This window comes from Shewanella sp. 10N.286.48.B5 (genome assembly GCF_002874355.2).
Taxonomy (GTDB): domain Bacteria; phylum Pseudomonadota; class Gammaproteobacteria; order Enterobacterales; family Shewanellaceae; genus Shewanella.
The window spans coordinates 2,768,231-2,825,901 of sequence record NZ_MCVG02000001.1; the positions used below are offsets into that span (position 1 = coordinate 2,768,231).

51 protein-coding genes and 7 tRNA genes (2 of these 58 running past the window's edge) are annotated in these 57,671 nt (G+C 41.8%); 31 read left to right on the forward strand and 27 right to left on the reverse strand.

The features are described from left to right. Window positions 1–924, forward strand: the 3' portion of a protein-coding gene (locus tag BCU57_RS11900; RefSeq protein ID WP_102438887.1) for a methyltransferase. 228 nt of this gene lie to the left of the window's left edge; only the last 924 of its 1,152 coding nucleotides appear in the window; its start codon lies off the left edge, out of view; it ends in the stop codon at window positions 922–924. Between the two features lie 911 nt (window positions 925–1,835). Here BCU57_RS11900 and BCU57_RS11905 read toward each other — a convergent pair. Beyond that, on the reverse strand, window positions 1,836–2,576 hold the full coding sequence (locus BCU57_RS11905) for a FadR/GntR family transcriptional regulator (protein ID WP_102438889.1): 741 nt from the start codon (window positions 2,574–2,576) through the stop codon (window positions 1,836–1,838). A 374-nt stretch (window positions 2,577–2,950) separates the two neighbouring features. Between BCU57_RS11905 and BCU57_RS11910 the strand changes: the two genes are divergently transcribed. The 4 genes from BCU57_RS11910 (at window position 2,951) to BCU57_RS11925 (ending at window position 7,308) form a co-directional block, all read left to right on the forward strand. Continuing rightward, on the forward strand, window positions 2,951–3,256 hold the full coding sequence (locus tag BCU57_RS11910; protein WP_102438891.1) for a hypothetical protein: 306 nt from the start codon (window positions 2,951–2,953) through the stop codon (window positions 3,254–3,256). 110 nt (window positions 3,257–3,366) lie between these two features. Next, entirely contained in the window at window positions 3,367–5,643 is a 2,277-nt protein-coding gene (locus tag BCU57_RS11915) for a chondroitinase-B domain-containing protein (protein WP_102438893.1), read from the forward strand. A 25-nt stretch (window positions 5,644–5,668) separates the two neighbouring features. Then, the gene (locus tag BCU57_RS11920; protein ID WP_102438895.1) at window positions 5,669–6,016 is read left to right on the forward strand and encodes a cupin domain-containing protein; all 348 of its coding nucleotides are present in this window, start codon (window positions 5,669–5,671) and stop codon (window positions 6,014–6,016) included. Continuing rightward, entirely contained in the window at window positions 6,013–7,308 is a 1,296-nt protein-coding gene (locus tag BCU57_RS11925) for an MFS transporter (protein WP_102438897.1), read from the forward strand. The genes BCU57_RS11920 and BCU57_RS11925 overlap by 4 nt, the downstream gene beginning before the upstream one ends. A gap of 211 nt (window positions 7,309–7,519) precedes the next feature. Here BCU57_RS11925 and BCU57_RS11930 read toward each other — a convergent pair whose 3' ends face one another. Continuing rightward, window positions 7,520–8,437, reverse strand: a complete 918-nt coding sequence (locus tag BCU57_RS11930; RefSeq protein WP_102438899.1) for a sterol desaturase family protein — start codon at window positions 8,435–8,437, stop codon at window positions 7,520–7,522. An 87-nt stretch (window positions 8,438–8,524) separates the two neighbouring features. Further along, on the reverse strand, window positions 8,525–9,562 hold the full coding sequence (locus tag BCU57_RS11935; RefSeq protein WP_102438901.1) for a DUF2804 domain-containing protein: 1,038 nt from the start codon (window positions 9,560–9,562) through the stop codon (window positions 8,525–8,527). A gap of 222 nt (window positions 9,563–9,784) precedes the next feature. On the opposite strand from BCU57_RS11935, the gene BCU57_RS11940 reads away from it, so the two are divergent. The 4 genes from BCU57_RS11940 (at window position 9,785) to BCU57_RS11955 (ending at window position 13,245) form a co-directional block, all read left to right on the forward strand. After that, complete coding sequence (locus BCU57_RS11940) at window positions 9,785–10,351, forward strand: YajG family lipoprotein (RefSeq protein ID WP_102438903.1); 567 nt, start codon at window positions 9,785–9,787, stop codon at window positions 10,349–10,351. Window positions 10,352–10,365: 14 nt separating this feature from the next. Then, window positions 10,366–10,950, forward strand: coding sequence for a peptidylprolyl isomerase (locus BCU57_RS11945; protein WP_102438905.1), 585 nt, complete (start codon window positions 10,366–10,368; stop codon window positions 10,948–10,950). Window positions 10,951–11,242: 292 nt separating this feature from the next. Then, window positions 11,243–11,581, forward strand: coding sequence for a hypothetical protein (locus tag BCU57_RS11950; protein WP_102439155.1), 339 nt, complete (start codon window positions 11,243–11,245; stop codon window positions 11,579–11,581). A gap of 257 nt (window positions 11,582–11,838) precedes the next feature. Next, window positions 11,839–13,245 carry an AmpG family muropeptide MFS transporter gene (locus tag BCU57_RS11955; RefSeq protein ID WP_102438907.1) on the forward strand — a complete coding sequence of 469 codons (1,407 nt, stop codon included), beginning with the start codon at window positions 11,839–11,841 and terminating at the stop codon, window positions 13,243–13,245. A 120-nt stretch (window positions 13,246–13,365) separates the two neighbouring features. Here BCU57_RS11955 and BCU57_RS11960 read toward each other — a convergent pair whose 3' ends face one another. After that, window positions 13,366–13,851, reverse strand: a complete 486-nt coding sequence (locus BCU57_RS11960) for a YajQ family cyclic di-GMP-binding protein (RefSeq protein WP_102438909.1) — start codon at window positions 13,849–13,851, stop codon at window positions 13,366–13,368. Window positions 13,852–14,020: 169 nt separating this feature from the next. Between BCU57_RS11960 and BCU57_RS11965 the strand changes: the two genes are divergently transcribed. From BCU57_RS11965 to BCU57_RS11975, 3 genes are read left to right on the forward strand one after another with little or no spacing between them, the layout of a single operon-like run. Next, window positions 14,021–14,398, forward strand: coding sequence for a VanZ family protein (locus BCU57_RS11965; RefSeq protein ID WP_102438911.1), 378 nt, complete (start codon window positions 14,021–14,023; stop codon window positions 14,396–14,398). A gap of 17 nt (window positions 14,399–14,415) precedes the next feature. Next, window positions 14,416–15,471 (forward strand): ketopantoate reductase family protein, encoded by a 1,056-nt coding sequence (locus BCU57_RS11970; RefSeq protein WP_102438913.1) that lies wholly within the window; start codon window positions 14,416–14,418, stop codon window positions 15,469–15,471. A 25-nt stretch (window positions 15,472–15,496) separates the two neighbouring features. After that, on the forward strand, window positions 15,497–16,198 hold the full coding sequence (locus BCU57_RS11975) for a phosphatase PAP2 family protein (RefSeq protein ID WP_241903530.1): 702 nt from the start codon (window positions 15,497–15,499) through the stop codon (window positions 16,196–16,198). 33 nt (window positions 16,199–16,231) lie between these two features. On the opposite strand, the gene BCU57_RS11980 is transcribed toward BCU57_RS11975, so the two are convergent. From BCU57_RS11980 to hemA, 10 genes are all read right to left on the reverse strand, one after another. Beyond that, window positions 16,232–17,347, reverse strand: a complete 1,116-nt coding sequence (locus BCU57_RS11980; RefSeq protein ID WP_102438915.1) for a YdiY family protein — start codon at window positions 17,345–17,347, stop codon at window positions 16,232–16,234. A 113-nt stretch (window positions 17,348–17,460) separates the two neighbouring features. Further along, window positions 17,461–18,357 (reverse strand): DMT family transporter, encoded by an 897-nt coding sequence (locus BCU57_RS11985; RefSeq protein ID WP_102438917.1) that lies wholly within the window; start codon window positions 18,355–18,357, stop codon window positions 17,461–17,463. A gap of 288 nt (window positions 18,358–18,645) precedes the next feature. Continuing rightward, the gene (locus BCU57_RS11990; protein ID WP_133149375.1) at window positions 18,646–19,521 is read right to left on the reverse strand and encodes a hypothetical protein; all 876 of its coding nucleotides are present in this window, start codon (window positions 19,519–19,521) and stop codon (window positions 18,646–18,648) included. A 726-nt stretch (window positions 19,522–20,247) separates the two neighbouring features. Further along, a complete protein-coding gene (gene kdsA / locus BCU57_RS11995; protein ID WP_102438923.1) occupies window positions 20,248–21,096 on the reverse strand; it encodes a 3-deoxy-8-phosphooctulonate synthase in 849 nt (282 codons plus the stop codon). A gap of 62 nt (window positions 21,097–21,158) precedes the next feature. Next, the gene (locus tag BCU57_RS12000; RefSeq protein ID WP_076543123.1) at window positions 21,159–22,412 is read right to left on the reverse strand and encodes a DUF819 domain-containing protein; all 1,254 of its coding nucleotides are present in this window, start codon (window positions 22,410–22,412) and stop codon (window positions 21,159–21,161) included. A gap of 167 nt (window positions 22,413–22,579) precedes the next feature. Continuing rightward, window positions 22,580–23,368 carry a SirB1 family protein gene (locus BCU57_RS12005; protein WP_102438925.1) on the reverse strand — a complete coding sequence of 263 codons (789 nt, stop codon included), beginning with the start codon at window positions 23,366–23,368 and terminating at the stop codon, window positions 22,580–22,582. 9 nt (window positions 23,369–23,377) lie between these two features. Beyond that, window positions 23,378–23,773, reverse strand: coding sequence for a SirB2 family protein (locus BCU57_RS12010; RefSeq protein ID WP_102438927.1), 396 nt, complete (start codon window positions 23,771–23,773; stop codon window positions 23,378–23,380). A gap of 202 nt (window positions 23,774–23,975) precedes the next feature. Further along, window positions 23,976–24,833 (reverse strand): peptide chain release factor N(5)-glutamine methyltransferase, encoded by an 858-nt coding sequence (prmC, locus tag BCU57_RS12015; RefSeq protein WP_102438929.1) that lies wholly within the window; start codon window positions 24,831–24,833, stop codon window positions 23,976–23,978. Between the two features lie 9 nt (window positions 24,834–24,842). Further along, window positions 24,843–25,928, reverse strand: a complete 1,086-nt coding sequence (prfA, locus tag BCU57_RS12020) for a peptide chain release factor 1 (RefSeq protein WP_076543119.1) — start codon at window positions 25,926–25,928, stop codon at window positions 24,843–24,845. Between the two features lie 14 nt (window positions 25,929–25,942). Beyond that, the gene (gene hemA / locus BCU57_RS12025) at window positions 25,943–27,193 is read right to left on the reverse strand and encodes a glutamyl-tRNA reductase (RefSeq protein ID WP_102438932.1); all 1,251 of its coding nucleotides are present in this window, start codon (window positions 27,191–27,193) and stop codon (window positions 25,943–25,945) included. A gap of 315 nt (window positions 27,194–27,508) precedes the next feature. Between hemA and lolB the strand changes: the two genes are divergently transcribed. From lolB to BCU57_RS12045, 4 genes are all read left to right on the forward strand, one after another. After that, window positions 27,509–28,144: a lipoprotein insertase outer membrane protein LolB gene (gene lolB / locus BCU57_RS12030; RefSeq protein ID WP_241900962.1), complete on the forward strand. Its 636-nt coding sequence runs from the start codon at window positions 27,509–27,511 to the stop codon at window positions 28,142–28,144. Window positions 28,145–28,242: 98 nt separating this feature from the next. Beyond that, complete coding sequence (gene ispE / locus BCU57_RS12035) at window positions 28,243–29,112, forward strand: 4-(cytidine 5'-diphospho)-2-C-methyl-D-erythritol kinase (RefSeq protein ID WP_102438936.1); 870 nt, start codon at window positions 28,243–28,245, stop codon at window positions 29,110–29,112. Window positions 29,113–29,209: 97 nt separating this feature from the next. After that, complete coding sequence (locus BCU57_RS12040; protein ID WP_076543115.1) at window positions 29,210–30,157, forward strand: ribose-phosphate pyrophosphokinase; 948 nt, start codon at window positions 29,210–29,212, stop codon at window positions 30,155–30,157. A gap of 205 nt (window positions 30,158–30,362) precedes the next feature. Beyond that, entirely contained in the window at window positions 30,363–31,367 is a 1,005-nt protein-coding gene (locus tag BCU57_RS12045) for an FAD:protein FMN transferase (RefSeq protein ID WP_102438938.1), read from the forward strand. Window positions 31,368–31,430: 63 nt separating this feature from the next. On the opposite strand, the gene BCU57_RS12050 is transcribed toward BCU57_RS12045, so the two are convergent. The 4 genes from BCU57_RS12050 to BCU57_RS12065 form a co-directional block, all read right to left on the reverse strand. Beyond that, the gene (locus BCU57_RS12050) at window positions 31,431–32,321 is read right to left on the reverse strand and encodes a hypothetical protein (protein WP_102438940.1); all 891 of its coding nucleotides are present in this window, start codon (window positions 32,319–32,321) and stop codon (window positions 31,431–31,433) included. An 806-nt stretch (window positions 32,322–33,127) separates the two neighbouring features. Continuing rightward, complete coding sequence (locus BCU57_RS12055; protein ID WP_102438942.1) at window positions 33,128–34,705, reverse strand: general secretion pathway protein GspF; 1,578 nt, start codon at window positions 34,703–34,705, stop codon at window positions 33,128–33,130. Between the two features lie 101 nt (window positions 34,706–34,806). Next, window positions 34,807–37,251, reverse strand: a complete 2,445-nt coding sequence (locus tag BCU57_RS12060) for a LamG domain-containing protein (RefSeq protein WP_102438944.1) — start codon at window positions 37,249–37,251, stop codon at window positions 34,807–34,809. Between the two features lie 2 nt (window positions 37,252–37,253). Beyond that, window positions 37,254–38,540 carry a hypothetical protein gene (locus BCU57_RS12065; RefSeq protein ID WP_102438946.1) on the reverse strand — a complete coding sequence of 429 codons (1,287 nt, stop codon included), beginning with the start codon at window positions 38,538–38,540 and terminating at the stop codon, window positions 37,254–37,256. Between the two features lie 254 nt (window positions 38,541–38,794). Here BCU57_RS12065 and BCU57_RS12070 point away from each other — a divergent pair, with 254 nt between their 5' ends. The 15 genes from BCU57_RS12070 (at window position 38,795) to BCU57_RS12140 (ending at window position 55,401) form a co-directional block, all read left to right on the forward strand. Further along, window positions 38,795–41,557 (forward strand): PD40 domain-containing protein, encoded by a 2,763-nt coding sequence (locus BCU57_RS12070; RefSeq protein ID WP_102438948.1) that lies wholly within the window; start codon window positions 38,795–38,797, stop codon window positions 41,555–41,557. 146 nt (window positions 41,558–41,703) lie between these two features. After that, window positions 41,704–42,465: an SH3 domain-containing protein gene (locus BCU57_RS12075; RefSeq protein WP_102438950.1), complete on the forward strand. Its 762-nt coding sequence runs from the start codon at window positions 41,704–41,706 to the stop codon at window positions 42,463–42,465. Between the two features lie 65 nt (window positions 42,466–42,530). Next, window positions 42,531–43,187, forward strand: a complete 657-nt coding sequence (locus BCU57_RS12080; RefSeq protein WP_241901126.1) for an outer membrane beta-barrel domain-containing protein — start codon at window positions 42,531–42,533, stop codon at window positions 43,185–43,187. A 76-nt stretch (window positions 43,188–43,263) separates the two neighbouring features. Next, a complete protein-coding gene (locus BCU57_RS12085) occupies window positions 43,264–43,767 on the forward strand; it encodes a TlpA family protein disulfide reductase (protein WP_102438952.1) in 504 nt (167 codons plus the stop codon). A 31-nt stretch (window positions 43,768–43,798) separates the two neighbouring features. Then, entirely contained in the window at window positions 43,799–44,020 is a 222-nt protein-coding gene (locus tag BCU57_RS12090; protein ID WP_368506495.1) for a DUF4266 domain-containing protein, read from the forward strand. After that, a complete protein-coding gene (locus BCU57_RS12095) occupies window positions 43,965–45,161 on the forward strand; it encodes a DUF3570 domain-containing protein (RefSeq protein ID WP_413211432.1) in 1,197 nt (398 codons plus the stop codon). The genes BCU57_RS12090 and BCU57_RS12095 overlap by 56 nt, the downstream gene beginning before the upstream one ends. 47 nt (window positions 45,162–45,208) lie before the next feature. Further along, window positions 45,209–45,862: an AraC family transcriptional regulator gene (locus BCU57_RS12100; protein ID WP_198589561.1), complete on the forward strand. Its 654-nt coding sequence runs from the start codon at window positions 45,209–45,211 to the stop codon at window positions 45,860–45,862. Window positions 45,863–45,867: 5 nt separating this feature from the next. Then, on the forward strand, window positions 45,868–48,069 hold the full coding sequence (locus BCU57_RS12105) for a CDC27 family protein (protein ID WP_133149376.1): 2,202 nt from the start codon (window positions 45,868–45,870) through the stop codon (window positions 48,067–48,069). Continuing rightward, window positions 48,069–51,326 (forward strand): tetratricopeptide repeat protein, encoded by a 3,258-nt coding sequence (locus BCU57_RS12110; RefSeq protein ID WP_102438958.1) that lies wholly within the window; start codon window positions 48,069–48,071, stop codon window positions 51,324–51,326. The genes BCU57_RS12105 and BCU57_RS12110 overlap by 1 nt, the downstream gene beginning before the upstream one ends. Next, complete coding sequence (locus tag BCU57_RS12115; RefSeq protein ID WP_102438960.1) at window positions 51,301–52,206, forward strand: tetratricopeptide repeat protein; 906 nt, start codon at window positions 51,301–51,303, stop codon at window positions 52,204–52,206. Before BCU57_RS12110 ends, BCU57_RS12115 begins: the two co-directional genes overlap by 26 nt. 1 nt (window position 52,207) lies before the next feature. After that, entirely contained in the window at window positions 52,208–52,546 is a 339-nt protein-coding gene (locus tag BCU57_RS12120) for a hypothetical protein (RefSeq protein ID WP_102438961.1), read from the forward strand. A gap of 123 nt (window positions 52,547–52,669) precedes the next feature. Continuing rightward, window positions 52,670–53,323: a MotA/TolQ/ExbB proton channel family protein gene (locus tag BCU57_RS12125; RefSeq protein WP_102438963.1), complete on the forward strand. Its 654-nt coding sequence runs from the start codon at window positions 52,670–52,672 to the stop codon at window positions 53,321–53,323. Window positions 53,324–53,328: 5 nt separating this feature from the next. After that, on the forward strand, window positions 53,329–53,877 hold the full coding sequence (locus tag BCU57_RS12130) for a biopolymer transporter ExbD (protein ID WP_102438965.1): 549 nt from the start codon (window positions 53,329–53,331) through the stop codon (window positions 53,875–53,877). Beyond that, window positions 53,874–54,404 (forward strand): ExbD/TolR family protein, encoded by a 531-nt coding sequence (locus BCU57_RS12135; protein ID WP_102438967.1) that lies wholly within the window; start codon window positions 53,874–53,876, stop codon window positions 54,402–54,404. The genes BCU57_RS12130 and BCU57_RS12135 overlap by 4 nt, the downstream gene beginning before the upstream one ends. Before the next feature lies 1 nt (window position 54,405). Next, window positions 54,406–55,401, forward strand: coding sequence for an AgmX/PglI C-terminal domain-containing protein (locus BCU57_RS12140; protein WP_102438969.1), 996 nt, complete (start codon window positions 54,406–54,408; stop codon window positions 55,399–55,401). A 102-nt stretch (window positions 55,402–55,503) separates the two neighbouring features. Here BCU57_RS12140 and BCU57_RS12145 read toward each other — a convergent pair whose 3' ends face one another. The 9 genes from BCU57_RS12145 to ychF all read right to left on the reverse strand — a co-directional run. Continuing rightward, the gene (locus tag BCU57_RS12145) at window positions 55,504–55,986 is read right to left on the reverse strand and encodes a GNAT family N-acetyltransferase (RefSeq protein WP_102438971.1); all 483 of its coding nucleotides are present in this window, start codon (window positions 55,984–55,986) and stop codon (window positions 55,504–55,506) included. A 192-nt stretch (window positions 55,987–56,178) separates the two neighbouring features. Beyond that, window positions 56,179–56,253: transfer RNA gene (locus BCU57_RS12150), tRNA-Gln, on the reverse strand. A 56-nt stretch (window positions 56,254–56,309) separates the two neighbouring features. Further along, window positions 56,310–56,394: transfer RNA gene (locus BCU57_RS12155), tRNA-Leu, on the reverse strand. A 106-nt stretch (window positions 56,395–56,500) separates the two neighbouring features. Further along, window positions 56,501–56,577: transfer RNA gene (locus tag BCU57_RS12160), tRNA-Met, on the reverse strand. A 5-nt stretch (window positions 56,578–56,582) separates the two neighbouring features. Further along, window positions 56,583–56,657, reverse strand: a tRNA-Gln gene (locus tag BCU57_RS12165). 25 nt (window positions 56,658–56,682) lie between these two features. Further along, window positions 56,683–56,757 (reverse strand) — tRNA-Gln (locus BCU57_RS12170). A 48-nt stretch (window positions 56,758–56,805) separates the two neighbouring features. Beyond that, a tRNA-Leu gene (locus BCU57_RS12175) sits at window positions 56,806–56,890 on the reverse strand. Window positions 56,891–57,013: 123 nt separating this feature from the next. Further along, window positions 57,014–57,090: transfer RNA gene (locus BCU57_RS12180), tRNA-Met, on the reverse strand. Between the two features lie 204 nt (window positions 57,091–57,294). Next, window positions 57,295–57,671 carry the end of a redox-regulated ATPase YchF gene (ychF, locus tag BCU57_RS12185; RefSeq protein WP_102438973.1) on the reverse strand. Its footprint extends 715 nt past the window's final position, so 377 of the gene's 1,092 nt are visible here — the last part of the coding sequence; the start codon falls outside the window, past its right edge; the stop codon is at window positions 57,295–57,297.

Consider the following 57,671-nt stretch of genomic DNA (forward strand, 5'->3'; position numbering starts at 1 on the left):
CCTTTATTTGTGGAAACCGACGCGAAAACCAGTTTACTGGGGGCTGAGTTAAACTTAGCAGCCAATCAACTGCCATCAGATAATATCCAGCGTTTTCATAGCCGTGAGCTATTACCTGACACCTTGCAGCTAGTGTTAATGAAGCTGCCAAAAAACCTCAGTTATTTTGCTCATCAATTGCAGCGCTTATCTCAGGTTTTACCAAAAGGTACTCAGGTACTCATTGGCGCTAAAGCAAAAACCATCAATAAAGCGATTTTAGCCGTCATTGAGAAAAATTTAGGCGCTGCTAATGCTAGCTTAACTTGGAAGAAAACCCGCGTAATCACTTGTATTGCTGACGGTAATAAACGCCAACTTCCACAAGCTGTCAACTGGCCTGTTGATGAGTTATCACTTAACATCAGTAACTTAAGCAATGTATTTGCCGCTAACAAGCTCGATATTGGTGCTCGTATCATGCTAGATAACTTGCCAGAAGGTGAGTTTAATACCGTTATAGATCTTGGTTGTGGTAATGGTATTTTAGGCCTGCGAGCCGGACAACTTTACCCGCAAGCAACTATCCACTTTGTAGACGACTCAGAAATGGCCGTTGCATCGAGTCGTCACAATTGGCAAGCAAATGGCTTTGCTCGTGAAAAAGCGCAGTTTCATTGGGATGATTGTTTAACCCACTTAGATGCTGAAATGGTGGCTGATTTGGTGTTGTGTAACCCACCTTTTCACCAAGGAGAAGCGATTACTGACCATATTGCTTGGCAAATGTTTGTTGATGCTCGTAAGCGTTTAGCGCCTGGCGGCATGTTACAAGTCGTCGGCAATCGGCATTTGGCTTATCATGTAAAATTGAAGCGTTTATTTAAAAACTGCAGCACTGTAGCGTCAAATGATAAATTTGTTATTTTACAAGCAATTAAGTAAACCCATCCAGACTCTACCTTTGTTCAAGCTTAGATTAAGCCTTTAACTTAAAGGCTTAATCGCGCTAACAGTTAAACGACTCATTGTGGCTAATCAGTGCAGTTAATCTGTGCCGCTAATCTGTGTTAGTCATATCAAACCCTAGTTTCATTACTTCTCCCCAAAAACACGTTAATCGACCGTTTCAACACCGTTAACAGCCAAAATGAGCATTAGCACTTTAGTTTTTACTCATGTAAGTTTATTACCACCTTTCATAATCGAACTTACCATAACGGCTAATGCCCGAAGACTGGCTAGAAAATAAAGCGCTTAATAAATCGATTTTGATATAATATTCTATAGCAAATTGTAACGCTATTAACTAACCCGAGACGCTATTATTCAAGCTAATAAGCTGCCACCAGCCCCTAAATAAAAGCTTAGATAAGGCAATTGAATTGGTAATAACAACAGAAAAAATTGGTATACCAATAGACCAGCTAGATGATCTTCGTAACCAACGCCAAAAATACAAACAAATATCATTCTCAGAAAATTTGTTACAATTTAGTAATAAAAAAACTTTTAAGATAGCAAGGTAATTACATGCTTTTTAAGCACCTATCATCTCTTTTTCACTGTAAATCAATAAAAGCTTATCCCGAAGGTTTAATATAATGTCCAATAAACTGACAATCCTTGTTAATTGATAAGGTAAAATATCACCAGGGTTAGACTCTAGACCAACTCGGCTTAAGTCATTAAATTAGTGATTTGAATTAGCGATTTGAATTAGCGATAAGAGTAAAAAAGACAACCTTTAACCGCAGCCCTTGCTTTGGCCGCTGATTTTGTACAAAAAAACAAACAGAATTCTCTACAACCATAAAAAAAGGACGCTTAGCGTCCTTTAAAGTGTGTATTGATGGTTAACTTAATCTGTTAACCAAGTTATCAATTGAATATAAATCACGCTTCTCACTGTTTTTACGTTTCACTTCTTCAAGTGATTTAGCCTCAACAGTATCAAACAATACATTAATCAAGCGATTAAAGTGTTTGTGCATAGCTGCACGCGCCTCTGAAGCATCTGCTGCGGCGAGAGCCTCATAAATGGCAGTATGTTCATCTAAGGTCTTCTGGTTGTCTTTGCTACAAACGCTATCATAGTCGTCAATAATTTTTGGACTTGATGCCCGCAGTGCCCACAAGCTTTCAAACATTTTAATTAATGCACCGTTACGAGTAGAGTTAGCGATGATGTTATGAAACATTTGATCTGCTTCTTCTACATAAGACTTATTTTCCATCATAATCAATGTCTTATTTAACTCTACCAATTCTTCTTCGGTAATAGTATTTGCTGCAAGTGCAGCTATCTCACCTTCAACAAGTGCTCTAGCCTGGGTTAATTCAAAGGCGTTGATTTTGTTTTTTAGCTGGGACTGATTGACTGATTGTAAGACGTAAACACCCGAACCCGTTTTAACTTCAATTTTCTCTCGCACTTCCAGTGCAATAATCGCCTCACGAATGGTTGGACGGCTAACATCAAACTTTTCAGCTAGCTCCCTTTCTGGAGGTAAACGACTACCAGGTACATATTCGCCGCGAGTAATAGACGCTTCAATCTCTTCTACGATGCGCCAAAACATACGTCTATTTTTCATGTTTGGTCCTTCAATATTTTAAAAAATAACAATTTGCATAACCTACATCATATCGATTTAGTAATTCAACGCAAAGCCTATTTATCACTTTAGAGTGCAATTCAGCAATCATACAAGCAGCAATCATTGTTACCTTAATGTTATTGGTAATAACAAAAAAGTAAAGTCAATTTAATATTGGTAACACAAAATGGTTGACACGCACCATGACCATTGGTTAGTTTCTATGCAGCGAAAGGTTGTATTTAAAGATCATGTTTAAAGGATTGTGTTCGCATTTAAATACAATATTTTATCTGGGGAGATAAACGTGAAACTTAATAAAATAAGCGACGCATTAAGGTTAAGTAAGCTTAACTGGCAGCCAAAATATTGTGCCTGATGCAAATCTATTTGGTTTCTCACCACAAGTGGCATCTGCGTCAGTGTATTGGGAAGGTGATAGGGCAACATTCAGAGTACTTTATAAGTACCGAGAATCGTATTTCCAACCTAATAACTTGCCGTTTCCAGATAGTTCAAACCGTTATGTGCAAGACTCTGATTACTTATCTGTATCACTTAAAGCGCTAAACCTGCTAGACGAGCCACAAATCATGACTCGTGGTAATGACACCACAGTTTCTGACTACTCTCGTTCAGGGCCTAAGTACTTCCTTGGCGCGAAAGTTAAGTTTTAATCCGCATTAGAAACTTAGCATTGGCACTCCTACCCCACTATTGAGCTAGGAGTTTATTTACGATTAAAACAACACTAAAACTCAGTATAAAAATAACAATGAGCGTACTAATGCAATATCAATATTTACCTAGCAAGGATAAAAACTTAAAACATATTGCTCTTATGCTGTGTCTATCGGCATTAAGCCCTTTCTTATCGCTCAATGCAGCCACTTACACAGTGAAGACGCCTGTGGAATATAACCAAACAATAAAAAATATTGTCGCAGGTGATGAAATCATCTTGGCTGACGGTATTTGGCAAGACTTTGAAATCAACTTTAGCGGTCAAGGCACAAAAGCGGCCCCCATCACACTGTCAGCGCAAACCAAAGGCAAAGTCATATTATCAGGCCAATCTAATTTGCGTTTATCTGGCCAGTATTTACATGTAAGCGGCTTAGTATTTAAAAATGGCTACAGTCCAAGCCGTGAAGTGATTGCCTTTAGAAGCAGTGATGATGATTTTGCTAATCATTCGCGAGTATCTGAAGTGGTCATCGACAACTTCAATAAGCCAGAGCGATTTGATTCTGATCAGTGGGTGGCACTGTATGGTAAAAATAACCGCTTCGACCACAATCATTTAGTGGGTAAGCGTAATAAAGGTGTGACCTTAACGGTACGGTTAAAATCGCCGTTGAGTCAGCAAAATAATCATCAGATTGATCATAACTACTTTGGCCCGCGGCCAACCTTGGGATCCAATGGCGGTGAAACAATCCGCATTGGCACCAGTCATCATTCCATGTCGGCATCGCAAACTATCATCGAAAATAACTACTTTGACCGCTGTGATGGCGAAGTAGAAATCATCTCCGTTAAGTCCGGCAACAACACCATTCGTAACAACACCTTTTTTGCATCCCGCGGCACCTTAACCCTACGTCATGGTAATGCTAACCAAATAAGCAGTAATGTATTTTTAGGTAATGGCGTAGAGCACACTGGCGGCGTTCGGGTGATCAATCGCGATCAAATCGTCACCAACAACTACTTTGAAGGCTTAACGGGTTATCGCTTTGGCAGTGGCTTCACCATTATGAATGGCGTACCTAACTCGCCTTTAAATCGTTATCACCAAGTGGTAAATGCCAATATTAATCACAACAGTTTTATTGATGTAAGCCATATTCATTTAGCTGCAGGTAGCGATGCTGAGCGCTCTGCTGCGCCGCTAGAAACTCAGTTTTCAGAGAACCTGTTAGTTAATCGCAATCAACTATCACCATTCGCCATATTTGATGATATTTCAGGAATAAGTTTTACTAACAACGTTTCTAATAAGCTTAAAAATAACAGCATTACTCAAGGCATTGATGCGCAATCGATTAAACTTGTGCGGGCAGAAAATGGCCTGTTATATCCAAGCAATAACGCCTTAAGCGCCTATGGCGTATCGGCCTCACTCACTCCCACTTTAAAAAACGCAACTGGCGTGAGTTGGTATCCGAAAACAGAACCTGAAATCGCCTTTGATTCAGGTAACCAAATCGCAGTTTCAACCGCGCAAGAGCTTAAGCAAGCCGTTAACCATGCAAGCGCTGGCGATGTTATCGCACTCAATAACGGCGAATATCAGCTTGAACAAGTGTTACTTATCAATAAGCCGCTCACCATCAAGGCACGAGTAAAGCAACAAGCCAAACTGAGTTTTAGCCAATCCAGCCTATTTGAAATTCAAAATAACGGCAGTTTAAAGCTCGATGGTTTAGTCATTAGCGGTAAAAATAGTACCAATATTGCAGCTAACGATGTTGCAGAAAACAGTGTGGTAAAAACCACCAGCTCCGGCATGTTAACCAATTATCGATTCAGCTTATTAAATAGTGAAATCAAACAACTTGATAACCAGCCTTCATTTCACTTTTTTGACTCAGGTGCGCGAGCTTTTGCCAATAATATTGTCATTAGCAATAATCACTTTATCAATATCAGCGGTGATATTTTAAGGCTCAATAAAGAGACTGATGATAAAGGCATTTATAACGCTGAGTATGTACAAGTAAACAACAATCAGTTTGAGCATATTCAAGGCTCACTGGTTAATTTATATCGCGGCGGTAAAGACGAAAGTACCTTCGGCCCTCACCTTACATTTGTGAATAATCACATCAATCAGGTTGGCCTTGGAAAACGTAATCCCTTCAAAGCCAGCTTATACCTTCATGGCGTGCAAGTGACCGATATGGCTAATAATCAATTTACTGACAGTGCCGCAGTCAAAATAGAACACACCACAGGTGACCCCGTCACTCAACTCAGTCATAACCAATTTACTCATACGCTACTACCAAGCATTAGCGCGCTTTATGAAAACCCTAAATTTATCCATAAAAACCAATAACTAAAAATAAGCAGTAGGAGTCACAATGAAACAGAGCGAACATTTTTCATTTGGAAATGAAACAGAAATTGAAGACATTGGCGGCGGTTTAAAGCGTCAAATGCTTGGGTTTAATCAAGAGCTAATGGCAGTAAAAATTTGGTTTGAGAAAGGCGCCATTGGTTACAATCATGCCCACAGACACTCACAAGTTTCATACGTTGTGGAAGGTGAATTTCACTTTAATATCGATGGCGTCACTAAAATTCTAAGAGCGGGTGATAGCTGTATGATCCCGCCTCATGCAGACCATGGTGCCACTTGCCCAACAGGCGGTATTTTAATTGATACCTTTAGTCCCGCAAGAGAAGATTTCATTGAGGGACTAAAATGAAAATAAGAAACTTACGCTGGTGGGTGATTCTACTCATCGCATTAGCTACGGTAATTAATTATATCGACCGTTCAGCGCTAAGCGTGCTTTGGCCTGATATTGTTGAAGATATATTTCCTAATGAAACCGCACTAGAGCGCAAACAGATCTATGCCAATATTTCTATTGTATTCATATTATCTTATGCCTTTGGTCAGGCGATATTTGGTAAAATATTTGACTGGATTGGTACCCGACTAGGCTTTGTGCTCTCAATTGGGGTGTGGTCGATTGCAACAGCTGCGCATGCATTCGCACAAGGCATGCTGAGCTTCAGTATCTTTAGAGCAATTCTGGGTCTGGCTGAGGCTGGTAACTGGCCAGGCGCAGCTAAAAGTAACGCTGATTGGTTTCCTACAAAGGAGCGCGCTTTAGCCCAAGGCATTTTTAACTCAGGCGCTGCGATTGGCGGCATTATATCGATTCCACTTATCGCTTATATGACCGTTTATTTTAGCTGGCAAATGGTCTTCGTTGTCATTGGTTTGGTTGGTTTATTATGGTTAATCCCTTGGATTATCTTAGTTAAAGCACCGCCTAAGTCTCACCCTTGGATTACCGAGGAGGAGCGACAATACATTTTAACAGGTCAGAAATGCACTAACGATGAAGTTGATGCAAAAGAATATAACCCGACCACCACAGAGCTACTTTCTCATAAGCAAAGTTGGGGGGTGATTATTGCGTCTGCAGCAATCGATCCTATCTGGTGGTTGTTTGTTTTCTGGATCCCTATTTACCTCAATGAAGTGTACGCCATGGATGTTAAGTCTATTGGGATATACGGCTGGGTGCCTTATGTGGGAGCAATGCTTGGGGCATGGTTTGGTGGCTTACTGGCACAAAACCGTTTAAAAGCAGGTTGGGATACCAATAAAACCCGTAAGCTGACGATTACCTTAGGTTGTTTGATTATGTTGCCATCGCTTTTATCTATGGCAAACCCAGGTGGGCCAACGACCGCGGTAATGATCATGGCGGTGATCTTGTTCGGCTTTCAAACGGCTATTGGTAATGTACAAACACTGCCCAGTGATTTATTTGGGAAAAAAGCTGTGGGTACACTAGCAGGGGTTTCAGGAATGGCTGCCAAGCTAGGGGCATTAGGGTTAACAGCGTTAGTGCCCTATTTAACGGCTGACGGTAACTACACGCCAGCATTTGTTATTGGTGCATCTTTAGCTCTCATTGCCATTGCTGCGGTGTGGATATTGATCCCCAGAATTGAGCCTGTTAGCCCCAAAAGCAAATAGCCTCAGCTCAAGATAGATTAACAACGATTTAGCATTACATTATCTAGCAATAAACCTTATGTTCTGAGCAAACATAAAGTGACTAGTTAATTGTCGCTGGGGCTGAACCCAAATAGCCCTTTTTTATTTGGTGAGACCTACTTTTCATGTACTCAACCCCTTCCGAGTATCTGTTAAGTAGGTTAAACCTTTCTTTAAAAATCCGTCATCATTATCGAGTCTGGCTCTGCTCTTCCTCAAGATGGTTAAGGTTTTCAGTATGACTATTGGGCTTAGCATCAACTTGAGCCGGCGGCGACAATAACACCGCTAATCTTTGCTTTAATGTTAACCCCGCCATAGTCACTTCCTTAAACATGTCTCGCCACTCAGCAAAGCTCACGATTATAGGATTAAAACTATTAACCGGCTTGGTAATACCATAAATCACCGTGTCATTTTCAGGCTCAAAGGTGTTAAATAACTTATCCCAAATGATCAGCACGCCTGCATAATTTTTATCAATATATTGTGGGTTACGGCCATGGTGCACCCGATGATGTGACGGCGTATTAAAAATAAGCTCAAGCGGGCCAAGAGATTTAATCGCTTGGGTATGCACAAAAAACTGTAACCCCAAATTAAGCAGTACTACAAATACCACCCAATTGGGGTCAAACCCAATCACCACCAATGGCAGCCAAAACAGCCACATTCCCGCTAAGGGGTAAAGCAAACTCTGCCTAAAAGCAGTGCTGAAATTCATATTTTCAGAGCTATGGTGAACAACATGAGCCGCCCACATCCAGCGCACACGGTGGCTTGCGCGGTGAAACCAGTAATAACAGAAATCTTGGGCGATCATCAACGCAATAAAACTGCCAATTCCCATTTGAATATCAAGTAGCTTCCAATCAAATACCATCAGGTATAATTTTGCGATAAATAATCCGGCTAAAATGTCAGTTAGTTGATGCATTGCGGCAAGGCAAAAATTACACGCAACTTCCATAGGGGCGTACTTGGCTGATTCGGGTAACTTATTGGCTCTAGTGCCTAGATACCACTCCAGTAAAATGCACAGGAAAAATAGCGGCGCCAGCACCAGTAGCAAGATCTCGGGGTGAGTGATCAGTGTATTCAAATCCATTGAAAACCTTCTTTATTTTTTATTATTGTATTTTATGAATCTATTTATAAATGCATTAACCCATTGGCGCTAACAGGCTTAGGTTCATTACCACTTTGCAAAATGATCTTCGGTTAATCCAAGTTGATTTTGTAACTGATGCACTCGGCCATTATTGTCGGTTATCTGGCCACTAAAATAACCAATATACTGCCTGAAATTACTTTTAAGAAACCCAAGGTTAATCTTCTCACTGCGACACTTTAATGCGCGAAAGCTTAAATCAATTTGGTTGTCGCCCCCGGTGATGTACCAATCATCGTCACTGCGCTGGCGATTAAACTCAAACCTTACCGCTGGCATAAAATGGCGTTCACCATTAATCCATAACACGTTCTCAGTGGCGCCTGTTTCATTAACGCCCGCGGCTAAGTTAAGCCCCAACACACCAGACTCTACTTGAGTATTGATTGACGCCCAGCGCCAGCTGGTTTCTCGGCGCATGTATCCGGCAGAAAAATCATAACTCGCTAAAGCCTGATTCAGCGGCTGCGGTTCATCATTGACCGTTAAACTGCCTGATACTTTTAAACCATTGTGTTTTTGGGTATAGGTCCAACCGTTATAGCCGGTTGGCGTGCATAAACTCATCGGCAAACTTAACATGGGCGCTGTTAATGTAAGCTCAGCCTGAATATTGTCTGCGGCGATATATAACTGCCAGACACCGTCTTTAATAACAAATTCAATCTGAGATTGGCGATGCTTAATGCGCGACTGACCATTTTTAGGTGACTGAGACAGTGACATACCCAGCGCTAACGGTTTTAAGGTTTGCGTCTGTGTTAAGCGATTTTTTTCTATGTCATAGAGGTAACAAAAACTGCTGCCAACATAGCGAATATCGGCAATAGCCACCCCAATGATATAACGAGGGGTAGTAATATTAATAAATTGAAATTGCTTAAAATCGACATGTTTTGCAAACCATGAACTGGGCTTATCCATGTCAGTAAAGTAACTAAATTGCTTAACACCAAGATCTGCGACAATGCCATCAAAATGCCCATATATAGGTTGGCCGTCATTTTTAATTAACGATTCTGGCGCTAATGCCGAAGTGGGTTGTCGATGATGTAAAGCCATTTAGCATCCAATGAATAATATGATTAGACTCTAACCTCTATACTTTCAGGGCTAAAGTCAATGGTTTGTTACCATGGGATATCACCACTAATCTCTCATCATCATGGCGAAATAATCCAGACTAATAAATGAACCTGTGAAACTGATTAACTCAGGTTATTGGGCTGGCAAGGCAGTAAAAATCTGTTATTCTGAGGCCATCATTTTTTACCGTTTTGTGACATGAAATCATTACCTTTGTTGTTATGCAGCTCGTTATTTCTTTCAGCTTGCGCCAGTTACACCCCGACCCATATTGCGCTTAACCCCAGTGTCCCCCAACCACTGAATCAAATCGACCAATATGCCACTGTTGCGGTAAACACCATTGATGTCCGCAAAGCTAACTTTATTGTTCGCTTTAATAAAGAAGGTGAAGCAGCAGAATTAATTAGCCCAAGTGAACCTATCAGGCAGCAACTGGACAATGTATTTAAGCAAGCCATGACCAAGGCGGGCTATCAAGTTGACCCTGCAGCGACCAATTCGGCTGAATTTCAATTAGATTATTTACTGACAGATGTCACCGAGTCGACTTTCGGTTTTGAGGCAAAGACGACATTAACCATCAATGTGGTCGCTAAAAATCAAACCCAAGAATTTACTAAGATATATAACGCTAAAGGTTTATTAAAGGGCCCATTTAGCCCAGATTACGCCACCCTTGAGCTGGATATGAATAAGCTCATCGATGAACTGACCAGCAAAATTATTAATGATGCTGAACTGCACCATTTCTTACAACAATAACCCAGGAAGAAGCCATGCTTAAGTGGATGTTAGCCAGCGTACTTGCATTATCAACCATGGTTGCTCAAGCAGCCGTGGATATTCAGCCCGATACGCTTTACCCAAAAGTTGAGTTTGATACCAGCATGGGCAAGGTCGTGGTTGAGCTAGATAGAACCCGTGCGCCACTCACTGTGGATAATTTTTTGACCTATGTGGTCAAAGGCGATTATGACAATACGATTTTTCATCGCGTCATTGCCGATTTTGTGGTTCAAGGTGGCGGATTAACCTCGGAGTTTGAAGAACTTCCATCGCTAGACCCTATCGTTAATGAATCCGGTAATGGTTTACCCAATGCTATGGGCACCATTGCTATGGCTCGCGATAACGACCCCCACTCTGCCACGCGTCAGTTTTACTTCAATGTAGGCGATAATAAAAACCTCAATCCTTCCAAGCGCCGTTGGGGTTATGCGGTATTTGGCGAAGTCGTAGAAGGAATGGCAGTACTGGAAGCCATGTCATATGTTCCAACTGGCCATAATGCCCAACTCAATTGGCCTGATGTGCCCGTTAAAGAAGTGAAATTGAATAAAGCGACACTAGTGAAACGATAAACCTTATAAATTTCATGGTTATAGGTGACTCATTTACGTTACGTAAATTCATCAATTATTTAAAAAATTCGGCGTTAAATATACATTTAACGCCGCTTTTTTGTAGTTTTTTACAATGCCTAGCGATGATTATCTAGTCATAAATACTGAATTTCATTTTACTTTGTAAATCCGAGTGAATGTTCAAGATAACCAACTATACTTTAGTCTATCTTGTAACAAACCTTATTGGTCAATAAATGGAATTATAAGGACGCTTCTCATGCCAATTAAGATAACAACGCCAAAGACGATGACGCCCAATGATTTTATAGAAACCAAAGCCCCTCAACTGGCCTATTATGGAAAAGCCTTCTTAGATAACCAACTAGATCACCATGAAATCAAGCTCTACATGTGGGATGTATTGGAAGAGTGGCAAGCCGTCGACTTAGATAACCCTCCTGAAACTATGACTCCAACTGATACTGAAAAAGTATTTTGGCATTTATTGCACTGTTTTCATGAATGGCCAGCAATGGTTATCCGCGGTAATCAATATTTACGTCAACAAGTTCACGATTGCTGTGATTACATTAATAGCGGTGGTGAAGTGCCTCAAGGTTGTGTTGGCATTAGACCCACTATGTAGTGGGTCTTTTTAGTTACAACACAGCTTGTTATAAGCGCTATGCTAATTACTTTTTTATTATTTGAATCATCAATATAACCAATGCTCACTCATAGCAGCGTTGAGCTTAAACTCATGGTTTAACAAACCTGAGTATTACAAATACCCTTGTTTATTGACCAAGCTCAAATTGCTGTACTATTAATAACTTGATAATAACTTGAACCATCTAGCGAGCCCGCTTAAGCTAGAGCCATTCTCCTCTTATCTGTTGTCTTATGTCAGAATTATTTAGTCGAACTCGAGAAGCGCTGTCAGTTTATTATCATAAGCGCGTGGTTATTTTATTGTTACTCGGGTTCTCGGCTGGCCTGCCGTTAATGTTAGTATTTTCAACCTTAAGCTTTTGGTTAAGAGAAGCTGGCGTTGACCGCGCCGCCATTGGTTACTTTAGTTGGATAGCCCTCACCTACGCCTTCAAATGGGCCTGGTCACCACTGGTTGACCGCATGTCTTTGCCTATTTTTACCCGATTTTTTGGCCGCCGCCGTGGCTGGATGCTATTTGCGCAGTTATGTCTGGTGGGCGCCATTGCCGGCATGTCATTTAGCGATCCCTTAGTGGATTTAGAGCGGCTTGCCATTTGCGCTTTCTTACTCGCCTTAGCCTCAGCCACCCAAGACATTGTCATTGATGCATTTCGTATTGAATCTGCTCCAGAAAAAATGCAAGCAGCCTTAGCTGCGGCATATCAAGTAGGTTATCGCGGCGCAATGATTGTCGCCACAGCAGGGGCGTTAACCATTGCCGCTTGGGTTGACCCTGGCAATGATGGCTACAATCTTGAATCATGGCAAACCGCTTACTTTGTGATGGCGTTATTAATGTCAGTGGGTATTATTACCACTCTTTGCAGTAAAGAGCCTGAAGTTGACACCAAAAGCGCTGATGAACAAGAGTTACAACTTAAACAACGCTTTGCACAAAAGTATCCGCCTAAACTTGCAGCGCCATTGGCTTGGTTGTATAGCGCCAGCGTATTGCCCTTTATCGACTTTTTTATGCGATATGGTAAAACCGCGATACTGATTTTATTACTTATATCTTGCTACCGCATCTCAGACATTGTTATGGGAATTATGGCCAATGTGTTCTATGTCGACATGGGCTTTAGTAAAGAGGAAATTGCTTTTGTTAGTAAAGTCTATGGTTTAATCATGACCTTAGTTGGCGCAGCATTTGGCGGGGTATTATTAGTGCGTTATGGCACCATGAAGATCCTTTTCTTAGGTGCATTATTAGTGGCCATTACTAACCTGTTATTTGCTTGGCAAGCTTACATTGGCTACAACATGCCATTTTTGACCTTTGCTATTTCAGTGGATAACTTCAGCGCTGGTATTGCTACTGCGGCATTTATTGCGTACTTATCAAGCCTAACTAGTAGCGGTTACAGCGCAACTCAATATGCCCTACTCTCCTCTATCATGTTGCTATTCCCTAAGTTTATCGCTGGGTTTTCTGGGGTTTATGTTGATGCCTTTGGCTATGTAAATTTCTTTATCGCCGCCAGTTTAATTGGCTTTCCGGTATTGATTTTAATTAGTTTATTACAACGCTATAGCTCGGTTAAACATCAACAAACTGATGAGCCTATACTGTCAGCTGAGGCCGATAAAAACTAATCTATTTAATTCATCACAAGATATTCAGCATAAAAAAAGCCCAATTACATTGGGCTTTTTTATATTAAGAGGCTTATCCGCAGCACAACTTAATGCAGCAGCATTTTACGCTTCAGAAATTTAATCTCTAAAGTTATTAAATTGGAACGGCTGGCCTAAGTCAGCTTCTTTAGTTAAACGCATGACCGCTTGTAAATCATCACGCTTTTTACCTGTCACTCGAACCGAGTCACCTTGAATCGCGGCTTGCACTTTAAGCTTGCTATCTTTAATCGCTTTGACTAATTTTTTGGCGATAAGTGTTTCAATGCCTTCTTTAAACTTCACTTTTAGACTGAAGGTTTTACCGCTATGTACCGTCTTGTCATCCACATCCATGGCTGATGGGTCAACATTACGCTTACTAAGCTGAATGCGTAAAATATCCACCAACTGCTGACATTGGAAATCATCTTCGGCTTTTAAAGTCACCACATGATCTTTGTATTCGATTTCAGCATCTTTACCGCGAAAATCAAATCGTCCCGCTAATTCACGGCGAGAGTTTTCAACGGCATTACGTAATTCAACTTCGTCAACTTCTGATACGACATCCATAGATGGCATAGTCATTCTCCAATAAATTATTTAGGGTTATTTTAACACTCTAAGCCTGTAGGCAAAGCCTAGACTAAAGAGAAAACAATTAATAGTTGGAATTTAATGACTTTGAACGCTGCTTTTTTTATTATTGATTTACTCAAACGACATTGCATCCAGCTAAGATATGTACAGCATGAAAATGAAATTGTTTTTTAGCGCCGCTTTTGCTTTCGCTGTCATCATCATCAGTTACTTGGTTTTCTCTAAACCTAACTATCCAATGACGTTTTCTAATATGGATAAAGTCGGCCATACCGTCAGTTTTTTGGGCTTAACGTTTTTAGCTTATTTTGCCTTCAAGCCTAAATGGTACTGGATGGGGCTGATAATGACTGCCTATGCGGTATTAATTGAACTGATACAATCGCAGATCCCCTATCGTAGCGCCTCTATTGCTGATGTAGTTGCAGATTTAATTGGGGTGGTATTATTTTACTTATTGCTATTTGTGTTTAGAAAATATCAAGCTGCAAAGTTATTCAAAAAGGGACCGCTCAAATCTGCCCTATAGCACTCAAGAGAAACCACATGCCACAGCGCACTAACAGCGACCGCAATATCCTTAACACTACCCAAAAGCCAGTTTTTGATGTTAACGACAACCATGTTAACGACAATCATGTTAACGATAATCATGTGTACCAGACTGATATTGCGATTATTGGGGCTGGCGCTATTGGCAGCTTGCTGTACTGCCAGTTAGCAGCAATCAAGCAGCCATTACTACTCACACGCAGTCGCTCTGTAGGCGCTACAAGCCATGATGATTGCTCTACAATCACTCTTGAAACTCTTAACGGTGACAGTTTGCATCAGCCCTGTATCCAAGCGAACATAAATCAGCTTAACAAGGCTGCGTTAGCCAATATTAAATTAGTCATTGTCTGCGTAAAGGCTTATCAAGTGACTGATGCTATTGCTTCTATATTGGCGCTTATTCCACAGAGTTGTCATATTCTGCTGCTACACAATGGTATGGGGCCACATTTAGAGGTGTTAGCCCTTCTAAAGCAACACCCTCAACTTAAACTGGGGTTATCTTTAGGCACGACATCTCAAGCGGCGTTAAAACTGGCGCCGATGCAGGTGCGCCATACGGGTAAAGGTAAAAGCATTATTGGCCATTTATCTGGCCCAGTAATGCCTTTAGCAATACAAAACCAATTACTGGCTGCTGTTGAAGATATGTCGGTAGTCGATGATATCGTCACTAGTTTGTGGCAAAAGCTGCTGGTTAATTGCGCCATTAACCCACTGACGGCATTAGCCCAATGTGCTAATGGTGAATTGGCCCAGCCGCAATTTCAGCAGCAAATCGAGGCGATAACGCAAGAGTGCATCATGGTCGCCAAAGCTGATGGGGTTAACCTTTCGCTGCTTGATTCTGTTGCCATCATCAATCAGGTAATTAAACTCACAGCCAACAACTTTTCGTCTATGCATCAAGATATTCATCACAATCGCAAAACCGAGATACTGCAAATTAACGGTTACGTGGTAGCCCGCGCAGCCCATCACGGTTTAACAGCTGCGATAAATCAAAGCATGCTAACTGAAATAACCGCGCTAGAAAGTGCGCTATAAACCCAATAGATGAAAAACCATAGCTATGAAAAAACAAGCCGCTAAACTTATGTTATTGCACCCCAAAGCCTTATTACAGCCTCAAGCCCTGCCGTTTAGTGCTCGAGTCGGTTTATTCTACCTTGTTGCCGTTATCGCCATACTGGTAAGCGTAAGCTACATTGATCGACCTTTGGCACAGCTTTTACATGATAGTAAGCAAAGCGACTTTGGATTAACCTCAGTATTTAAACTACTGGCAAATACTCCATTAGCCTTAGAAGTATTGGCAGGCGTGCTTGTTTTAATTGGCTTATTAGGTCGTAATAACGCATTCAGCCATTTAGTTAAGCCCATTGTCTTGGTCGCTATTAGCGCCACAGTGGTCCGTTTTGGGGCTAAAATTATCAGCGGCCGCACCTGGCCAGAAACTTGGGTTAATAATAACCCCTCTTGGATTGAGCATGGCGTGGAGATATTTGCGCCATTTTCATTGTCGCAAAACTATCATTCGTTTCCTTCAGGGCATGCGCTATTTACCTTTGCCTTCGCCAGTTTATTTTGGCAATACAGCCCAAAGCTTTACTGGTTGTGGTTAACAGCCATGGTAAGCGTTTTTATCGGTCAATTAGGGCAAAACTACCATTACTTAGGTGACTTACTGGCAGGGGCGGTACTAGGAGTATTGATAAGTCAGTTGGTGAGTCATTATTGCCTTGCCCCAGTTGCGGGCACAAAAAATCCATAAATAACTGTCTTTGATTAAGTCATTTTTAACCGCTTAAATGTCGATACCAAAGCCAACCACAAATTGATAGTCATCTTGTTTGGGGATCTCGCCATCTGAGCCTGCTTGTGGTTTGTTAATATGATCCCAAATAAACGATAAATCTAAATCAAAAATATCGGTTAACTCTACTTCTATCGTGGCAATGGCGTGATGCGTATAACCGCCAGACTTATCATCACCATATTGAACACGATACGAGCCAACAAAATCAATATCACTGGTTATTTCAGTATCATAAAGGGTTTCTATCACTATGGTTGCCGAGCTACTATCTCTGTCTTCACCCGCTTCAACATTATCAAATTTAGTGTAGGTATAGGCTGGACCACCACTGATATTCCACTCGGTTTTAGCATTATCAATGATGGTAAAACCTAAACCCGAACCCAGTGTTAGTTTGTAATCAATGTTGAGAAATTTATCAGTATATATTTCTGCAAACACCGGGCGTAAATAAAACTGCTTCGATATAAACCAATCAAAGTTGGTATTCATACGGTTATTGTTAATCTTTTCTTCGCTATCTGACTTTGAATAGTTACCAATATAATCAAGATTAAAGCGCGACTCTGTGGTGCGGCGAATGGATTTAGCAACAGCAATATAATCAATTTGCTTGGTATTACCTGAGCGTAGATTAGCCCCTAAAGAAATCTTACTAGACCAATAATTTTCTTCAGACTGCAGCCCTGCAATAATGGTTAAGATTTGAGATTTATCAAACGCTTCACCATCAAGATAGCCGATGCCATTTTTGACCAGTAAGCGACCACTCTGCGTCGATAAGTCTGTAAAGCCAATGCTGACAATGCCCGCACTTTGCAACTCTTTGACATCTTCCCAATCAATATAAACAACATTGAGTTCATCACTATCAAATTCAAGCTTACCGTCATAAAGGGTTTTGATTTCACCTTTTAACAATTCAAGTGAGGTTAATTGCAACCAATCATTCTTACTGTCTTGTGGTATGGCGAGTTGTTCAGGAGAAGTGCTGTTAATGATTGTTTCTGCAGCAATAATTTCACTATATAGCGCTGGACTAAAAAATAACGCTGTTGTGGTGCAGCTAACAAGCAAACCCTTTTTACGGCCAAGTTGTTGCATAAAACGCTCCCAGAAAGTATTTTCAGTGTTTTATATACCCATATAGTACGATAAAAGCCATACATTAAAGTCATCAAAATGCATTAATATTGGCCAAATGAGTCAAAGTCTCTTTAGCTCCACATCACCAAAATAGCGGCAACGGCAATTAACACTAACCCCAACACTTCATTAATTTTGATCTGCTGTTTAAGCCAAAAAATACTAATCAGCATGGTAAAAAACACTTCTATTTGGCCTAAGGTTTTTACATAAGGCACCGCTTGCAATGACATGGCACTAAACCAACCAATAGAGGCAATACAACTGCACACACTAATGAGTAATGTCAGCCGAGGTCTTTGCCACAATGCCAATAATGTTAAACGGTCTTTAATGCCTAGGTAGGTCACTAATAACAGCGTTTGTAGCCCAATGACTGAAACCAGCACCCAAGCCGCCCGATGGGTAAATGGGATGGGATCTGACAAAGTAGCATCGGTTATCAACAGTAAACTCGCTTCTCTGACCCACAGTGAAGTAAAAGCAAACGCAACCCCACTGCCAATACCGAGCACGATGGTATTAAGCGATAAACGTTTAACCCCGCGCTGGGTGCTCAAAAGCATGACAGCAACCGCGCCAATGACCACTCCAGCCCAGCCTAATAAGCTCAAGCTAGTACCAAAAAATAACACCCCTAAAATCGCCGCTACCAGTGCTTCACTTTTAGCCAGCCCTGCCCCAACGGCAAAGTTTTTTAATTGAAAAAGTTTAACCATCAAACCCGTGGCCAAAATCTGCATCAAGGATGCACCAATCACAAAGCCATAAAACTGATAGGTAAAGGTTGGTAAGTTACTGGGTTGCAGTAGATAGAGACTGAAGAGATATATCGCAGCTATTGGCCCTGCCCAAATAAAGCGCGCCAGGGTAACACCACTGACTTTTACTTGCTGGCTCAGCTCACTTTGAAAAGCATTGCGCCAAGACTGCATAAAAGCGGCCAGTATAGTAAGTGCTATCCACATAGATATATGCCTAATAATTCAGAGAGTTGAGGATTGTTCTGATAACTAATTGATGACTATTTTAAAGACTATAAAGTATCACAAACTGAGCAGCGGATTGTTGATAATTTGTTCTAGCTTAGAGTTTCGATGTTGGCTGTTGCAAACATTTAATATGTTCGCTTGTAAACTCATTAATAGAAGGTAAATGATTTAGTTCTGAAATATTTCTGGACAAAAACATTTTAGCGACAGAGCCCTAATTCGTCTATTTGGGATTAGGAAAATTAACTCTTGATGTCATAGTTGTTATACATTTTTTTCTCGAGCTAAACGCCCCTTCGCCTTGTACTCGAGCATCAGTTCCCCAACCATAAGTTGATAATCAGGGTGACTTTTAAAGCTGTAAGATACGAAAAATACTTTAGTGTTCTCGACTGAACTCAAGTTTCTGATTTCACCAACGTCGTTACCCACAACTAAACTAAATTTAATACCCGGTATGTAGAAAATATGATGGTGGTACCCTAATTTCTTTGATGATGTTGGGAAAGAGATCTTCGGTACAATATCCTCGTCAGAGTCTACATAAACAGCAAGGTATGCATTTTTTGGAAAACCTTGATCCCCCAAAAGATAGCGACGAAATTCTTCTTGGTAATGAACACCAAGTGACTTTTGATTCGCATTTTTTGCTACGGGCCATCCAGATGCACGCCATATTATACTTGCTGCAAAATACAGGTATCTTTCAGTATTGGGAAAATTGCACTTTATGGGGTTAAACCACCTCTCACCACGAATATTTGCAAAGTGCTTTGCTTCATTGACTCGATGTAGAAGAGGAAATTTATCAGTGCCACCGTGACACTCTGAGACAACACTGTTCTCTCCTAGGCGAGAAAACAGTGATTCACACTCAGCACAGAGAAAGTGTGCTGTTATTTGGAAATCAGTATATACAGATGATTTGTCGTGACTTTGGTTTAATACCAAATCATCACCATCAAATGCGCCTTTTAGTTTTTTGTACAGAGCCTTTGGCATTAAATGACTATTTTTAAGCTCTTTATTCTCTAAACAAAGTCCGCATCTATCTAACTTCAAGTTACTACCTTTAATAAAATATGTAACAGTTTCAGCCGTGTTCTCAACTATGATGCCGCCTTTCACTTTTGAATTCAATTTATAATCAATTATTTAGTGATATATAAGATTGAATTCGTAAATGGAGAATATCTATACTGTTAGAGCACTGCTATCGGATAATTTAGGGTTGGGTAAAAACGTTTACGAGCACTAAATTTATATTGGGACAGTTACGGGAAACCATATCTTCAATCTAATCTATTGCCTGCCGCAGGCTTATGTGCAGATACAACTGCGAGACGCTGCAAGTACGTCCCTGTAAGCTCTGCCAAAACATCCATGTTTTGGAAGCTCGCTGCTGCATCTACACTGGGATTATTATTTCTTCGATTTAACTGCATTTGTGACAATATAAAGAACTAGAAAGATCTTAGTTCTAATTAGCTAGAAGATTCAATTTGAATTGAGGACGTTGAAGAAAATAGCGTGAGCCTGACAGGACGTCAGGCTAGCTTTCGTCGGGCCATGGATGGCCCATCGGAAGCGTTAGCATTTTCGAATAAGTCCGAAGCAGTCTACAAACGAAGTCAGAAGCTGGATCAATCCCCATCGAAAATTATGCGCTTTTCAGCATTTTTCGTTAGGGGCGCTGGGGGATATCCAAAAGGGGAACAAGCGCTTTTCCCCTTTTGGTCTGGTGTGGGCGAAGCACCACGACTTTGATCTAATCTCAAAAACTAATAAAAAATTCAACTTAAAACTGACCCCACAAAAAAGCCCTGAACTTAACCATAAGTTCAGGGCTTTTAAAAAATCTCTTATCTACTTACTGGTATCAATCGGCTCAAACGACTTAACCAAATCATCTACCGCTTTCATTTGAGTTAAGTAGTTTTCAAGCTGGTTAAGTGGCAATGCACATGGGCCATCACATTTGGCATTATCAGGATCTGGATGCGCTTCAATGAACAAACCCGCTAAACCTAATGCCATACCACTGCGAGCAAGTTCGGTTGCTTGAGCGCGACGCCCGCCTGCACTATCAGTACGACCACCTGGGCGCTGCAGTGCATGAGTTGCATCAAAGATGACTGGGTAACCAGACTGCTTCATTTCATCCATACCCAGCATATCCACTACTAGGTTGTTATAGCCAAAGCTTGAACCACGTTCACACAGAATAATGTTGTCATTACCGGCTTCATTAAACTTCTTAATGATATGACGCATTTCATGAGGCGCTAAGAATTGCGGCTTTTTCACGTTAATGATTGAACCCGTTGCTGCCATAGCAACTACTAGGTCCGTTTGACGGGCTAAAAATGCTGGCAACTGAATAATATCAACCACATCAGCCACTGGCTGGCATTGATGAATTTCATGCACATCGGTGATAATAGGTACATTAAAGGTCGACTTAATCTCTTCGAAAATCTTTAAGCCTTCTTCCATACCTGGACCACGATATGAGTTCACAGATGAGCGATTTGCTTTATCAAATGACGCTTTAAATACGTAAGGAATACCCAGTTTTTGGGTTACTTCTACGTAATGCTCTGCAATTTTCATTGCTAGATCGCGAGACTCAAGCACATTCATGCCACCAAATAAAACAAACGGTTTATCATTCGCAATTTCTAGCTCATTTAAACCAATGATTTTATGATCCATAGTCATTTCTCTTTAATCAATACCATGGGATTAGCCGCTGCTAACCCCATTAAAAAATAATGTTATACCGCAAGTATCTGCAGTAACTGGCCACACATCCAAGCCATATATGTGCCTACAGCATAGCCCAATACCGCCAACAATACGCCAACTGGCGCAAGTGCTGGATGAAACGCTGCTGCAACCACAGGGGCTGACGCTGCGCCGCCAACGTTAGCCTGACTGCCCACCGCCATATAAAACAGCGGCGCTTTAATAATTTTAGCCACGATAAGCATAAAGCTTGCGTGTACCAGCATCCAAATAATACCAATGGCGAAATACCACAGGTTTTGCTCATCAGCGAGTTTGGATACATCCATATGCAAACCAATGGTCGCAACAAGGATATATAAAAATGCCGATGCCACTTTCGAGGCGCCCGCAGCTTCTATCTGCTTTACTGGACTAAAGGATAAAGCTAAACCAATAGTAGTGGCGATAACAACCAGCCAGAAGAACTTGGAGGTTAAGCTGTAGTCTTGAGTCCAAGGGTAATTAACTTCAAAAAATGGTCCTAAAAAGTCTGCCGCAAAATGCGCTAACCCGGTAACACCAAAACCTATGGCCACAATCAGCATTAAGTCACGCAGTGAAGGTATACGGGCATTTTCTGCATGGTACTTTTCAACTTTGGCTTTAAGGGCTTCAAGGGCGGTGGTGTCTGCGCCTGTTTTAGCATCAATCTCTTTAGCACGAGATGCCATCAGCAGTAATACTGCCATCCACAGGTTAGCGACAATTACATCTACAGTCACCATCACGGAAAAGATATCGCCGCCCACTTCATAAATTTCTTTCATTGAGGCTTGGTTAGCGCCGCCGCCAATCCAACTGCCCGCAAGAGTGGTCATTCCGCGCCATACTGCATCAGGGCCATTGCCGCCTAATACGTCAGGGTTAATGGCTGAGATAATCAATAACGCAATGGGACCGCCAATCACAATGCCCACGGTGCCGGTTAAAAACATCACAATGGCTTTAGGGCCTAAACTTAAAATCGCTTTTAAATCGACACTTAAAATCAATAACACCAAACAAGCAGGTAATAAGTAACGCGAGGCAACATAATATAATTTTGAGGTGTCACCATCGACGATACCAAAGGTATTCAGTAGTGATGGTAAGAAGTAACACAGCAATAAGGCTGGGATAAACTTATAGAATTTTTGCCAAAATGGGTGTGCTGACGAACTGGTATAGAAAACAAAGCCGAGAATGACGGCAAGTAATCCCAGTGCTGTTGCGTCATTGGTTACCATGGGTGTGGTGGTCATGAAAAAGCTCCCTTGCAAATGCATTTCATAGTGAATTTATTATTGTTATGAATGTACTTTAAAGTACTTATTATTTTAAATTGGCGAAGTTACTGACAGATTAACTGCTTTGCGATAAACAATTCAGGCTCATAAATGAGCCTGAATTTGAATATTATATTAACCACTTAGTGATAAGTCTGTGGTTGTTGACTTAACTCTTTCAGCTGGATTTTGACAATTTCCGTCACCGGGTCGTGTGGACTGCTGTCGATAAAGTGCTGTAAATCTGAAATGGCCACTTTAATGCACCCCAGTTGCTGGGCAATAAAAGCGCGCTCTCGATTTAAGCTCACATCATCAGGATGCCACTGCAGCAATAAATTGCAGCATTCCATCGCTTGTTCAAATTTCTGGGTTACGATGCAACCCGCTTTTAGCTCATGTAACATACGAGTTATTAAGCGTTTTAGGCTGGCTGTTTTTAAGTACTTAGGCTTAAGCATGGCCGAATTACCTAACTCACCACGCACCAGTATATGCAATTGGTGGCGGCTTAATTGCTGCCCCGTTAGCGGATCGATATAAATGACATTATCATTTATATGGCTTCTCACTACGGTGTGCCCCGGTAATAATACCGCTTCTAAGCTAATATCAAGCTGCTTAGCCAGTAAAATTAATACCGTGGCTAAGGTGGTGCTGTTACCTTGACGGGTCATAATGCAGCGACCAAGATCGGCAGCATCAACACTAAAGTAATCATCACGCACACAAAAGCCTAAATCATCATAAAACCAGTGCAATAAACCTTCAAAGCGCTGTTGCTGATCTTCGACATATAAGCTCATCACTGAGCCGGCAATTTCATACCAAGCCCAAAGCGCTTTCTTCTCTTGAGAAAAGCCAAGATGTTGTGTTATTTCAAATGCAGTTTCAGGGATCTTAACTGCATCTTTCATTTGATGTTTTGCCATTAAACTCTATTAACCCATTAATACAACTTGTTTAAAATGAGCCAGCCTGGCAGCTAATATGAGCCATCCGATAGCACCTAAAAAGGCGAAGATTTTGAATAAATTGTTACGGTTACCTTTAAGTGCCATAACGCCCAATCCAATGTAGGCTAAAACTGCAATTAATTTTTCAGTCATCCACTCATCGACAAATGGATATTGTTTGATCATGAAGCACAAGATTAGCCCTGATAACAATAAGAAGGTATCAATGACATGAGGGGCAACTTTAACAAACTTTTTATCCATGATTGGCGACTTGCGCATGTGTAGTACAAAGCGAGTGACAAAAAAGACCACACTTAAAAAGATGAAGGTTAAGTGCGTGTGTTTAACAGCTGGATATAAACTGTAAAAGGTTTCCATTATTGTTTTTCTCTTTGAGCTACCGATAAAATGGCCGCTAGTTTACTCGATCTGGCGGCTTATTAGCAATGTTGTGAAAATCGCCCCATTAGGCCAGTCACTACATGAGTAAATCAGCAACTAACTCAGTATTAACTGGGCAATTAACGCGATGGATCACTGCCAATGATTAACGAACGAAAAAATGGCGGTTGCAAGTGGCTTAAACCTTGTTCCATTGACCTAAGGTGCAACGGTCATTACTGCCAAAGTCTCGCACGGTTGCGACATTGTCATAACCAAGTTCAATGAGCTTTTGTCTTACGACCAGCGCCTGTTCAAAGCCGTGCTCCAGCAGTAAATAGCCACCTTCAGATAAGTAAGCCCGCGCATAGGTTGCGATATGAAATAAATCAGCAAAACCTGCGTCACCTGCGGTCAATGCACTTGATGGTTCAAAGCGCACATCACCCATGGCTAAATGCTCATCGGCTTCGTCAATATAAGGAGGGTTTGAGACAATTAATTGAAATTGCCGGCCTTCAATTGCACTAAACCAATCTGATTGTAAAATTTCAACTTGAGTGAGATTTAAGTTTTGCCGGTTGGCTTTAGCAAGTTCTACCGCATCAGTGACTTTATCAACGGCTGTGACTTGCCATTGTGGTCGCTCAGATGCCAATGACAATGCTATCGCGCCTGTTCCCGTACCTAAATCCAGTACCTTAGCCGTTTCCGCTACAGGCAAATTTAACGCGGTTTCTACTAAAATTTCAGTATCAGGACGCGGGATCAAGGTGGTGGCGTTAACAATAAATGGCAATGACCAAAATTCACGTTCACCAATAATATGTGCCACAGGCACACCTTGCTGGCGCTTTTCGACCATGGCTTTATAAGCTTTGAATTGATCTGTGGTGAGGACTTTTTCAGGCCAAGTATAAATGAAGCTACGCTGCTTATTGATGCAATGCAGAAGCAAGGCTTCTGCATCGATATTGGCCGATTCAGATGAATCGACCAATAAACTGTAAGCCCATTGCAAAGACTCCGCAATGGTAGAGAAAGAAGACTGTGACAAGGTTACTCCTTAGTCGTCAGCTAATGCAGCAAGCAAGTCCGCTTGTTCCTCTTGCATTAATGGCTCAATAATAGCGTTTAAGTCGCCTTCCATGATTTCATTTAAGCGGTATAGCGTTAAATTAATGCGGTGCTCACTCATACGACCTTGTGGGAAGTTGTAAGTTCGAATACGTTCAGAACGGTCACCACTTGCCACTAGATTACGGCGGGTTGATTCTTCTTCGCTACGACGCTTTTCATCTTCAACCGCTTGTAAGCGCGCTGAAAGCACACTCATGGCTTGGGCACGGTTTTTATGTTGCGAGCGTTGATCCTGACATTCCACCACAATACCTGACGGTACGTGAGTAATACGAATGGCTGAATCGGTTTTGTTGACGTGCTGACCACCTGCGCCAGATGCGCGGAAGGTATCGACTTTTAAATCTGCTGGATTAATTGAAATCTGCTCTGCTTCTGGCACTTCTGGTAATACAACCACGGTAACGGCTGAGGTATGTACACGACCTTGGGATTCAGTTTCTGGTACACGTTGAACACGGTGTCCGCCAGATTCAAATTTCAATTTACCGTAAACGCCTTCACCAGTTACGTGAACGATTAATTCTTTAAAGCCACCATGCTCACCTTCGTTGGCGTTCATGATTTCCATTTGCCACTTATTCGACTCACAAAAACGTGAATACATGCGGAATAAGTCACCCGCGAATATAGCGGCTTCATCACCACCGGCGCCGGCACGGATTTCTACGAAGGCATTACGGTCGTCATTTGGATCTTTTGGAAGCAATAAGATTTGTAATTCATCTTCAAGTTCTGCAATGGCTTTTTTGGCTGCTTTAATTTCTTCTTGAGCCATTTCACGCATTTCTGCGTCATCTTCAGTAAGCATTTCTTGCGCTGACTCAAGATCGGCTTGAGCCTCTTGAAACGCTTTAAAGCTTTTTACAATATCTTCTAACTGAGAATATTCTTTTGATAAGCCGCGAAAGCGGTCTTGATCCGCAATAACTTGTGCATCACTCAGTAATGCCAATACTTCTTCATTACGTTCAAGCAAGCCTTCCAGCTTGCGAATAACCGACTCTTTCATTTAGCTTTATTACCTTAATTTTTATCCAAACCAAGCGTGACACGTAATTGGCCTAAGGTATTCAAGTCCCCTTGACGACTAGCAGAAGTTAACGCTTGTGTCGGTGCATGGATTAAGCGATTGGTTAGCCTATTGGCTAGCTCTAAAATCACTTGTTCATTGTCACCACCTTGAGTTAATTTGTTCAAGGCGCGCTCTACTAATTCATCTTTAATTGCCAAACTTTGGCTTCGGTATTCTCGAATACTGTCTACAGACTCTAACGAACGCACCCATTCCATAAAGATATGAGATTGTTCATCGGCAATTACTTCTGCCTGCTCGGCGGCTTCTTTACGTGAAGCCATGTTCTGTTCAATGATGCTGTGTAAATCGTCCACAGTATAAAGGAAAGCATCGTCTAATTCGCCAACTTCTGCTTCTATATCACGAGGAACTGCAATATCAACCAATAGCATGGGTTGATGACGACGTTGTTTCAGTGCCTTTTCGACCATGCCCTTACCTAATATAGGCAATGGACTGGCGGTAGAGGATATCACGATATCGGCTTTAGGTAGATAGTCTGGTATTTGTTGCAGCGTAATTGCCGTTGCATCAAACTCTTCACACATCGCCTGTGCACGCTCAACCGTTCGGTTAGCCACCACAATACCGGCAACCTCATTGTCTTTTAAATGCTTGGCAACTAATTCAATGGTTTCTCCAGCGCCAATCAATAATACATTGGTGGTACTTAGTGATGAGAAAATATGTTTGGCCATGCTGACAGCGGCAAACGCCACTGACACCGCGGCGGCGCCAATTTCGGTTTCAGTACGCACTTTTTTAGCCACTGAAAAGGTGTTTTGAAACAAACGGTCAATAGTAACTGCCGTTGTGCCTGCCTCTTTAGCTTTCGCAAAGGCTTGTTTAACTTGCCCAAGAATTTGTGGCTCACCTAATACTAGAGAATCTAGACCTGAAGACACGCGCATTAAGTGTTTAACGCATTCCTGATCCTCATAGCTATAAATACAAGGCATGAGATCATCATGACTAAGATTGTGATAATCCTCTAGCCATTCGATTATGTCTTCTTTAGTGCCGTTGTTGCAATAAAGTTCTGTACGGTTACAGGTTGACACGATCACGGATTCACCCGAGCTAGTTCGACTAGCTAGACTCTTCATCGCATCGTGAATCTTATCCGGTGAAAAGGCGACTTTCTCTCGAAGATCGACCGTGGCGGTTTTATGATTTATTCCGATTGCTACTAGGCTCATGTGACTCGTTTTAAGTTCTTCGCAGGATCATTAATTAGGTCATTCTACTTAATTGGTAAAACTAAAAACACAATTGGCTTAACAAAACGGAATAATTATCTATTTTTTTTCTAATAATTCTATCTTGTTAACAAAATCATCCATCATTTGACAAAATACACCAAGAAAAACAGGGCTATGTATATCTACATTAGCTAATATTGTCTAGTATAGGAGTAATAATTAATCAAATCAGTTTTATTTATAAAAGCATTTTTACAATCAGCTTATTGCCCAGTATCATGCCTTATCGCTTTTTTATCCCAGTGAGTCCCTTTGCGAATTTTAACAACTTACCTAAAGCACTTACTGTTAATGAGCTGTTTATTGTTAACGGCTTGTTCTATTCGTCCGCCGCACACGCTTTCAGAAACACAGGTAAAGCACCCCAGTGACGCCCAAGCATGGGAATTACAAGGTAAACTGGCTTTTCGTTCTAGCAGCGATAAATTTAGCACCAACTTATTTTGGTTGCACGATCAAAGCAGCCAATATGATCGCGATGAATTGACCCTTACCACCATGATTGGCACAACTGTATTGTCACTTAAGTCTGAAAATGGCCTAGCCAGTTTAGACATTCAAGATAAAACTTACACAGACAACAACCCTGAGCGGCTAATCTACCGCGTCAGCGGCATGACCATTCCCATTAATAAATTACCGCTTTGGATCACAGGTCAAGTCGCCCCTGATGATGAAGTGCTAGAATATAATCCAGATGGCAGCATCAAACGTTTTAGCAGTGCTGATAATGGCGGGGATTGGCTGGTAAGCTTTATGAGTTATCAGCAACAAAGCGGTGCTAAGCTGCCCAGATTACTGCAAATCAATCGCGCTGATGTACAAATAAAAATACAGATAAATCAATGGCAAGCGCTAACAACCAATCTAGCACAAACCAATAACTAATCGATATTGGTTTATCGGCTATTGATGATGCGCTGTTATATAAGTACTTATATAGGCACTTCGACTCAAAATGACAAAACCACTTGAATGGCTTTTACATGACAACAAATAAAGACAATTTGGCAATCTCCACTGAATGGCCAGCTCCTGCAAAGCTCAATTTATTTTTGCATATTACCGGCCAACGAGCCGATGGTTACCACGAGCTTCAAACCCTGTTTCAGTTTATTGACCAATGTGACTATTTAGATTTTCAGACGACTGAGTCGAAACAAATAAGCTTGCATTCAGAATTATCAAAAGTTGTCGCAGAAAAAGATAACTTAATTCTAAAGGCCGCAAAATCTTTACAAGAATATTGCAATTATCAGGGCGGCGCACAAATTTGGTTACGTAAAAACTTGCCTATGGGTGGCGGTTTAGGTGGTGGTTCATCTGATGCGGCCACCACATTAGTGGCATTAAATAAGTTGTGGGGGCTTGATTTACCCCATGCAACCCTAGCAAAAATCGGCCTAGAACTTGGCGCGGATGTCCCTGTTTTTATTAATGGTTTTTCTGCTTTCGCTGAAGGTGTTGGTGAACAGCTTATTGCAGTGCAACCAGCAGAGTTGTACTACCTAGTCATAGTGCCTGAAGTCCATGTGTCAACCCAAGCAATTTTCCAAGCGCCAGACTTAACTCGCGATACACCTAAATTAGCAATCGATACTTTAATGCAGCAAAATTGGTCAAATGATTGCCAAAAGCTTGTCACAGAAAAGCACCCCCAAGTTGCCAATGCCTTAAGCTGGCTGGTAGAATATGCGCCGTCAAGAATGACCGGAACTGGCGCATGCGTCTTCGGTGAATTCGAACAGCAACAATCGGCGCTAGACGCGTTGGCACACCTGCCAACGACCATGAGCGGCTTTGTTGCTAAAGGCTTAAACCTGTCACCTTTGATGACACGTTTAAACCAAGATTAACAAATACCTTCTAGAAATGTTTTTTGCTTATTGATGACAACATCCTTAAGTCACATTTTTAGCCACTAACTTAAAGCCAACACCTGAGGTTCATAAAGTGCCCGATATCAAGCTCTTTGCTGGTAACGCTACCCCTAAACTAGCCAAAAAAATAGCCGACCGTTTATTTTGCAAACTTGGCGATGCAGTAGTAGGCCGTTTCAGCGACGGTGAAATCAGTGTTCAAATCAATGAGAACGTACGTGGTGCTGATGTATTCATCATCCAATCGACTTGTGCACCGACCAACGACAACCTGATGGAACTTATCGTTATGGTTGATGCGCTTCGCCGTGCATCTGCTGGTCGTATTACCGCAGTAATTCCATACTTCGGTTACGCTCGTCAAGATCGTCGTGTTCGTAGTGCTCGTGTACCTATTACTGCTAAAGTTGTTGCAGACTTCTTATCAAGTGTTGGGGTTGACCGCGTATTAACTTGCGATCTTCACGCTGAGCAAATTCAAGGTTTCTTTGATGTGCCTGTTGATAACGTTTTCGGTAGCCCAGTACTGCTAGAAGATATGTTAGGCAAGCAACTTGATAACCCAGTTGTTGTTTCTCCAGACATTGGTGGTGTAGTTCGTGCTCGCGCTGTAGCTAAACTACTTGATGATTCTGACTTAGCTATTATTGATAAGCGTCGCCCACAAGCGAACGTAGCTCAAGTAATGCATATCATTGGTGATGTTCAAGGCCGTGACTGTATTATTGTTGATGACATGATCGATACTGGTGGTACTTTATGTAAAGCGGCAGAAGCGTTAAAAGAACATGGTGCTAACCGTGTATTCGCTTATGCAACTCACCCGGTATTTTCTGGCAATGCTGCGAAAAATATCGCTGAATCAGTTATCGATGAAGTTATCGTTACCGATACTGTGCCATTAAGCCCTGAGATCGCTAAACTTGAAAAGGTAACTCAGCTAACAATGTCAGCAGTACTTGCTGAAGCGATCCGTCGTGTTAGCAATGAAGAGTCTATTTCTGCGATGTTCCGTCACTAATCAATTATTTGAATTAGTCGCTGACTTAAGGTATCTGGCTTAGGTCTTTGAGTTAGGTCTTCGACTTAGCACCGACATCGAAAAAGCGCACTCAATCGAGTGCGTTTTTTATTGGCTGTTATTTGGCATAAATCAATCTAGATTAATAACCCATAACTCAGTACCCTATTGGCTATAAAAATAATTCAACAATAAGTCATTACCCATGTTTAAGCCTTTCTCATTAATCTCACTGTGTTTTGTTGGCCTAATCTTATCCACTCAAGTCACTGCGCAGTGGCATCAAAAGAGCTTTGAAGTCATGGGGACCCAAGCTCATGTTGAATTTTGGCTTTCAGAAGCAGAGAAGAATACAGAGTCAAATGAAAAACAAACTGCAGATAACCTCATCATCGCTGTCGAACAAGAAATGCATCGCATCGACCGATTAATGAGTCCTTATAAAGCAGACAGCGAATTAAGCAAAATCAACCAACTGGCAGGGAAAGAGGCAGTTGTCATTAATCAAGAACTGTTTGATTTGCTGCTTGATTCACACAAGATTGCTGAGCTGACAAACGGTACATTTGATATCACTTACGCCTCAATTGGTTATCAATACGATTACCGCCAAGGACAAAAGCCAGCGAAACCCGAGATAAACCAAGCCCTCGAAGCTATAGATTACCGCGCAGTAACCTTAGACAAATCACAATCTAGTGTTCGTTTTAAAAACCAAGATGTACGGATTGATTTAGGCGGAATAGCTAAAGGACATGCCGTTAAGCAATGCTTAGCCATTTTACAAGCTGCAGGTATTAAGCACGCCTTAGTCAGCGCAGGTGGTGATACAGGACTGCTCGGTGACAGACGCGGCCGCCCATGGTTTGTCGGTATTAAGCACCCTAGAGCCGCTGAAAAAACAGCGGTGCAATTACCACTGGCTAACGAGTCAATTTCAACATCAGGTGATTACGAGCGTTACTTCATCGAAGATGGCGTGCGCTACCACCACATCATTAATCCTAAAACCGGCGACTCGGCCAGAAAAGTGGTCAGCGTATCCATCATTGGTAAAAACTCAACTTACGTTGATGCCCTATCAACAGCCGTATTTGTAAAAGGCTTACAAGAAGGCATGGCGCTAATTAACCAGCTACCAGAATATGAAGCGATTATTATTGATAATCAACAGACGTTACATGTATCAGAGGGACTACAACAGGATTAGTAAATGCTTTAATAATGGGGGCTATTTGAGTAAGTTTATGCTGATTCCAATTTTTCTCTGTTTTTAATTAAACTCCAATAAAGTAGTAACATCTTCAATTAATAGGACAAATTCCTCTTGCTCCTTTTCGCGACCACTTGCCAATTGGAATTGAGTTATGTCATACAAACGTTCCATTAATTCAAAGCCAAAAACATCCTTGTGCCTTTCTTCAAACGATCCTAGTATACAAAATTTTTGTACTAGTTTATGGACATAAGAAATCAGTTCAATAGCTCTGAAACGCGTAAATGATTGATCCTTTTCAAATCTTACATCAATCATATCCTCAGAAATCGGCATAACACTATTAAATATACTCTTAATAACATCCAGTTGTTCTCTTAACTCAGGAGCAGTTACACCTGTCATCTTATGATTTCTTATTGTTGTCATAAAGTCGTTCAAGGGCTTTTTAGCCCCTATTGCTTTTAAAGTTACAGGCTTATAATCCCCATTTCTAGAATTCGGAAAGATATGATCGTACATCCAAAGTTGTGTGTAGGACTTGTATCCAGGATAGTCATTTTCTAATTTCTCACAGAAATGATGAAACTCTTCTTTGTGCTTGAAATAATTTGTGAATAAATTCTGTTCAAGAGTCATCTGAGTCTGTTTTAAAGAGGTTTTTATCTGCTGGTTTGTTTGCTCTGAACGATGATTCAGAGCAATTAAACCAACTAAAGGTACTATTAAAGAAAGAGTAGTGAGGGGAACTGAGTACGTTGTTACAATTAAGTCTACATCATATGGGATATGATTAAGGAGTTCTGGATTTAATTGATAGATATTGAAAGCCATCCACGAACTAACTAGTGAAACTAAAAAAACAACTAGCCACACTGAAGCTAACTGGTAAAGATGTTTATCTTTCTTTTGTGAAATTTTTATCCCTACCGTGTTTTGCTCTAACATTGGCATTCTCTTTTAAATAGACTATTTAAACTATTAGATTATAAACAGTTCCTATTACATATAAAAGTTATAGGTATACCAAACTCTTTCTTTGATGAACTTAGCTGTTAAAGATCAACGTCGTGGCGCTTCGCCCACACCAGAGCAAAAGGGAGTGGACGGCAACTCCCTCTTGCATCACCCTCGCCGCTCCGGCGAAATTTAAAAAGCAAAATTTCCAACGGAGAATCATCCAGCTTTAACCTATATTTTGAGCCTGCTTCACTAAGCTGCAAAAATCGCTAACGCTTCCGATGGGGCGTCCCTTCCCCTCGAAAGCTAGCCTGACATCCATGTCTGGACTCACGCGATTTTCTTGCTTACCTCAATTCAAATTGAACATTCATAATCTAAAAAGACACTCTAAGAGTTTGGGCTGAACAAATGAATCAGCCGACACAAGGACACCATTGAAATTGCTAAAATGCGTTGAAGAAAATAGTGTAAGCCTGACAGGAAGTCAGGCTAGCTTTAGTTGGCCATGGATGGCCTATCTAAAGCGTTAGCTATTTTTGAATAAGCATGAGGCTTGCTCGCTTTTAAGAGCAATTTCGTAGGGGCGGCAAGGGATGTCGAGAAGGGAAATGCTGTTGTTTCCCTTTCGTCGGGTGTGGGCGAAGCGCCACGACTTTGATTCTAGTTTTGGTTTTCAGTTAAAATTAAAAACAAATTTAAAAACAAATATAAAAACAAATATAAAAACAAAAAAGCTCAGATAAAACCTCTGAGACTTTCAATTTAACCAGTAAAATAAACCAATATTTTAATCAAACTATTGGTTGAAACGCTGTTAGCGAATCTAACATCGCACTGTTCCCCAAACCTTGTCTTGGTGCCACCATATTGAACTGGCCTTGTTCACCATGCAGTGCCATGTAGTTAAGCAACACCGTATCCACCAGCAAGTTCACGTTATTTGCCGATGGAGCTGATGCGGTATCCACTGAGGCATCAGAGCGCATAAAGCCGATTTGTTGGTTTTGCGCCATTTGATCGGCACTTGCGCCCATTAATTGTGGCTTACCCGCTGGGTTATACACCAAGAAGAAAGATGCACCTGTAGATGAGTTATCTCCCGTCCATTCGCCCTTGCCTCGTCCTTCCATTGAGTCATCGATGCGGCCATTACTGGCAACAGAGCCATCACTGAATACATACATCATCAAAGGTTGATTGCGACGAGCGGCATATTCCAAACATGCGCCCATACAACGACCTGCGCGTAAATCTCGTAACTCACCGGTACCACGCTCACCGGTGTGATAGTCAAAACCACCCATAGTGACAGTGCCAGCACCAGAGAATCCATTGACCACCAGCTTCATAATAGAAGCGGTTTTTTGGAACTCTGATTCTGAATCAAATTCATTAATGGTAAAGATACCGCTTGGGCCCACAATGTCAGGATCTAACACAGGGTTAAGCGTCGAAGGATCACCAAAACGATCGGCTAAATCAGCACTTTTCACATAGCCACAATTGACTAAGTCTTTAATCACATCATCACGAGTCACTTGAGTGTTCACCGAAGCCATTTTCTGGGCGCTAATGCGCTGGATACTTTCCATCACCGTTACGGCATCACGTTGAGATAATAAGTTAAACAAATCACCCACATCCACAAGCCCAGTCACATCAGACGGTCGATCGATTTTAGTTGGTCGCATGCTCAAATCGACAAAATTAGCCGCTGCCATTGAGTTGCCACCAGAGTCAGTGCTGCGCGAGCCAATGAGTGGCATCAGCGAGCCGTTAGCACCAGCCGCCGCAATAGCATACATAGGATTATGTGGGTTATTACCCGTATCGTTATCAGAACGACAAGGGATCACCGCACCATTAATCCGTGATGCGGTATCGGCTGACACCTTTTCCAATATGCCACGTAAAAACGCTGAATCAGAGTGGAACGCGAGCCCTAAATCAGTATTAATAAAATCAGACATACCAACATCAGGGTTTGCAATCGATGGCGCCATATCACCGGGCAAACCCAGCTTGTTATAGCCTGCTGTCGACAAGAAATCTTGCTGACCACCTGCGCCACCAACCAGCACATTTGAGCCAGCAATATTGGCGCCGCCGGCTAAATCGAAACTGATAAACGGAATTTTACCCGCCCCTTGTACGCTAATACCGCATGAGTCTCGCAGTGCTTCTAAGTCAGAAGACAACGCAGCATTGGCTTGGTTTGGGTTAGCAAACATGCTCATTAATGATAAACCCGCGACCGCTTGGCCACCTTTTGCCAGGCCCGTTGAGATAAACTCACGGCGAGTCATGGGTTTACGATGATCGGAAAACAATAAAGGACTGTCAGGGTGAAGATGAGTACGTTTAGTCATGTTGAAGTCCTTTTAAACTCTTTTTTGCCGCCGCTTGATTGTCGATATTCAATAATGGAAGCGTCGTAATCTGTGTGGGTATTTTTATCATCATTACGCTCCTATTGAATCAACATCACAGCACTTGCCAACACTGCTGCACATGATGCTTTAGCAATAGTTTGGGTTCGCTCTGGATTACAGTTTGTGCCACACACAGACAAATTACTGACGAGTGAATCCAGCTCGTTATAAACCAAGTTAGCATCTGGCTGACTCGATAAATTCAGCGGCATAAGTTGACCAATTAACGGGTTGAGCAAGTTAGGTCTTTCTGCGCTGCTTAATGCCACGTTTGGCTCTTGCGTGAAGTCAATATCAGGGAACCAAGCGCTGCGTAAGCTATCGTCATCAATGGCGACATCACAATAGGCAATTGCCAGTTGCGTCACACCCATTTGCTGTGCAGAAATAAAGGTATCGATATTTTCGACACTCGGCAGTTGGCTTTTTACTAGCGCATAGGTATCAAACACTTTGGTTGTTTGCTGAGGTACACCAGTTAACTCACTCATTGAGTGGTTAATTTCAGCAAAGTTTCTTAAGCCTATTTGCGCGGTTTCGGTACTTGCTGGTAACTCATCAGGTGTGATTATCACGCCAGGCACAACCACATTTTCATGTTCACCGATTTGCTCAAAAGTGAGGAAAAACTCATCCTGACTGGCACCTTTTTCGAGACCAATAATAGTGCCTAATGCAGACAGCGACATAGGTTCAGCTAACGCCTGACCGCTTTCAATGGCTAAATCTACGTTAGAATAAGCTTGTCCTTGGGCACTTTCTTTACCATTAATCCCGATACGAACTGAACGCATATCAAATGCTTCAGCCACTGGCGTACCATCGATATTCACCAATGAAGCGCCAGTAAATAAATAGCTGTAATTATCAAATTGGCTGACTTCAAACATCACATAGGTATTGGGTAAATCAATTAAATGACTTACCGAGAACAGCAAGAAGAATTTCTCACCTACACCGACATCATAGTTTTGGCTGATTTGTTCTTGCTCTAGGACGCGGTTATAAATCGCCAACAAACGAATATCACCCTGCCAGACATGTTGGTTTGAAGCCTCTCGTCCTAAAATCAACGCAAAGCTGTCATCCCAAGATGCCAACGGCGCAATATCTTCATCAGCAACTTCAGTTAAGTTGCCATTGACGTAAATTTTTCGCCCTTCTGTAGCGTTATAAGTTAATACCACATGCTGCAGTGTCGCTTGTAACACTTCATCGGCATCTGGCGTACTTAAGGCTGGTTCGCCATTGGTGCTTGAAGCTTCAGTGCGCAGCATAAAGTCATAGTTATATTGGCTCTGGCCTAATGTGAAGTTACGTGCATCATCACCCGCTGAATAAGTGACGATTCTTGCAGGCCCTTCTTGGGTGACATTATTTGGTGTTACCCAAGCTTCAACTGAAAACTCACCAGTTGAGGTGATTAAATCATGGAGTTTCTTACTGTTGGCGGTACTAGCCTGCGCTTTACCATTAGTAAAAGATAAACCCCAACTGCCGAGCCATTCAACATCACCCGTCAGCGATAAATTCGCTTCTGGCGCGATACCAGAGGTATCGTATGCAGTAGAACCCTCGCCAGTTTTGAACTGGTATAAGGCTATGACATCCGTTTCAAATCGACCACCACTTGAAGCGGTAATACCATCCGTTAAGCGTAGTGATTTAGACACCACCATTTCTGGTGAAATTTCATCGACAGCAATTGCATCACTCATCGCTGTCACTGCAGCAAGCATTTCATTGCTATTTTCTTGGCAATTTGTCCAACAGTTATGAAACTCATTGCCTAAACGAACCACTAATCGAGACTGAGATGGCTCATCGATGTTGATGACATTTTTAGCCGACTCGTAAGCTTGAGCTATATCGTTACTGGCAAAGAAAGGTGACTGAGCAAAAGTCGCTCCTTCGTTATGACAATCAACGCAGTACTGGCTAACAATGGGGTAAACATGTTGGCTAAATAGCGCACTGTCATCTGGGAAACTTTTGCTTGAACCTGGCTCTCGAATGACTGGTGCGGTTAACTCAATTGTATTGGCGCTACTGACCCGTTCATCTGACCACAATTTGATCCACGAAGTCATGGTTTCACCACAGGCACTATCACTGTCTAGCCAACAATTATGGCCACCAGCCACTTTTTCAACTAAGCGAGATGAAGCAGGATCAGTTAAATCAACCAGCGGATTAGTCGCAGCATACGCGTCGTTAACGTCTTCTCGACTGGCAAAATATGGCGCTTGATTTCCTTCTGTATGACAGGCTCCACAGCGATTTTGAGTTGAGATATTGTCCCACAATGAGACTTTATATTTTTGAATGTCTTCAGTGGCAGGTGCAGGACCGGTATACACGCCAGAGTCTGGTTCTTGCTGTTGAGGCGGATTACTTTCTACGTCACCGCCGCCACATGCCGTGAGGGTTAAACATAAACTCAGCACCGAGAGGCTAGATAAGGTTTTTTGAGATAATTTCACCGTTACTCTCCCATGCAGTACTTGCCAACTTCAGCGAATACACGCTTAAGTTGATATGAGTTTTGTTGAAAAGACTCAGTGGTCGCCGCAATTTGGTTAATATCCTCATTGGACTCTGCATCTCGTAAGCACACGGTTTTAAATACTTTCTTTACTTGGCATTGAGCGAAAGCTTGGCTATTAGCAAACTCCTCACCTAATGACTTAGCACCAAAGCCTTTACCTTCAAGGGTTTCATCCCAGCCAAGCTTTTGGTTAACCCCCTCACGCCAATAGTTATGCCATTCATCATCTTCAGTGACATAACCATAAGGGAAACTGGTCGAGTTAATATGGTATTTACCTTGCACCCTGGTGCCTGTATCGGGATCAACTTGGCCACTTTGGTTGTAAGCAATAGCCCCATTATCACCAACCGGATCGGCTTCAAGGTTAAAATCATATTGATAAAATGCAAACGCTTGAGCTAATGGATCCATGCCACTGTGGCAACCTAAACAGTTATTGATAAATAAGCGACTATCGCCACCAGGGCTGCGGCTAACATCTTGGCGGATTCTATCGGGTGAACGGGTATTATCTTTTAGGGGCTCTAAATCAGTGCACAAATGATTCATTAAGGTAAAACGCACCATGGCTCTGTTTGTACCTAAATAAAAGAATGCTTTGGCAGCCGCTCTACTGGTTAGAACGCCTGCTGTAGCATCACTTGGCAAACCATTTAAGCTAGACTGACTGGTTCGCTCCAAGCCATCTTTTAAATCAATAAACTGATCTTCTAATGATTGGTAATGTTGGTTATTACTGGTGCTATAGGCTGGTAAATTAAGGCTGTTCTTCCCCACATACACCATATCGGCTTGCAGTACCTGCCTGAAATCAACGTCATCTCGTACCGCACCAATTACAGTTGCACTGTAATCATTTAGTGGTGCAAAACTGTCTTGATCGATATTAGTCCAGGGGGTGGCGAACAATTTTAAAGTCGTGGAATAAAAAGCTGGGGTTTCCATTGCTAAATAAGCCGCTTCTATCGGTTTACTATCGTCGAGTAATTGCGCTATATCATTGAGGGTTTGTTCAGATGCGGGAACACCGGCGATACGATCATGTAATTGCTTTGCTTGCTCTAACGTCCCAGCATGAGATAAAGGAGCAAAAACAATTATTGAACCTAGTGTTAATTTATGCAAAAAGGCTCGGGTTTTATTCAGTCTTAATTGCGTTCTTAGCACATTGAATTTATTTGAAAATCGTTGACTTTTCACCGTACAAAGTTGCCTCTTCATACTGTCTCCTTGTCGTTATTTCAGCCAACAAACGCCTTAAGCGGCAGAGTTATAAAAACGCAGACAATGATAAGTATTTCGGGAATCATAAAGCTTGTTGTTTTTATTTTTGTTAACTTTATTTTTTACTTGGCAAAATAATTTTTATTAAAAAGTATTGAAACACTGAGACTAGGCGGCAATAATGTCAAGAGTTATTACATTTTAACTATGTAACGATAACAATAATAACAATTATATATTAAGGGTAATAAATGAAGCCATTTTTCGGCTTAAAGGGATTAGGCCGTAAAACTTTTGACAATAAAGTTTTAGGCTATAAAGCTTCTATTTATCAAGCATTAATGGCGTTTCTTCTTGTTAGCGGTTGTAACACGGATACAGCGCTTAAGGATGAACAGCCTGATCCTGTTTTAGTTGAATACCCTGTGGTTTACATTCAGCGCGATCTCATTACCCAGCCCAGTGATGACAACCCAGAATCCGCTAGTTTTCAAAGTAGAAACCCAAGCCAATTTAATCCTGGGGCACAATTATTTGTAAAACGAAATGCGTTTACTGACTCACCCGTTACCAATATCACCGCCGAACTTTTTGCCGATTTAATCACCGAAGATCCTGATACTATCCAACGCATAGATATTCGTGATTTATCAGTATCTGATGATGGTCAACAATTTTTAGTCTCTATTCGCGCGCCAGAAATTGCTGATGCCGACGAAGATGAGCAACCAAGTTGGAATATATGGCGTTACCAATTATCAGACCAATCACTGACCCGATTAATAGACAGTGATACGACCGCCGAACAAGGTGATGATTTGATGGCATCCTTTCTCCCTGATGGACGGATTATATTTGCCTCAACCCGCCAGCGCTTATCACGAGCCATTTTACTCGATGAAGGTAAACCGCAATACACCGCTCTCGATGAAAGCCGCGATAACGAAACGTTCAACATCCATTTAATGAACGATGATGGTAGCGGTATTGAGCAACTGACCTTCAATCTTAGTCATGATTTCTACCCACTGGTATTGCAAGATGGTCAAATCCTCTATAGCCGTTGGGATGACATGGGTGGCGACCATGGTATTAACCTCTACAAAATGAATCCAGATGGCACCGAGAATGAATTAATGTTTGGCTGGCATTCTCATCAAATGACTCTCGATGAGCAAGATGAACAAATTGAGTTTGTTAAACCGCAGCAATTACCAAATGGCAATATACTGATGCTGCTGTCATCACAGGATGAAATGAGTTATCAAAAAAGGCCTGTGACAATCAATATCGATGAGTATATTGATAACCAGCAAGCCACTGCGGTATCGGGCAAAACCGACAACACAACTAACAATGCCATAAGCGATTTACCGCTCAGTTTTGATTTTAAATTTAACTTCGCAGACGCGCTATCTCCTTCTGGGCGCTTAACTCATTTATATCCATTACCTGATAACAGCCAACGTTATTTATTGAGTTGGGATCTTTGTCGGGTTGTTGTTGAAGAACAAATCCGTGCATGTGGTCAATTAACTGATGAACAGTTACTGGATCAAACCTTAACACTTGCCGATCCCTTATATGAGCTTTGGCTACTTAACGATGCCGACGGTACTCAGCAGTTAGTCGCCAATAGCGAAGAAGGTAAAGTGATTACTGAAGCGTTAGTGATGCAGCCTTCATCGCAACCTAAAGCCTTTATCGCCGATCAAGTGGTTGGTAATGAACTTGATCCACAGTTGCACCAAGAACTCGCTGCGGCAATTCACATTCGCAGCGTATATGATTTTGATGGTCAAGACAGCAGCAGTAATCAAGGCGGTATTAGTCGATTAAGCGATCCTTCATTAACCCCAGCCAGTGAATTACCAGCGCGCTTTTTAAAAGTCGTCCGCGGCGTACCTATGCCACCTGATGAAGTTCGAGATATTGCCAATACCGATTTTGGCCGCAGCCGAAATCAATTAATGCGCGAAGTTATTGGCTACACCCCAATTCAGCCAGACGGCTCAGTGAAAATTAAAGTCCCTGCAAATGTGCCATTGGCCATCAGTGTCTTAGATAGCAACGGCCAACGCATTGGTGGTCGCCACAGCCAATGGATAAGTTTACAAGCCGGTGAAACCCTGCAATGTATGGGTTGTCACACGGCTAACAGCCAATTACCTCATGGCCGTTATGATGCCCAAGCAGACAGCATTAACACAGGGGCGATTGGTGGCTCTGCATACCCTAATGCCAGCAGCAATATTATTCCAATACAAGGTCAAACCATGGCGCAGGCCGATGCCATGGTCAATGGCATTGCAGAGCTATCGGCGAGCCTACGTTACGATGATATTTGGACTAATCCAGCTATCTCAGCGCCAAACCCGAGTATGAATCTGAGTTATGAAAACTTAACAACCCCTGCACCAAATGGCAGTGAATGTTTTAATAATTGGACCCCATATTGCCGCATTCAAATCAACTATGAAGAACATATTCAGCCCCTTTGGGATTTACCTCGTTTAGCCATAGACGAAGACACCTTAGAGGTCCTTGCGAATAACACTTGCACCGTGTGCCATAGCAATGTCGATGATAATAACCTTGCCCAGGTGCCAGCTGGTCAGCTTGAATTGATTGCAGCTCCATCAATAGATCAAATCGCTCACCTAACGAGTTATCGTGAGTTATTTTTTAATGATGTCGAACAAGAAGAAGTGGATGGGATCGTTATCGACAAACTAGTCGAAGTGCTAGATGCCGATGGTAACGTGGTTTATCAACTGGATGCCGATGGTGAATTGATACTCGATGCCGAAGGTAATCCAATTCCTGTATTAACCACAGTGAATGTACCAGCAATTATCTCGACTAATGGTGCCAGAGCCAGTAGCAGGTTTTTTAATACCATGAATGATGAAACCCATCAAAATATGCTGACAGCCGACGAACTTAAATTATTAAGCGAATGGATAGATATTGGGGCTCAGTATTACAACACCCCTTTTTACGCTCAAGATTAGTCGAAAAGGCTTTTGATAACAGCCGCCATAATAAGAGCAACCTTGGTAAGAGACGGCTTGATAAGAAAAACCTTGATAACAACAAAGTTAAAAGCCAAATAAAAACAACAATAAACAAGGACTGATGATGTTACAAAAAGGAAACTATGTTTAATTTCGCCTGCCCATTCAAATTCATGTTGGCAGGTACATTACTCTGTTTAACGTTATTGAACTCCAACCTTGCTCACGCTGAATCCTCGGCGGCGCAGTTAACCATTGATGTTCCCTTTGTTGAGCTTCATTCAGGCCCAAGTGCAGGCTATCCCGTCGTACATGTTGTTGAGCAACATGAACAGGTCAGTGTACTACTCAAACGAACATCTTGGCTCAAAGTCCGTGATAAGCGTGGCATTGAAGGTTGGTTTCATGAAGATGACTTACGCGGACTCAGCCAACATGGTGAAGCGGTTAACCAGCATGTCATTGGCACTGAAGCCTTTATGCAAAGAGACTGGGAATCGGGCGTAATGTATGGCGACCTTGAAGGCGCTAACTTTTATAACGTGCACTTAGGCTATGTTTTCACCCCTGTTTTTAGTGCTGAAATATCTGCAGGTAAAGCCTTAGGTAGCATTTCTGATAGTGACTTATTTGAAGCCATGCTTTACAGCCATCCTTTTCCTGAATTTACCTTGGTCCCTTACATTGGCATAGGTGGCGGCATTATCAACACTAAGCCTCACAGTGTTATCGCGGATTCTGAATCACGTCAAAGCACCTTAATGAGTGCAGCGGTTGGGGTTAAATACCATCTCGCACGTAACTTTATCTTACGCGCCGAATATAAACTCTCGTTGGCCTTAACCGACAGAGATGAAAATGAACAACTTCAATCTTGGAAAGTCGGCTTTAGCGTCTTTTTCTAATGGGCATGGGAATAATGAAGGCAATGATGAAAACAGCGATAACAACAAAAATAAGCATTAATACCATGGTAAAAAACGCAATTAAATCTTGTTTAACCCTAAGTATCGTCACTTTAGGCATGGGCTATAGCGCCATTGCACTTTCAGCTGAAGCTAGCCAATCAAATACCGTCGGAGTTAAAGCCGATGTTGAGCGCCGCGAAGTACTCGATGATGTATTGGATACCGAAAATTTCGAGGTCGGTATTCAAGGTGGCTTGATGTCAATTGAGGACTTTGAAAATAGCCCTTGGATTAGTGCACATCTGGGGTATCACATCAGTGAACACTTTTATGTCAAAGGCAGATATGCCGTCGCTGAAGGCGGATATACCAGTTTTGAGAAGCTTGCTAATACCGCGCCTTTACTGACAGATGAAGAGCGCGAAATGACCTACTACGGCCTCAATATTGGTTATAACCTTCTGCCTGGTGAAATATTTTTCAGTGAAGATTTAGTCTTTAACAGTGTGTTCTCCATTGAAGTCGGTGGTGGTAACACTGAGTTTGCCGGTGATGAACAATTTACGGTGAACTTAACCGCTAACTACCGTGTTTTTCTCAATGACTGGGTTGCATGGGATCTGGCGATGAGTGACTACATCTTTGACACTCAAATAACAGGCTCATCAAAAACGACGCACAATTTAACCTTTTCTACCGGTATTGCTGTTTATTTTTAATCTATAGCCGTTGGTCACAACCTAGCTCGAAAAAGAGTTAAACAAAAATTAAATAGTAAGAAAAAAAGGATTATCAATGATGTTATTTAAGCGTGGGTTCATTGCCCTGTTTACCCTATTTACTTTAAGTGTATCGATTCAAGCCAATGCGTTATCAGAAGGCGATATGGCACCAGATTTCACCTTAAAAAACATGCAAGGTGAGAACCTTAAACTCTCTGAGCAGCGCGGCAATATCATCCTGATTAACTTCTGGGCATCTTGGTGTGGACCTTGTAGAAAAGAGATGCCAGTACTGCAAAAGCTTGAAGACAAATATCGAGATTTAGGCGTTGCCGTTTGGGGCGTCAATGTTGAGCAAGAAAACCAAGCAGGTAAAGACTTTCTAGCCGATCTTAATTTAAGTTTTGACATCTTTTTTGACGAAACAAACAGCCTATCTCAGACCTACGATGTAAAAGCCATGCCAACGACTGTGATTGTCGATCGCGACGGCAAAGTGCGATATGTGTTCTTAGGTTATCAAGACGGTTACGAGAAAAAATACGCCGCTGCGATTAAAAAGCTGATCAGAGAGTAACCCTATGATGAATCCAATCAAAAAAATGCTCATGCTCATAACGGCCCTGTCGTCACTATTCATAATATCGGGCTGCTCAAGTTTAGACATAGAACCTTGGGTAAAACCTTATGAACGCCAAAACCTTGCCGATCCTATTATGCGATTTGGTAGGCACCCCATTGCCAATATGCACGTAGCGCATGTATTGGAGGCCCGTGAGTCTGCTCGCGGAGCAGAAGGAACTGGAGGCGGTGGCTGTGGTTGTAACTAAGATGCTCAAGTGCTTATTAAAGACAGCCACACTGACAGGATTAATTCTCTGCTCGCCACTCAGCCTAGCAGCAGTGCTAGAGCCTGATCGCGCTGATGTGCTTTATCACAGCTATGAAGGCGGCGGGATGAAAATTGACGGTCCTTCGGTATTGCTTCGAAAAAAGACCTCAGAATCATTGGCGTTTACTGGCTACTACTACCTCGATAGCATTTCTTCGGCCTCTGTAGATGTGCTCAGTACAGCAAGTCCATATAGCGAAAAGCGCCATGAAGGCCAAATTGGGGTCGAATACCTCAACGATAAGACCTTAATGACCTTTAATGCCCGCCAGAGTGATGAAGACGATTACCTCGCACAATCCTTTAGTGTTAATGTATCTCAAGATACCTTTGGCGATTTAACCAATTTAAGTCTTGGTGTGTCATATGGTGATAATGAAATACGCCGCAATGGCGATGACCAATTTGAAGAACAAAGCCAGCAGTACCGTATTCGCGCAGGCATAAGTCAAATTTTAACTCGCAACTTAACCGCGCAACTTAACTTTGAAGCCATTGCTGACGAAGGTTACCTCAATAACCCATACCGTACGGTACGCTACATAGATACAACTAACCCATCCGGTGTTGGCTATCAGTCTGAAATCTATCCAGAGACTCGTAACTCGTTTTCAACCAAATTATCGGCAAGCTACTTTCTGCCCTATCGCGCGGCGTTATTTTTTCATTATCGCTACTTCAACGACAGCTGGGAAATTGATGCTAATGATGTCGAACTCGGATACCGCCACCCTATTGGTGACTTCTTAGAACTTGAATTTAAAGTGCGTTACTACCAGCAAACTCAAGCTGAATTTTATAGTGACTTATTCCCTTATCAAGATGCACAAAACTACCTAGCCCGCGATAAAGAGTTAAGTGACTTTAATGACTTAACCTTAGGCCTAGGTGTCACATATTTAATGCCTGAAAGCTTATCTTTTAGAGATACTCGCTCAGAAGCCAGTATTCAATGGGACTACATCACCTTCGACTACAACAACTTTAGAGATCCCACTGCTGATGGTGGCGTAGGTAACGAACCGTTTTACAATTTTTCCGCTAACGTCATCCGCGCTTTTTATAGCGTTTACTTTTAATCATTTTGCGTAATGTTAGCGATTTAGCCCATTTTCAAGGTAGAAATATGAACAACACAGATCAAGGTACTGGACAAGGTACAGCGCAGGGTAACACTGTTAAGTCATCTACAAATTTTAAAATATGGCTCACTTTGGGGCTATTTATAGCCATTTTCTGGAGCGCGATGCAGCCAAATGCCGCGTTAGCCAATACTGATAATGACGCGAGTGCTAATGCAATGACTAATGGTAATGTTAGCGCTGATAGTCAGAGTCAGGTAGCAAGCGATCTTGAAAACATCAAAAGCCAAGTCATTAAATTAAATCGTGATTTATTCATTCTTGAAGAAGACTTATTGTTCCCCGCAAGCACTCAAATAGCTGTATTTGTGTCAGTGGATATTGGACGTTTTTTTACCCTAGACAGTGTCGAGCTAAAAATTAATCAGCAAAATGTAGCCGGTTTTTTATATACCCAACGCCAACGTCGTGCACTGGAAAAAGGCGGCATTCAAAAAGTCTATATGGGCAATTTGAAAATGGGACAGCATCAGCTTACCGCTATTTTTACCGGTGTTGATGCAGAAGGTCGCACCGTACAAAGAGCAGTTACTCATCAATTTGAAAAGACAGATGAAACCGTGATGGTGGAATTGAAACTTGAAGATAATGAATCCAGTTATCGTGCAGATGTGAAAGTTGAAGAGTGGGTTTTATAACGGTTATGCCAGTTAATATGAACCAAGCTTTCCCTGACTTTAGCCGCTATGCAGTAGCAACGCCTCAGCTAAAAGCGATATTACTGCTTATCGTTAGCGGCTGTTTTTCAACTGCAGCTATCAGTGCTGATATGCCCGCTTATGTCTCAACTGATGAGCTAAATAAGCAACCAACTGAAGTTGCTCATTCAACGGCTGCAACTAATTTAACCCTTGCTCAGCAAGCTAACCTGCGCAATAAACTTTATCGCCAAGCCTTATACTTTTATTTTGAAGGTGATTACAACGCCGCATTAAGCCAAGTTAGCCTAAACAGACAGCGCTTTGATGCTGATACCGCAAAAAGCCATTTGTTTGAAGCTGGCTTACAGGTATCCATCGGTTTACATCATCAAGCTACTGAGACGTTGGCCACGTTCGAGCAAGCATTAATTCAACAACAAGCAAACGATAAGTTGGCAGGTATTGAGCCACCAACCGAAGATAAGCAAGGCAATAAAACTGCCACCTCAGCTGATGAGCTAAAGCTTATCGCACTACTACAGTTGTCAGAACAACAAATAGAGCAAGGTAAACACAGTGCTGCCCAGCAAACCCTCGCTAATATCACTCAACTGCCTGCTTCATATGCTGAGCAATATCAGATCCTACATCAATTGGCATATTGGCCTGCATCTGTAACTCCTTCAGCGAAAATACTTGATGAGTCATACGCAGGATCAAACCAAGCAGATACTGAATTAACTGCAAAGTCAGCATTATCTGCTTACGTCATGCTTAACCAAGCACTGCAATTGATGCAAGCAAAGGATTATCAACGCGCAGAAACACTGCTGGTACGCATTAAAAACATAAACGTAGCAGCAACTGAAACGAATTTCTGGCAAAGCTTATTTACCGAAAAGAGTCCACAACAACGAGCTCAAGTTTCTAGTAAAAATGTTAATAAAGAAATCACTGACATAAGCATAATGACAGCTGATGAATTAAAGGCAGACAAACAAATCCAGCAGCAAGCCATTAATGATTATGCTCAATTATTGTTAGCCCAACTGTATGTTAAACAAGGTCTATACCAAGCAGCATTCGATCAATTACAAGATTTTCCTGAGCACAGTCCTTACACTGAGTCTGCACTATTTCTATTTGCCTTCTCAGCTCAGCAGATCAAGCGATATGACACTTCACTGGCATTGCTTGATTTATTAAAACGTGACTATCAATACTCCCAGCTCGGTTGGCAATCAGCATTACTCATTTCTGCTCAAATCAAACAGCAAAACACACTTTCTGAGAGCCTATATAGCTATCAACAAGCCGAGCAACTCTATGTTGAACAATTAGCTGACTTAGCACGCTTTCATACCGATATTAAGCAAACAGAATTAACGCCATTATTGTTCAACAGTAATGTAAACGCTCAAACGGGAGCTAATGGTCAATGGCTGCAAAAAGCCTTAGAAAATCCAGAGCTGAAACACGATATTGATACCTTATCTGAGTTATCACTGCTAACGAGCAGTATTGACCGTCAGCAGCAAAAAAATGCCTGGATAAAAGAGAGCTTAACACTCAATAAACAGCGTCAAGCTCGCATCATCGAACAGCAAAGCCAAACCCAGTATCCTGAATTGATTCAGCAGTTAACCAATCAAAAGCAGCTGTTAGCACAAATGATTACTGAGGCTGAGGCACAAGAAAACGCAGATATTTTTGCCAATGACGCAGAGCAAGCATGGCTTAAACGCGTCAATGAAAGTGAAAACGTTATCAAGGCTATTCGTGGTCAGCGCAGCACTGAAGAGTATCAACAAAGACTAAACCGCGTTAAAGCAGTCCTTAACTGGGAGTTGCAACAGCAATTTCCTCAAAGGTTATGGCAACATAAAAAATTACTTAAACAAGTCGACCAACAACTCGTACTGGTAAGTCTGCAGCAACAACGCTTTGCTCAGTTAGCCAATTCTCAGCAACAAACCACTGCGTTTGAGCAGCGCCAAGCTCAAGCAGAAACGAGACTGGTTACAACAATTCAAAATATCGCAGCACTTGAATCCTCAACCAAAGCTCAAATTCAACAAAAAATCTCAGCCTTTGTTTCTGAGCAACAAATTCAGCTTGAACAGTTATTACTGGCCTCTCGCCATGAAATGGCGGCTGTATTAGAGCAAATGTCCCAACCTGTTATAAATGGGGAGAAATTATAATGACCCCATCAAAACCAACGCTATCTCTACTCGTTAGCTGCATGATCATTGCTGGCGCCAGCGGTTGTAAAAGCACCCTAGATACTCAAGCTAATAACAATCCCAAAAGAGCGACATTAACTGATTTAGCCAAACAACAACCCCAAGTTTCATTGGACTCACTTGCTCTGACAAAAGCGCAGCGAAGCCAAAAACTTGCGCAAATTTATCAGCAATTACTGACATTAGAACCTAACCCAGAAGTCAGAACACACGTTGAATATCGTCTGGTTCAAATTAAGACTGAAAATCTTGAAGAGCAAATGTTTGGTGAGCTTGAAACCACAGTTCTTGATGAAGATACAGGGGTTAACCCGTTAGCTGCAGAGCAAAAAGCTTTGCAACAATTCAAGCAAAACGATCAACAGCTAGTAAAATTAATCGCTGAGTATCAAACACTATTACAGCGCTACCCTAATCGCGCTGATAACGAGCATCTGCAGTATCAACTGGCAAAAGCGCTAGATTTGCAAGGCCAGCTAGATGAAAGCTTAATCGAGATGGAATCGTTATTATCCCGCTACCCTAACACTCAATATTTAGCGGAGCTTAACTTTAGGCGCGGCGAAATCTATTACAACTTGCAAGATTACCCTGCTGCGATAAGCGCTTATAAACAGGTTCAATCAGCTGATAACAATGATAAATATTTACTCAACAGCATTTATATGTCTGGCTGGTCACTGTTTAAACTGAATCGCTTACCTGAGGCTGATAGTACCTTTTTAGCCGTGTTCGATACGATTTTAGCTAACCATAAACCAAAGCAAAATGAGTTAACCGCAACGGATTTCAGTTTTGCCAGTTTGAGCAGTCGCGAGCAAAACCTAGCAATTGATGCGCAGCGAGTGTTAAGTATTTCACTCAGTCAGCAGCAACAATCCGTATCCTTAGTTGCACTGGTGACATCAAAACAAGACACGCGTTACTTACCTATTTATCAACATGTTCTATTTGATAACTTAGCAAAATTCTTACTAAAACAAGAGCTGCAACATGATGCAGAGCTGGCCTATCAAGCCTATATCGATTTGGCACAAGATAACATTTGGTCTGCTCGTTACTCATTGGCTTTACTTGAGCTTTATCAGCGCCAAGGTAAGTTTGCTTCAATGCATAAACTCAAAAATGATTATATTAACCAATACGGGTTAAATAGCACTTTTTGGAGTCAAGCAAGTGCAAAGCATCAACAAGAGTTACTACCTCATTTACTGGCATTTAGTGATGAGCATAGCCGCAGAGTTTACGCCAACGCGCAAAATCAGCCTGCAGGCATTGGCCGAGTAAGCGCTTTTAAAGCGGCAGCAAATGCATTAAGTACCTACTTACAACTCGCAAAACTGCCACAGGCAAGCAGCTTACTCAGCAAAGATATTCACACTGATGAATACCTGTTTGCTGATGCTAATTTTGAAGCCCAGCAATTTAGACAAGCACTTAACAGTTATAAAACTATCGCTTATGGTGAAATCAGTTCTATTGATGAATCGGTTCAAGCAGACCAGGCAAACCAACAAGCTGATCACTTAAGCCAAGCAAATAAGCAGCTAAACCAAGAGCAGATAGCCCTCAAAAAGCAGGCGGCTTATGCAACCACAATCACAATTCGAGAAATCCTAACACCGCTGCAAAATCAAGCTAATGCAAATTTGGATAGCACTCAGGTAGTTCTCCAAGAGAGGGTCGCCTTAGATAAACAGTTTATCGCCAGCTACCCAGATGATAAACGCGCTCTAGAGCTTGCAACTCACGGCGCCCAATATTCATTTGCATCGAAAAACCACCTGGATTTAGCCCAGTTCAGCGAATTTGTATTGGTGACTCACGGTGTCATTAATCAACCCTCTGAGAAAAGTGCAGAACAAATAGCGGTAGTAGCGCGGCAAACACCTGATGAATTAGCCAGTGTACAAAAACGTCAGGCTTATATCGCCCTCGATAAATCAAGTGTTATCAACCCAGTACAGCACGGTAAACAGCTGCCTAAAACTCAATTAAAACAAGTACAACTTGTGACTCAGTTATATGCTCACGGGTTATATCAGCAAAGCCAATATGCCCTTGCTGAGCAATCTTATAATCTGGCGTTAAAATATTTAAGTGTCAGTCAAACACCGACAGCGCAGCAAGCGACATCACGAGTTGAAATGCGCGATTTATTAGCATCAAGCATTTACTTCCAAGCACAGGCTAACAAGAACGACAATCCGCAACTTGCTGTTGTCGATTTATTACGGATTAGCAAAGCTGTGCCTGAATCAAAATATGCAGTCAGTGGCGAGTTTGAAGCGGCGAATATCTTGCTTTCGCAACAGCAATGGCAACAAGCTATTACGGTATTGGTGCCATTTCAAAAGCGTTATCCTAAACATCAATTCAGTGCATCAATCCCAGCAAAACTTGCTCAGTCATATGAAGCATTAGAACAATGGGAATTAGCTGCTGAACAACTGTTGATTATTGTTGCCAATGAACCCAAAGGAGCGCTAAAGCGTGAAGCGCAATATACTGCAGCGGAGTACTACCTCAAAGCAGACGAAACCGAAAAAGCCCGCTTAACCTATCGAACATACGCTAAAGATTACCCTGAGCCTTTTGATGTAGCACAAGAAGTACGCCTTAAAATGAGCGAGTTTTATCAAGTTTCTAACGAGCCCAACAAGGAATATTACTGGTATCGCCAGATATTAACCTTCCACGCCAAGCAGCAAGCTAAAGCGAATACCTTTGCTGGGCGAGAAATTGAAATTGCCTCTATTGCAGCTTCTGAATTAGCCCAAGCACACCAGCAAACATTTATCGCGATTAAGCTAACCGCGCCATTAAATAAAACCTTGAAGCGTAAACAAGACGCGATGAAACAAGCTATTGATTATTACCAGCAAGTGTTGGACTTTCAACGAGCACAATATGTGCCGCAAGCAACCTTTAACTTAGCTGAAATGTATCGCCAGTTAGCGGCTGATGTTATGGACTCTGAGCGCCCTAGTGACCTAGATGAATTAGCGCTGGAAGAGTACGAAATATTGCTTGAAGAGCTCGCCTATCCATTTGAGGAAAAGGCTATTGAAATTCATATCAGTAACACTGAGCGAGCTTGGCAAAATATCTATGACCAATGGATTGGCAAAAGTTTCACAACCTTAACTGAACTGTCACCTGCGTTATATAACAAACAGGAGGTGACACATGATGTCGTTGAATCAATTCACTAAACCTTTAAGTAAGAGAGTAAACAGGCGAGTGAACAATAAAGTGAATAATAAAGTGAACAATAAAGTGAATAACACACTTTTTTCAGCTCATGTCACCATCAAGTTATTACTGGGTTTCAGCCTAATGATCTTGTCTGCATGCTCAACGATGACGAATGATCAAGCGAGTGAAAACGCCGAAGCTAACGGTATTGACGCCCTAGATAGCAGTATGGTGGATATGGTTAACACAGATGATGGCAATGCTAGCTCTGTGGTAAATGGCTCTGTAGAGAACAGCTCGTACAAGCAAACAACAAGTAATGGCGCTTTAAATGACATAACAGCCAACAATTACAACTTATATGCTGAGCAAGCACAGCAACGTTTAACCAATGTACCCAGTACGGTGTTAACTCAGTATCAAGATGCGCTTGCTCTGATGAAACAACAGCAATTTGATCAAGCTGATGCATTATTTGATCAGGTACTCTTGGCGCAGCCAACCCTATCAGGTGCATTAGTAAACAAAGCCTTAATCGCCATTAATAAAAGTGACTTTAGTCAGGCTGAATCTTTGTTAAATCAAGCCATTGCCGTTAACGATAAAAACCCTTACGCCTTTCAGTTGAAGGCCCTTGTAGCAAGAAAGCAAGGTCAATTTGAACAGGCAGAAAAAGATTATTTAACCGCATTATCTATTTGGCCTAATTATCCAGAAGCACAAGTTAACCTCGCTATTTTGCTCGAACTATACCGAGGAAAACTATTGGATTCGAGACGTTATTATCAATCCTATTTATTGCTAAAACCTGATGATGTTCAAGCCCAGCGATGGTTGGCTGGCGTTGAAATAAAAATTCAGCGAGCTGGGCTCAATTTGCAACAAGGAGAAGGATAAGATGGTTAGTTCATTAACCCCGATGACAACATACCGTGTGAACGCAGTTGTTATTGCTGTTATGACACTCTTGCTGCTATCAGTCATTAGCATGGACCAGCTTAATGCCGCTGAAAACGTCAGCACAGCAAACAAACCCGTATTAATTGAAAGTAAAGTGACCGGCACGCAAGAGCAACCCAAAGTGCTTTACATCATGCCTTGGCAAGGCATAACCAATCCTGTAGCAATACAAGATAACAATATGCAAATCATCTTGCCGCAATTCAAACCGATTAACCCTAAAAAGTTCCAACAAGAGGTACGTGATTTCAGTGTGAATACTTCATCAAAACAATAAAGGGTGTATTCACCAAGATAAAAGTTTAACCCGAAGCAGTAACAAAAAAGCAGTAACAAAAAATAACTACATTTAGGACGAGTCAAAAACAACTTCGTTCGACTCTATAAAAAGGAAAATATCATGAGTTTTACCGACCATATCATTGCATTTTTACAAAATGGTGGCCCGTTCATATACCCTATCGCCCTAGTATTAGTCGTCGGTTTGGCCATCACTATCGAACGTTGGTTATATCTCAGTTCAGCTCATCGCACTAACCAAAAAGCATTCTCGTTAATCAAAGAAGCACTTAAAAGCGGTGATGTCGCGACAATCAGTCAACATGCGCAAAATAATAAAGCCCCAGTATTTGATGTTTTGCAATCTGGTATCGTCAGAATTTCACAAGCTAATCGCCGTGAAGATGTGGAATACGCCATGGAAGAAACCATCATGGAGTACATGTTGAGACTTGAAAAGCGCACGCCATTTATTGCTACCTTAGCCAATATTGCTACTCTACTTGGTCTACTGGGTACCATTATGGGGCTGATTGCCGCGTTCTCTGCGGTAGCCAGTGCAGATCCAGCTGAAAAAGCTAACCTGCTGTCTTCCAGTATTTCTGTTGCAATGAACACCACTGCATTTGGTCTTATTACCGCTATTCCGCTAATTCTATTTCACTCAACACTGCAAACTAAAACTGCGACTATTGTTGATTCAATTGAAATGGCTGGCATTAAATTACTTAATTCACTGTCATTTTCTAAGCAAGCGGATTCGGACCGAGGCTAATAATTATGAGACGCCGTCGTCGCCCTAATACCGAAGATGCAGAACTCGATATCACTTCATTTATGAATTTGATGATCGTGCTCGTACCTGTGTTATTACTGAGTTTGGTATTTTCACAAGTACGGATACTAAATCTGCAATTGCCTGTTATGTCAGAGTCTCAACAAGCTGAAGATGATCAAGAACCCAAAGTATTGGAACTGGTCATTACTCAGCAAAGTCTTGAACTCAACTACCCTGCAGGCATATTACTTAAACGTTTTGAAACAACAGAACAAGGTTATGATTTCAAGGCTTTGTCTGTGTACTTACAAGACCTTAAACTGACTTTTCAACAACAAGAAATCGATAAAAATGACATAGTGCTTTTGCTTGAATCTGATATCGATTATCAGACCATTGTGACTGCAATGGATACCGTGCGCTCATACAAAGCAGTGGTTGCGGCTAACCTAGTCGATGCTGAACTGTTTCCGCTTATCTCATTAGGCGATGCACCTGAAGAATCACTTGCTGAAACACAAGTAAGTGAAACCACAGGAGGCAAATCATGAAGCAATCACCCAGAGCTAAACGACTTGCTAAGCACCATAAGCGCTTTAAATCAGGTGGCAAACTTAACTTAGTTGCCTTGATGGATATCTTTACGATTTTGGTATTCTTCTTGATTGTGAATCAATCTGAAGTACGCGTTCTACAAAATATCGAAAAGATAAAGTTACCTGTCTCTATTGCTGAAGAACTGCCAGTTGAAAACCTGGTTATCACAGTACTTAAAGATACAGTGCTTATCCAAGAGCGAGCTGTTTGGCAAAATAGTGCTGATAAGCCTAACTTCAGTGAACAAGAAAACCTTGAGTTTATCGAAGCGATGACTACTGAGCTTACATACCAAGCGAGTAAACGTACTGAGTTAACAGAGTCAGAAAAGGAAAAAGGCCGTGCCGTCACCATTATTGGCGATAGCAGCACACCTTATATGGCGTTAAAGCAAATTATGGCTGCTTGTGCTGAAACGGGATATAGAAATATGTCATTAGCCGTGGAACGCCAAGCCAGTAAAACGGCTGAGGAGAGTTAGCATGACAGCAGCAAGCTTATCCCATTCGTTTAATGGCAGTAGCCCAAATGGTAATAGCTTTAACGACATAGGTGATTTATTTAAGCCCAGTAAACAAGATAGGTTATTTAAACAGATCTTAGTGTTACTACTGGTCATTTACGCTGTGTTCGGCATCGGTGTGCCTTTACTTGAGCAAGTTGAAGTGCCAAGAGAAGTTAAAGAGCAATTACCACCGCAGTTAGCGAAAATAATGCTTAAAGAAAAACAACTTCCAGTGCCTGAAAAGCCAGAAGTTATTCCTGAACCTGAGCCAGAACTTGAAAAAGAACCGGAAAAGGTTGAAGAGAAACCTGTCGATAAACCTGTTGAAAAACCAATAGTACAGCCGACAATGACCCGTGAGGCCGCAAAAGAAAAAGCACAAACTTCAGGGCTAGCAGCCATGAAAGATGAGCTTTTTTCAATGCGTGAAGCGTTTGATATCAAGCCGGCATCTCAAAGTGCCCTTGAACAAACGCAGGCGCAAGAAGTGAAAGTCAAACGTAAGATGTTAGCAGCTTCGGCCAATACCCAAAGTGAGAGTTTAACCACCTCTACCGTCAATCAAACCGTTGCGTCAGATGCTTTAAGCACTAAAAACACCCAACAAATTAGGTTGGCAGAAGAGGAAGTGTTAGCTACTCAAGGGGCAATTGCCGAGGAAGAGCAACTGGCTTCTGCGGGAAGCCAACGTTCAGAGGCAGCATTACGCCGCACACTTGAGGCGAACAAAGCACGTTTATATGCCTTGTATAATCGAGCTCTGCGTAAAGACCCTTTCCTCAAAGGTAAAGTCATGTTTGAGATTGAGATCCTGCCTAATGGCAGCATTAGTCGGGTTGATATTCAATCAAGCCAGCTTAACAATGCCAAATTAGAGCGCCAACTAAAGGTTGTGTTACGTTCAATCACCTTCCCTGCAGAAGATGTTGCAACAATGACAACCATTTGGGCGATCGACTTCTTACCCAGCTAGACAGAAGTAAGCGATAAATGATTAATTAATTTTTATCAGTTAACAATACGGCCAATTGGCCGTATTTTTTTTATTTGCTTAAGACTTAAAAAGTAAAACTGATTAAAGCACTTGTTTCATGATCTTAGCATCAGGGCCATAACTTGCGTTAGCCGCCTGCTCATGATCAATCTCAAAGCCCATTTTTTGCCAAAAAGGGACTGAGCCTTGTATTGCCACAAGTTGTATTTGTGAGTAATTGTATTGCTTAGCAATTAATTTTAACTGCTCAACCATTTGCTTACCGACTCCAGAGCCTTTTAATAGAGCAGATACCGCTAAATCATGTAGAAACAACTGACTACCATCCTTTTTCTCAGAAAGTGTCTGATAGAGCTTAGGAGGCGTTTTATTAGCCCAAACATGAGCCAATAAATAAGCCATTACCTTTTGCTCTTCATTTTGATAGACAAAACAGCAGTGAGCAGAATGCTGCCATTTATCCCGAAGGACTTCGAGCGGCTCTGGTTCAATATCCACATACACTTGCGATTGGAGTTTATAGATTTCAGGCCACATTGACTCTGTAATTGGATTAATTGGCATTTTGGGCAGACTCTGAATGTAATAATTTAGAAAGTAATAATTTGGAACGTATGACTTATCCATCATACAAAAATAATCATATGCCTCAATCGATAAGTGATAATGGATAAATATAAGAAGATAAATCATAAATTTCAGGCAACAAAAAGCCCATCATAAGACGGGCTCTTGCTTTAACCGTGAGGCTAAATTTGGCTGGGATACCAGGATTCGAACCTGGGGATGCCGAGATCAAAACCCGGTGCCTTACCACTTGGCGATATCCCAAAATTGGTTATGTATAACTTTTCATAAAGGAAGGTTTACATATTGAAAAAATTTGATGGTACGGGAAGAGAGACTTGAACTCTCACACCTTACGGCACCAGAACCTAAATCTGGCGTGTCTACCAATTCCACCACTCCCGCATCAAATCTTTCTCAGAATATACACTAATTATATATAGTGTAAACTCTGTTGTTGCTCTTTTCTAACTAAGTAGCATAGCGTTACCCACTAATCTACCTTTAAACATGGTAGCAATGGCGGGACTTGAACCTGCGACCCCAGCATTATGAATGCTGTGCTCTAACCAGCTGAGCTACATTGCCTAAGATGGCTGGGATACCAGGATTCGAACCTGGGGATGCCGAGATCAAAACCCGGTGCCTTACCACTTGGCGATATCCCAATAATCTTGTCTACTTACTTTAAAATGGCTGGGATACCAGGATTCGAACCTGGGGATGCCGAGATCAAAACCCGGTGCCTTACCACTTGGCGATATCCCAATCTAAAGCTTTTTCGAAAAACCCGCTAATGCCAGCCTTTCTATATAATGGTACGGGAAGAGAGACTTGAACTCTCACACCTTACGGCACCAGAACCTAAATCTGGCGTGTCTACCAATTCCACCACTCCCGCACTGACTCTGTTTAACATCCAGAACACGATGCTCATTTAACCTTGAGAAGGTAGCCAGTCATATTTCTAAAACCTTGCGGCTTTAACTAACCAGCGAATCTCTAGTTTGACATCTTGAGAAGATGGTAGCAATGGCGGGACTTGAACCTGCGACCCCAGCATTATGAATGCTGTGCTCTAACCAGCTGAGCTACATTGCCACTTTATCTTTCGTTGCCCTCGTCGTGAGGACGGGGCGTATTATGCTTATTCAGCGTATCGAGGTCAACTGCTTTTTTTAGCTATTTTCATCAATTGGCACTGTTCGGCTATAAGTTCACCAAACTGCGTAGCAAATCGGCATATTTGACCAAAAAAGTTAACCTCGACCGCTTGTTTGACTAATTAAAGTCTACAAATACTATTTATACGTTGAATAAGAAATGCATTACATCGCCATCTTTAACGATATAAGCTTTACCTTCTACGCGTAACTTACCTGCTTCTTTAGCACCTGCTTCACCATTAAACTCGATAAAGTCATCATAGGCCATTACTTGGGCGCGAATAAAGCCACGCTCAAAGTCGGTGTGGATCACACCAGCAGCTTGTGGCGCACTGGCGCCTACTGGCACAGTCCATGCTCTTACTTCTTTTACACCTGCAGTAAAGTAAGTCTGTAAGTCCAATAATTCATAACCACCACGAATAACGCGATCAAGCCCTGGCTCATCAAGACCAAGGTCTGCCATAAACTCATCACGCTCTTCAGCGTCCATCTCAGCAAGCTCAGACTCAATAG

Coding starts and splice junctions, on each gene's coding strand:
- BCU57_RS11905 (WP_102438889.1), bottom strand. CDS start 2,576: ATGAAAAATAGACGTATGTTTTGGCGCATCGTAGAAGAGATTGAAGCG.
- BCU57_RS11915 (WP_102438893.1), top strand. CDS start 3,367: ATGCAATATCAATATTTACCTAGCAAGGATAAAAACTTAAAACATATT.
- BCU57_RS11920 (WP_102438895.1), top strand. CDS start 5,669: ATGAAACAGAGCGAACATTTTTCATTTGGAAATGAAACAGAAATTGAA.
- BCU57_RS11925 (WP_102438897.1), top strand. CDS start 6,013: ATGAAAATAAGAAACTTACGCTGGTGGGTGATTCTACTCATCGCATTA.
- BCU57_RS11930 (WP_102438899.1), bottom strand. CDS start 8,437: ATGGATTTGAATACACTGATCACTCACCCCGAGATCTTGCTACTGGTG.
- BCU57_RS11935 (WP_102438901.1), bottom strand. CDS start 9,562: ATGGCTTTACATCATCGACAACCCACTTCGGCATTAGCGCCAGAATCG.
- BCU57_RS11940 (WP_102438903.1), top strand. CDS start 9,785: ATGAAATCATTACCTTTGTTGTTATGCAGCTCGTTATTTCTTTCAGCT.
- BCU57_RS11945 (WP_102438905.1), top strand. CDS start 10,366: ATGCTTAAGTGGATGTTAGCCAGCGTACTTGCATTATCAACCATGGTT.
- BCU57_RS11950 (WP_102439155.1), top strand. CDS start 11,243: ATGACGCCCAATGATTTTATAGAAACCAAAGCCCCTCAACTGGCCTAT.
- BCU57_RS11955 (WP_102438907.1), top strand. CDS start 11,839: ATGTCAGAATTATTTAGTCGAACTCGAGAAGCGCTGTCAGTTTATTAT.
- BCU57_RS11960 (WP_102438909.1), bottom strand. CDS start 13,851: ATGCCATCTATGGATGTCGTATCAGAAGTTGACGAAGTTGAATTACGT.
- BCU57_RS11965 (WP_102438911.1), top strand. CDS start 14,021: ATGAAAATGAAATTGTTTTTTAGCGCCGCTTTTGCTTTCGCTGTCATC.
- BCU57_RS11970 (WP_102438913.1), top strand. CDS start 14,416: ATGCCACAGCGCACTAACAGCGACCGCAATATCCTTAACACTACCCAA.
- BCU57_RS11975 (WP_241903530.1), top strand. CDS start 15,497: ATGAAAAAACAAGCCGCTAAACTTATGTTATTGCACCCCAAAGCCTTA.
- BCU57_RS11980 (WP_102438915.1), bottom strand. CDS start 17,347: ATGCAACAACTTGGCCGTAAAAAGGGTTTGCTTGTTAGCTGCACCACA.
- BCU57_RS11985 (WP_102438917.1), bottom strand. CDS start 18,357: ATGTGGATAGCACTTACTATACTGGCCGCTTTTATGCAGTCTTGGCGC.
- kdsA (WP_102438923.1), bottom strand. CDS start 21,096: ATGGATCATAAAATCATTGGTTTAAATGAGCTAGAAATTGCGAATGAT.
- BCU57_RS12000 (WP_076543123.1), bottom strand. CDS start 22,412: ATGACCACCACACCCATGGTAACCAATGACGCAACAGCACTGGGATTA.
- BCU57_RS12005 (WP_102438925.1), bottom strand. CDS start 23,368: ATGGCAAAACATCAAATGAAAGATGCAGTTAAGATCCCTGAAACTGCA.
- BCU57_RS12010 (WP_102438927.1), bottom strand. CDS start 23,773: ATGGAAACCTTTTACAGTTTATATCCAGCTGTTAAACACACGCACTTA.
- prfA (WP_076543119.1), bottom strand. CDS start 25,928: ATGAAAGAGTCGGTTATTCGCAAGCTGGAAGGCTTGCTTGAACGTAAT.
- hemA (WP_102438932.1), bottom strand. CDS start 27,193: ATGAGCCTAGTAGCAATCGGAATAAATCATAAAACCGCCACGGTCGAT.
- ispE (WP_102438936.1), top strand. CDS start 28,243: ATGACAACAAATAAAGACAATTTGGCAATCTCCACTGAATGGCCAGCT.
- BCU57_RS12045 (WP_102438938.1), top strand. CDS start 30,363: ATGTTTAAGCCTTTCTCATTAATCTCACTGTGTTTTGTTGGCCTAATC.
- BCU57_RS12050 (WP_102438940.1), bottom strand. CDS start 32,321: ATGTTAGAGCAAAACACGGTAGGGATAAAAATTTCACAAAAGAAAGAT.
- BCU57_RS12055 (WP_102438942.1), bottom strand. CDS start 34,705: ATGACTAAACGTACTCATCTTCACCCTGACAGTCCTTTATTGTTTTCC.
- BCU57_RS12065 (WP_102438946.1), bottom strand. CDS start 38,540: ATGAAGAGGCAACTTTGTACGGTGAAAAGTCAACGATTTTCAAATAAA.
- BCU57_RS12070 (WP_102438948.1), top strand. CDS start 38,795: ATGAAGCCATTTTTCGGCTTAAAGGGATTAGGCCGTAAAACTTTTGAC.
- BCU57_RS12075 (WP_102438950.1), top strand. CDS start 41,704: ATGTTTAATTTCGCCTGCCCATTCAAATTCATGTTGGCAGGTACATTA.
- BCU57_RS12080 (WP_241901126.1), top strand. CDS start 42,531: ATGGTAAAAAACGCAATTAAATCTTGTTTAACCCTAAGTATCGTCACT.
- BCU57_RS12085 (WP_102438952.1), top strand. CDS start 43,264: ATGATGTTATTTAAGCGTGGGTTCATTGCCCTGTTTACCCTATTTACT.
- BCU57_RS12090 (WP_368506495.1), top strand. CDS start 43,799: ATGCTCATAACGGCCCTGTCGTCACTATTCATAATATCGGGCTGCTCA.
- BCU57_RS12100 (WP_198589561.1), top strand. CDS start 45,209: ATGAACAACACAGATCAAGGTACTGGACAAGGTACAGCGCAGGGTAAC.
- BCU57_RS12105 (WP_133149376.1), top strand. CDS start 45,868: ATGCCAGTTAATATGAACCAAGCTTTCCCTGACTTTAGCCGCTATGCA.
- BCU57_RS12110 (WP_102438958.1), top strand. CDS start 48,069: ATGACCCCATCAAAACCAACGCTATCTCTACTCGTTAGCTGCATGATC.
- BCU57_RS12115 (WP_102438960.1), top strand. CDS start 51,301: ATGATGTCGTTGAATCAATTCACTAAACCTTTAAGTAAGAGAGTAAAC.
- BCU57_RS12120 (WP_102438961.1), top strand. CDS start 52,208: ATGGTTAGTTCATTAACCCCGATGACAACATACCGTGTGAACGCAGTT.
- BCU57_RS12125 (WP_102438963.1), top strand. CDS start 52,670: ATGAGTTTTACCGACCATATCATTGCATTTTTACAAAATGGTGGCCCG.
- BCU57_RS12130 (WP_102438965.1), top strand. CDS start 53,329: ATGAGACGCCGTCGTCGCCCTAATACCGAAGATGCAGAACTCGATATC.
- BCU57_RS12135 (WP_102438967.1), top strand. CDS start 53,874: ATGAAGCAATCACCCAGAGCTAAACGACTTGCTAAGCACCATAAGCGC.
- BCU57_RS12140 (WP_102438969.1), top strand. CDS start 54,406: ATGACAGCAGCAAGCTTATCCCATTCGTTTAATGGCAGTAGCCCAAAT.
- BCU57_RS12145 (WP_102438971.1), bottom strand. CDS start 55,986: ATGCCAATTAATCCAATTACAGAGTCAATGTGGCCTGAAATCTATAAA.